This is a genomic window from Methanoregula sp., from assembly GCF_028712425.1.
Lineage (GTDB): Archaea > Halobacteriota > Methanomicrobia > Methanomicrobiales > Methanospirillaceae > Methanoregula.
On record NZ_JAQTQD010000006.1, the window covers coordinates 1 to 55908 of the forward strand.

Annotated in this window: 61 protein-coding genes (1 of these 61 only partly in view); 19 read left to right on the forward strand and 42 right to left on the reverse strand. The window is 56.1% G+C overall.

Annotation, left to right across the window (positions count from 1 at the left end):
- Positions 1-101 precede the first annotated feature (101 nt).
- Entirely contained in the window at positions 102-473 is a 372-nt protein-coding gene (locus PHF39_RS04365; protein WP_300220630.1) for an ArsR family transcriptional regulator, read from the forward strand.
- Positions 474-645: 172 nt separating this feature from the next.
- Here the strand turns inward: PHF39_RS04365 and PHF39_RS04370 are convergent, their stop codons facing one another.
- From PHF39_RS04370 to PHF39_RS04390, 5 genes are all read right to left on the reverse strand, one after another.
- Entirely contained in the window at positions 646-990 is a 345-nt protein-coding gene (locus PHF39_RS04370; RefSeq protein ID WP_300220633.1) for a cupin domain-containing protein, read from the reverse strand.
- Between the two features lies 1 nt (position 991).
- The gene (locus PHF39_RS04375; RefSeq protein ID WP_300220636.1) at positions 992-1678 is read right to left on the reverse strand and encodes an NAD(P)/FAD-dependent oxidoreductase; all 687 of its coding nucleotides are present in this window, start codon (positions 1676-1678) and stop codon (positions 992-994) included.
- A 732-nt stretch (positions 1679-2410) separates the two neighbouring features.
- Positions 2411-2752: a hypothetical protein gene (locus PHF39_RS04380; protein ID WP_300220639.1), complete on the reverse strand. Its 342-nt coding sequence runs from the start codon at positions 2750-2752 to the stop codon at positions 2411-2413.
- Between the two features lie 364 nt (positions 2753-3116).
- Positions 3117-3344 (reverse strand): hypothetical protein, encoded by a 228-nt coding sequence (locus PHF39_RS04385; protein WP_300220642.1) that lies wholly within the window; start codon positions 3342-3344, stop codon positions 3117-3119.
- A gap of 403 nt (positions 3345-3747) precedes the next feature.
- On the reverse strand, positions 3748-4350 hold the full coding sequence (locus tag PHF39_RS04390) for a DUF5698 domain-containing protein (protein ID WP_300220645.1): 603 nt from the start codon (positions 4348-4350) through the stop codon (positions 3748-3750).
- A gap of 186 nt (positions 4351-4536) precedes the next feature.
- Between PHF39_RS04390 and PHF39_RS04395 the strand changes: the two genes are divergently transcribed.
- Positions 4537-4821, forward strand: coding sequence for a hypothetical protein (locus PHF39_RS04395; protein WP_300220648.1), 285 nt, complete (start codon positions 4537-4539; stop codon positions 4819-4821).
- Between the two features lie 116 nt (positions 4822-4937).
- Positions 4938-6458, forward strand: a complete 1521-nt coding sequence (locus PHF39_RS04400; RefSeq protein ID WP_300220651.1) for a response regulator — start codon at positions 4938-4940, stop codon at positions 6456-6458.
- A gap of 82 nt (positions 6459-6540) precedes the next feature.
- On the opposite strand, the gene PHF39_RS04405 is transcribed toward PHF39_RS04400, so the two are convergent.
- The 12 genes from PHF39_RS04405 to thsA all read right to left on the reverse strand — a co-directional run bounded on the left by PHF39_RS04405 (position 6541) and on the right by thsA (position 15428).
- A complete protein-coding gene (locus tag PHF39_RS04405; RefSeq protein WP_300220653.1) occupies positions 6541-7125 on the reverse strand; it encodes a hypothetical protein in 585 nt (194 codons plus the stop codon).
- Between the two features lie 43 nt (positions 7126-7168).
- Complete coding sequence (locus tag PHF39_RS04410; protein WP_300220656.1) at positions 7169-7648, reverse strand: hypothetical protein; 480 nt, start codon at positions 7646-7648, stop codon at positions 7169-7171.
- Entirely contained in the window at positions 7641-7802 is a 162-nt protein-coding gene (locus PHF39_RS04415) for a hypothetical protein (RefSeq protein ID WP_300220659.1), read from the reverse strand. The genes PHF39_RS04410 and PHF39_RS04415 overlap by 8 nt, the downstream gene beginning before the upstream one ends.
- Positions 7803-8149: 347 nt before the next feature.
- A complete protein-coding gene (locus tag PHF39_RS04420) occupies positions 8150-8653 on the reverse strand; it encodes a hypothetical protein (RefSeq protein ID WP_300220662.1) in 504 nt (167 codons plus the stop codon).
- Between the two features lie 429 nt (positions 8654-9082).
- Positions 9083-9409 carry a type II toxin-antitoxin system PemK/MazF family toxin gene (locus tag PHF39_RS04425; protein ID WP_300220665.1) on the reverse strand — a complete coding sequence of 109 codons (327 nt, stop codon included), beginning with the start codon at positions 9407-9409 and terminating at the stop codon, positions 9083-9085.
- Between the two features lie 4 nt (positions 9410-9413).
- Positions 9414-9944: a hypothetical protein gene (locus tag PHF39_RS04430; protein WP_300220668.1), complete on the reverse strand. Its 531-nt coding sequence runs from the start codon at positions 9942-9944 to the stop codon at positions 9414-9416.
- A 2-nt stretch (positions 9945-9946) separates the two neighbouring features.
- Positions 9947-10300: a transcriptional regulator gene (locus tag PHF39_RS04435; protein ID WP_300220671.1), complete on the reverse strand. Its 354-nt coding sequence runs from the start codon at positions 10298-10300 to the stop codon at positions 9947-9949.
- Between the two features lie 529 nt (positions 10301-10829).
- Positions 10830-11015 carry a hypothetical protein gene (locus tag PHF39_RS04440; protein WP_300220674.1) on the reverse strand — a complete coding sequence of 62 codons (186 nt, stop codon included), beginning with the start codon at positions 11013-11015 and terminating at the stop codon, positions 10830-10832.
- A 380-nt stretch (positions 11016-11395) separates the two neighbouring features.
- Entirely contained in the window at positions 11396-11899 is a 504-nt protein-coding gene (locus PHF39_RS04445; RefSeq protein ID WP_300220676.1) for a ribonuclease III domain-containing protein, read from the reverse strand.
- Positions 11900-11908: 9 nt separating this feature from the next.
- Complete coding sequence (locus PHF39_RS04450) at positions 11909-12931, reverse strand: transglutaminase domain-containing protein (protein ID WP_300220679.1); 1023 nt, start codon at positions 12929-12931, stop codon at positions 11909-11911.
- 93 nt (positions 12932-13024) lie between these two features.
- The gene (locus tag PHF39_RS04455; RefSeq protein ID WP_300220681.1) at positions 13025-13330 is read right to left on the reverse strand and encodes a hypothetical protein; all 306 of its coding nucleotides are present in this window, start codon (positions 13328-13330) and stop codon (positions 13025-13027) included.
- 445 nt (positions 13331-13775) lie between these two features.
- The gene (gene thsA / locus PHF39_RS04460) at positions 13776-15428 is read right to left on the reverse strand and encodes a thermosome subunit alpha (protein WP_300220684.1); all 1653 of its coding nucleotides are present in this window, start codon (positions 15426-15428) and stop codon (positions 13776-13778) included.
- A 300-nt stretch (positions 15429-15728) separates the two neighbouring features.
- Here thsA and PHF39_RS04465 point away from each other — a divergent pair, with 300 nt between their 5' ends.
- Positions 15729-15923, forward strand: coding sequence for a hypothetical protein (locus PHF39_RS04465; protein ID WP_300220687.1), 195 nt, complete (start codon positions 15729-15731; stop codon positions 15921-15923).
- Positions 15924-15946: 23 nt separating this feature from the next.
- On the opposite strand, the gene PHF39_RS04470 is transcribed toward PHF39_RS04465, so the two are convergent.
- The 8 genes from PHF39_RS04470 to PHF39_RS04505 all read right to left on the reverse strand — a co-directional run bounded on the left by PHF39_RS04470 (position 15947) and on the right by PHF39_RS04505 (position 24813).
- Complete coding sequence (locus PHF39_RS04470) at positions 15947-16456, reverse strand: DUF6653 family protein (RefSeq protein ID WP_300220690.1); 510 nt, start codon at positions 16454-16456, stop codon at positions 15947-15949.
- Positions 16457-16515: 59 nt separating this feature from the next.
- On the reverse strand, positions 16516-17946 hold the full coding sequence (locus PHF39_RS04475; RefSeq protein ID WP_300220693.1) for a sodium-dependent transporter: 1431 nt from the start codon (positions 17944-17946) through the stop codon (positions 16516-16518).
- Positions 17943-19508, reverse strand: coding sequence for a potassium/proton antiporter (locus PHF39_RS04480; protein WP_300220695.1), 1566 nt, complete (start codon positions 19506-19508; stop codon positions 17943-17945). The genes PHF39_RS04475 and PHF39_RS04480 overlap by 4 nt, the downstream gene beginning before the upstream one ends.
- A 73-nt stretch (positions 19509-19581) precedes the next feature.
- A complete protein-coding gene (locus tag PHF39_RS04485) occupies positions 19582-20640 on the reverse strand; it encodes a mechanosensitive ion channel family protein (RefSeq protein ID WP_300220698.1) in 1059 nt (352 codons plus the stop codon).
- A 215-nt stretch (positions 20641-20855) separates the two neighbouring features.
- Entirely contained in the window at positions 20856-21980 is a 1125-nt protein-coding gene (locus PHF39_RS04490) for a KamA family radical SAM protein (protein ID WP_300220701.1), read from the reverse strand.
- A 215-nt stretch (positions 21981-22195) separates the two neighbouring features.
- A complete protein-coding gene (locus PHF39_RS04495) occupies positions 22196-23029 on the reverse strand; it encodes an NAD(P)H-dependent oxidoreductase (RefSeq protein WP_300220704.1) in 834 nt (277 codons plus the stop codon).
- A 140-nt stretch (positions 23030-23169) separates the two neighbouring features.
- A complete protein-coding gene (locus PHF39_RS04500) occupies positions 23170-24006 on the reverse strand; it encodes a mechanosensitive ion channel family protein (RefSeq protein WP_300220707.1) in 837 nt (278 codons plus the stop codon).
- 6 nt (positions 24007-24012) lie between these two features.
- Positions 24013-24813 (reverse strand): DUF432 domain-containing protein, encoded by an 801-nt coding sequence (locus PHF39_RS04505; protein WP_300220710.1) that lies wholly within the window; start codon positions 24811-24813, stop codon positions 24013-24015.
- A gap of 322 nt (positions 24814-25135) precedes the next feature.
- On the opposite strand from PHF39_RS04505, the gene PHF39_RS04510 reads away from it, so the two are divergent.
- Positions 25136-25438 (forward strand): hypothetical protein, encoded by a 303-nt coding sequence (locus PHF39_RS04510; protein WP_300220713.1) that lies wholly within the window; start codon positions 25136-25138, stop codon positions 25436-25438.
- Positions 25439-25912: 474 nt separating this feature from the next.
- Here the strand turns inward: PHF39_RS04510 and PHF39_RS04515 are convergent, their stop codons facing one another.
- The 4 genes from PHF39_RS04515 to PHF39_RS04530 form a co-directional block, all read right to left on the reverse strand.
- Positions 25913-27508, reverse strand: coding sequence for a Na/Pi cotransporter family protein (locus tag PHF39_RS04515; protein ID WP_300220717.1), 1596 nt, complete (start codon positions 27506-27508; stop codon positions 25913-25915).
- 10 nt (positions 27509-27518) lie between these two features.
- Positions 27519-27653 (reverse strand): hypothetical protein, encoded by a 135-nt coding sequence (locus tag PHF39_RS04520; RefSeq protein ID WP_300220720.1) that lies wholly within the window; start codon positions 27651-27653, stop codon positions 27519-27521.
- Positions 27650-28525, reverse strand: a complete 876-nt coding sequence (locus tag PHF39_RS04525) for a universal stress protein (RefSeq protein WP_300220722.1) — start codon at positions 28523-28525, stop codon at positions 27650-27652. The genes PHF39_RS04520 and PHF39_RS04525 overlap by 4 nt, the downstream gene beginning before the upstream one ends.
- A gap of 509 nt (positions 28526-29034) precedes the next feature.
- Positions 29035-30249, reverse strand: coding sequence for a cation:proton antiporter (locus PHF39_RS04530; protein WP_300220725.1), 1215 nt, complete (start codon positions 30247-30249; stop codon positions 29035-29037).
- 119 nt (positions 30250-30368) lie between these two features.
- Here PHF39_RS04530 and PHF39_RS04535 point away from each other — a divergent pair, with 119 nt between their 5' ends.
- Positions 30369-31790, forward strand: a complete 1422-nt coding sequence (locus PHF39_RS04535; RefSeq protein WP_300220728.1) for a helix-turn-helix domain-containing protein — start codon at positions 30369-30371, stop codon at positions 31788-31790.
- A gap of 374 nt (positions 31791-32164) precedes the next feature.
- Here the strand turns inward: PHF39_RS04535 and PHF39_RS04540 are convergent, their stop codons facing one another.
- Complete coding sequence (locus tag PHF39_RS04540; protein WP_300220731.1) at positions 32165-33058, reverse strand: presenilin family intramembrane aspartyl protease PSH; 894 nt, start codon at positions 33056-33058, stop codon at positions 32165-32167.
- A gap of 71 nt (positions 33059-33129) precedes the next feature.
- Here PHF39_RS04540 and PHF39_RS04545 point away from each other — a divergent pair, with 71 nt between their 5' ends.
- From PHF39_RS04545 to PHF39_RS04560, 4 genes are all read left to right on the forward strand, one after another.
- A complete protein-coding gene (locus tag PHF39_RS04545; RefSeq protein ID WP_300220733.1) occupies positions 33130-33444 on the forward strand; it encodes a hypothetical protein in 315 nt (104 codons plus the stop codon).
- A gap of 24 nt (positions 33445-33468) precedes the next feature.
- Positions 33469-34470 carry a flap endonuclease-1 gene (fen, locus tag PHF39_RS04550; protein ID WP_300220736.1) on the forward strand — a complete coding sequence of 334 codons (1002 nt, stop codon included), beginning with the start codon at positions 33469-33471 and terminating at the stop codon, positions 34468-34470.
- An 88-nt stretch (positions 34471-34558) separates the two neighbouring features.
- Positions 34559-35194: a DUF2284 domain-containing protein gene (locus PHF39_RS04555; protein WP_300220739.1), complete on the forward strand. Its 636-nt coding sequence runs from the start codon at positions 34559-34561 to the stop codon at positions 35192-35194.
- 28 nt (positions 35195-35222) lie between these two features.
- The gene (locus PHF39_RS04560; RefSeq protein WP_300220742.1) at positions 35223-36158 is read left to right on the forward strand and encodes an MBL fold metallo-hydrolase; all 936 of its coding nucleotides are present in this window, start codon (positions 35223-35225) and stop codon (positions 36156-36158) included.
- Positions 36159-36203: 45 nt separating this feature from the next.
- Here the strand turns inward: PHF39_RS04560 and PHF39_RS04565 are convergent, their stop codons facing one another.
- Positions 36204-36596, reverse strand: a complete 393-nt coding sequence (locus tag PHF39_RS04565; protein WP_300220745.1) for a hypothetical protein — start codon at positions 36594-36596, stop codon at positions 36204-36206.
- Between the two features lie 175 nt (positions 36597-36771).
- Between PHF39_RS04565 and PHF39_RS04570 the strand changes: the two genes are divergently transcribed.
- Together PHF39_RS04570 and PHF39_RS04575 are read left to right on the forward strand one after the other, a co-directional pair.
- Positions 36772-37983, forward strand: coding sequence for a YcaO-related McrA-glycine thioamidation protein (locus PHF39_RS04570; protein WP_300220748.1), 1212 nt, complete (start codon positions 36772-36774; stop codon positions 37981-37983).
- Entirely contained in the window at positions 37946-38599 is a 654-nt protein-coding gene (locus tag PHF39_RS04575) for a TfuA-related McrA-glycine thioamidation protein (protein ID WP_300220751.1), read from the forward strand. Before PHF39_RS04570 ends, PHF39_RS04575 begins: the two co-directional genes overlap by 38 nt.
- 271 nt (positions 38600-38870) lie before the next feature.
- Here the strand turns inward: PHF39_RS04575 and PHF39_RS04580 are convergent, their stop codons facing one another.
- From PHF39_RS04580 to PHF39_RS04605, 6 genes are read right to left on the reverse strand one after another with little or no spacing between them, the layout of a single operon-like run.
- Positions 38871-39467, reverse strand: coding sequence for a CDP-alcohol phosphatidyltransferase family protein (locus PHF39_RS04580; RefSeq protein ID WP_300220754.1), 597 nt, complete (start codon positions 39465-39467; stop codon positions 38871-38873).
- Complete coding sequence (locus PHF39_RS04585; protein WP_300220757.1) at positions 39464-39976, reverse strand: adenylate kinase family protein; 513 nt, start codon at positions 39974-39976, stop codon at positions 39464-39466. The genes PHF39_RS04580 and PHF39_RS04585 overlap by 4 nt, the downstream gene beginning before the upstream one ends.
- Entirely contained in the window at positions 39973-41031 is a 1059-nt protein-coding gene (gene hisC, locus PHF39_RS04590; protein ID WP_300220760.1) for a histidinol-phosphate transaminase, read from the reverse strand. The genes PHF39_RS04585 and hisC overlap by 4 nt, the downstream gene beginning before the upstream one ends.
- Positions 41015-42151 carry an acetylornithine/succinylornithine family transaminase gene (locus PHF39_RS04595; protein WP_300220763.1) on the reverse strand — a complete coding sequence of 379 codons (1137 nt, stop codon included), beginning with the start codon at positions 42149-42151 and terminating at the stop codon, positions 41015-41017. Before PHF39_RS04595 ends, hisC begins: the two co-directional genes overlap by 17 nt.
- A 31-nt stretch (positions 42152-42182) precedes the next feature.
- Complete coding sequence (guaA, locus tag PHF39_RS04600; RefSeq protein WP_300220766.1) at positions 42183-43100, reverse strand: glutamine-hydrolyzing GMP synthase; 918 nt, start codon at positions 43098-43100, stop codon at positions 42183-42185.
- Between the two features lie 16 nt (positions 43101-43116).
- Positions 43117-44697 carry a CTP synthase gene (locus PHF39_RS04605; protein ID WP_300220768.1) on the reverse strand — a complete coding sequence of 527 codons (1581 nt, stop codon included), beginning with the start codon at positions 44695-44697 and terminating at the stop codon, positions 43117-43119.
- 143 nt (positions 44698-44840) lie between these two features.
- Between PHF39_RS04605 and PHF39_RS04610 the strand changes: the two genes are divergently transcribed.
- Positions 44841-45536: a tetratricopeptide repeat protein gene (locus PHF39_RS04610; RefSeq protein ID WP_300220770.1), complete on the forward strand. Its 696-nt coding sequence runs from the start codon at positions 44841-44843 to the stop codon at positions 45534-45536.
- 42 nt (positions 45537-45578) lie between these two features.
- Here the strand turns inward: PHF39_RS04610 and PHF39_RS04615 are convergent, their stop codons facing one another.
- Positions 45579-46016 carry a PaaI family thioesterase gene (locus PHF39_RS04615; RefSeq protein WP_300220773.1) on the reverse strand — a complete coding sequence of 146 codons (438 nt, stop codon included), beginning with the start codon at positions 46014-46016 and terminating at the stop codon, positions 45579-45581.
- A gap of 96 nt (positions 46017-46112) precedes the next feature.
- On the opposite strand from PHF39_RS04615, the gene PHF39_RS04620 reads away from it, so the two are divergent.
- The 5 genes from PHF39_RS04620 to PHF39_RS04640 all read left to right on the forward strand — a co-directional run bounded on the left by PHF39_RS04620 (position 46113) and on the right by PHF39_RS04640 (position 50882).
- A complete protein-coding gene (locus PHF39_RS04620; RefSeq protein WP_300220776.1) occupies positions 46113-46343 on the forward strand; it encodes a hypothetical protein in 231 nt (76 codons plus the stop codon).
- 150 nt (positions 46344-46493) lie between these two features.
- Positions 46494-47201, forward strand: coding sequence for a dolichyl-phosphate beta-glucosyltransferase (locus tag PHF39_RS04625; RefSeq protein ID WP_300220779.1), 708 nt, complete (start codon positions 46494-46496; stop codon positions 47199-47201).
- Positions 47198-49015 (forward strand): hypothetical protein, encoded by a 1818-nt coding sequence (locus tag PHF39_RS04630; protein WP_300220782.1) that lies wholly within the window; start codon positions 47198-47200, stop codon positions 49013-49015. Before PHF39_RS04625 ends, PHF39_RS04630 begins: the two co-directional genes overlap by 4 nt.
- Positions 48996-50297, forward strand: coding sequence for a BREX system ATP-binding protein BrxD (brxD, locus tag PHF39_RS04635; RefSeq protein WP_300220785.1), 1302 nt, complete (start codon positions 48996-48998; stop codon positions 50295-50297). Before PHF39_RS04630 ends, brxD begins: the two co-directional genes overlap by 20 nt.
- 54 nt (positions 50298-50351) lie before the next feature.
- Positions 50352-50882 carry a hypothetical protein gene (locus PHF39_RS04640; RefSeq protein ID WP_300220788.1) on the forward strand — a complete coding sequence of 177 codons (531 nt, stop codon included), beginning with the start codon at positions 50352-50354 and terminating at the stop codon, positions 50880-50882.
- A 196-nt stretch (positions 50883-51078) separates the two neighbouring features.
- Here the strand turns inward: PHF39_RS04640 and hisD are convergent, their stop codons facing one another.
- Positions 51079-52323 (reverse strand): histidinol dehydrogenase, encoded by a 1245-nt coding sequence (gene hisD / locus PHF39_RS04645; RefSeq protein WP_300220791.1) that lies wholly within the window; start codon positions 52321-52323, stop codon positions 51079-51081.
- Between the two features lie 405 nt (positions 52324-52728).
- Between hisD and PHF39_RS04650 the strand changes: the two genes are divergently transcribed.
- Positions 52729-53784 carry a hypothetical protein gene (locus PHF39_RS04650; RefSeq protein ID WP_300220794.1) on the forward strand — a complete coding sequence of 352 codons (1056 nt, stop codon included), beginning with the start codon at positions 52729-52731 and terminating at the stop codon, positions 53782-53784.
- Here the strand turns inward: PHF39_RS04650 and PHF39_RS04655 are convergent.
- The 3 genes from PHF39_RS04655 to modA form a co-directional block, all read right to left on the reverse strand.
- Positions 53770-54480, reverse strand: a complete 711-nt coding sequence (locus tag PHF39_RS04655; protein WP_300220797.1) for an ATP-binding cassette domain-containing protein — start codon at positions 54478-54480, stop codon at positions 53770-53772. The genes PHF39_RS04650 and PHF39_RS04655 overlap by 15 nt on opposite strands.
- A complete protein-coding gene (locus tag PHF39_RS04660; RefSeq protein ID WP_300220800.1) occupies positions 54473-55294 on the reverse strand; it encodes an ABC transporter permease in 822 nt (273 codons plus the stop codon). Before PHF39_RS04660 ends, PHF39_RS04655 begins: the two co-directional genes overlap by 8 nt.
- 74 nt (positions 55295-55368) lie before the next feature.
- Positions 55369-55908, reverse strand: partial view of a molybdate ABC transporter substrate-binding protein gene (modA, locus tag PHF39_RS04665; protein WP_300220802.1) — the 3' portion only. The gene runs 417 nt beyond the window's last position; only the last 540 of its 957 coding nucleotides appear in the window; its start codon lies off the right edge, out of view; it ends in the stop codon at positions 55369-55371.

A 55908-nucleotide genomic window follows, 5' to 3' on the forward strand; every position in this document is an offset into this window, starting at 1 on the left:
TACTTCTCCGCCCTGAATCCAGTGCTCGTCCGGCCCCTCAACCAAAATGGTTTTAATGGTATAATAATAACATGATGAATCAATCCAAAAGGAAATGAATCATGATCGAAAAAACAATCCACCTGTTTACGGACAAGGAAGAGGAATTCATCAACCTCCTTGTCAGGATCGGAACAAAGCAGACCATCGCAAAGACGCTCGTGCTTTTTGCAAGACTGAAGAAGGCCACAAGCTATGACATCGAACACGGGGCAGACCTCCGCCAGCCTGAGGTGAGTGTTGCGGTGAAGTACCTTGAAGGGAAAGGATGGATCGAGAACCGGGAATCCGTTACCCCTACTAAGGGGCGCCCGATAAAGATCTGGACCCTGAAGGTTCCGGTAAAGAAGATCCTTGATACCATCAGGATGGAGAAAGAGGACGAGCTGAACTCACGACTGGAGATGATCCGGAAGGTACGGAGTTTTGCGTGAATGGCCGGAATCCCGGCCTGATACCTTTTTTCAACCCGTGGCACTCTCTTTCGCGCAGGTTTACCAACCCGGGCATGGACTGTACACGAGGACCGGCATTTCCTCTCACATTCCGCAAAGAACAACAACACCGTGCAAAGCTCCGCTCTGCGACCGGCTCATTTAAAAAAAGTTACAGGAGTCTGGAGTCTTTTCCTTTTCCCGTGGTAAGCATCTTCACGACCAGAACTCGAAATACTGCTTTGCTCTCGTTCTTCCAGGTGTGAGCAATCATCGCAGGACTCTCCACAACAGAGTCCCTGCCAACGCTCTGCCGCTCCTCACCGATTTCAACAACGCCCGTTCCTTCAAGCACATAGAAGAAGACATCGACCGGTGTGACATGTTTCTTGAGCGATTCCCCGGGCTTCAGCGTGATGACCACTGCTGCAGTATCAGGGGCTTCGAATACTTTCCGTACATCGACATTGTGCGGGTTTTTCACTGATTCCAGTTTTGCTACTTCAGTGATTTTCATCTCATCTCACCTGTTCAACTGGTATATAGGGCAGGAGTGATAAGAGCTCGGATCGGATCGTTTCCATCCCGACACGCTCCATAAACCGGGCGGTCCTCTCGTGCGGTTTCGCCTGGTCGCAGTAATACCCGGCAAGCCTCTCAGCGCAGTCAACCGCATCCGCTGCCGACAGGTTGCGGGCGATGATGTCCGCGAACCTCGGCCGCGTCCCGGCATTGCCCCCGAAGAGGATCGTCCATCCCTTGTTCGTCCCCATGATCCCGATGTCCCGGGTATGGCTCTCGCCGCAACAGCGGGGGCAGCCCGAAATCCCGATCTTGATCTTCGCCGGGAACATCTTGTCCCTGAACCGTTCATCAATCGCCCGGGCCATCGCAATCGCGTCCTGGTTGGCAAATTTGCACATCTCTGTGCCAAGGCATGCCTGCACGAACTTGACGCATGGGGCGGTCTCGGGTTTGGCGAGCGGCCCCAGTTCATCGATCACCTTCTGCACATCGCCCGGCTGGAGGCCCACGAGCGCAATCCGCTGGCCGCTCGTCACCTTCAGCATCGGGACCTTATAAGCCCGGGCGACCTGTGCGACCTTCTCAAGATCTTCCGGCGTCACGAGGCCGGCCGGCATCCATGTCACGACCGCATAAGTCATCCCGTCGCGTTGCCGGATCGCTCCTTTCGGATCTGCCATTTCCCTCTCACCTTCACGATTCCCTTTTTCCGTTTGGGATTATCTTTATTGTGTCCGGGTACGCATGAACGGGTAATACTGAGGGGGTTTTTGAAAAAAATGCCACGGCCAATGGCTGCAGGGGTTTCAGGGAGCCTTCCTGACAATTTCAGGCCGGGCCCGGCCCTTCGACCCCCGGCATTTGTTTTCCTGTGACCAGGAATTCCGGAATGGGAACCGGGGAGGTATTCCGGCACCAGTATCGCAGGTGCCGGCAGACATCATAAATCGTCGTGGAGCAGATCGAATGCCGGTTTGTCGCGGAACAGATACCGATACAGGATCTTCTTTATGGCAAAAAGCCAGTCATTCCACACGCATCCACCACCCGTTGGACAGGTATGTCGCCATCAACACAGACCATTGTTTCTGATGCCTGCCGTAAGCCTCCGTGAAAAACTGGTGGAGAATGCCGGAACGCCGGTTACCGGTTGGAACCGTTTCGCATTCCGGTCATTCCGGCAGTATTCTATGATTTGCTTTCTTTTTCCTTCATCCAGCATTCATAGTGGTACGTTTTATTGTCTGTCCAGACCGTGTCATCGTGAATTTTCAATAACTGCCCGCACCGATGACACACCTTCCGTATCCAGGTTACCGGGGTAATTTCCTTCATCATCATCACCATTTACCTGCTTCGTGGGTACTCTTAACCTTCTTCTCCTCAGGTATTCGCGCCGGTGTTTTCCGGGTTTATTGCGAGAGATACTGTTTTTCCCTTTTTGCGTGTTCATGGATCACGCAGCCCGCCGTAGTACATCTCCAGAGGTTTCTCTCGCCGGACCCTGTCCGGATCAGGATCATCGGCCTGCGACATACGCAGCAGAATACCTTTCTTACGGATTCCTTCACGGTCTTTCCCTCGCGCCGGATTACATCGAAAAGACACGCAATCCCCAGCCGGTCCGGCAGGGCGATGATTGCAGGGCATCCTTTACACTCGCGTGCATCAGCGCACTCCGGCCGGGCCCTGGCCACAAGCGTCCTCATGTCCTGAACTGCAAGGTAGATCTTCTCCATTTTTTTGTCGCTCATAAATATCCTCCACCTGATGAAATTTCAGATACGGTTCCCTATTCCCGTGCTGTCACTGACGGGAATATCCGGACCGTTATGACAATAACCGATGAATACCACCGTTATTGAAACAACAATCTTGTCATCACAGCGATGAGACACCAGATAATCAGGAGAGCCACAAGTCCCCAGAATATCTGCTCCACCGTATAATATTCCAAACCGGTTCACCTGCCGTTTTACCCTGTTTTCCGGTCTCCGATCCGGATTCCATCACATGGTCCGGGAGATACCCGGAACACGCCGCATTGTTCAACCCCGATAAATCCGGAAATTAATCCGACAAGATTTGCCGGCCGGCGATTTTTCCCCTTAACGTTCACTAGTATGTCCGCCGGGATGATCGTGCGTTCCGGTTCTGTAATAACTGCATGAACTGCGGGTTCCGCGGGCATTCGTACGGATTTTTACCCTGCTCCGGGTTCCACTTCCCCTCCATCGGGTTGAACCGTGCCGGGCACGATACCTCTTCAACGAGCGGTGAATGTATTCCCGGCACCATCCGGGTTATGATGTGTTCGCAGTCCCTGCAGAACGAATGAATACTCATGGTACGATTTCCTCTTCTGAATAACCATCAGGGATATCCTGACCTATCGTCCGGGCGATGTTCATTGACTTTTAAATGACGCCCTGTGCAAGCAGAACCGGATGAACAGAAAAGATGAGGAGAGTTATGGTTTTATTGCCGTGGTATAGGGGACTTTACGATGTTGTATGGTGAATTGAAGGAAGTGTTCAATGTGTAATTATCTTTTAAGCACATCCGGTGTGAGTCATTACACAAAGAAATACACAAGCTCATCGCATCACTCCCGTATAGTATTGTGCCGGATGACAATAAGTAGTTTCAGGCTCATGGCTGCGGGAATCCCGGGGGACTCCAGGTCAGGGACGATTACGCCACTCTTTTCGCTCCCGGGGATTTTTTTGATCAGCCTGATATCAGGAGGTTACTTCTTCCTGCCCTGGCCGGCAAGGGTGTGCACCATACCCGTGAAGGACCGGAGTTCCCGCTGTCGGAATACTCCTTCGTTCACGTATCGCACATCCTCGATGGAGAAGAACGCTTTCGGATTGATCCGGTCGATGCGGTCTGTAATATGGGAGATTTCCGACCGGTTGACAAGGGAAAGGATCATCGTCACGGATCCCCGGGAGCCCAGGGCTTCGATGCAGGTCACTCCATGGTTCTCCTCCTTAAGAGAGGATACGATTGCATCGCGGGATTCATCAGCTGTGACAATCCGCAGGATAACCATGCCGAGGGATAACCGTTCTTCGACAACGAGCCCGACGTAGGTCCCCATCGCAAACCCCAGCGCGAACGCGAGAACGTTTGCGATATTGGCAAGGTCGTTCATCACGATCCCGGCCGCGAGCAGCCAGATCACGATCTCGAAGAACGCGATCACTGTGGCAAGGAGACGGATCCCTTTTGAAATGAAAACGATGCGTACCGTCTCCATCGTAACATCACAGACGCGGGCCAGAAAGATCAACAGGGGCAGGATCACCCATGCATACAGTTCGGGGCTGATTATGAAAAGTTCCATTCACTCGCCTAAAGGTGTCATCCATACGAGGACGATAATCAAGGAATATTGCATAAATCTATATCAACATTCTCTGCACGTTGTGATTTACATATATTGATAGACCGTGAACAATTTTCATAAGAGCATCTGCCGGAGGGAGGTCCCGGCAGTTCCGGAATATCATCCCGCGAGTCTGAATGCCGCATGCTGTCGCTCCGCCCGTCCCCCGAGCTTACACCGGACGAGATTGAGCGCGGCTTATCCAATATCATTTTTGATGGACTTACCACACATGCATTCGTTACGCTCACAAGCGGCATCTTCCTCATCGCGTACGGGAAGGACATGCGGAACTTCTCGACGGCGGGGGGTATCCGGGACATCATGCGGTTCCCGGTCAACGGTATGGACATCCAGTCCGACAATTACGCCCTGCGGTGCCGGCCCGATCAGAAATCACAGAAGAACCGCAACGGACCGGTTCCCTGAGGGCAGGATACCAGTGCGAATTCCCGGCAGTGCTGGTATAAATATCTGGAATACAAGAGGATACATCCATGGAACTGATTTCATGACAATCACCCTTCCGGCCATGGTTGCTGAACATGCCTGAAAAGATCGCGATACTATACGTTGATGACGAGCCCGATCTGCTCGTGATTGGCAGGCAGTTCCTCGAAACCCCGGGTGATTTCACAGTAAGTACGGCAGAATCCGTTGCTGATGCCAAGGCTATACTCATTAACAAGCCCTTTGATGCGATTGTCTCAGACTACCAGATGCCGGGAACGAACGGGATCGAATTCCTGAAGTATGTACGGCAACGATATCCGGACACGCCGTTCATTCTCTTTACCGGCCGGGGCCGCGAAGAGGTAGTGATCGAAGCAATCAATAACGGTGCGGAGGCCTATCTCCAGAAAGGCGGGGCTCCTCTCCCGCAGTTCGCGGAACTCGCCCAGAAGATCCGGGTTGCCGTGGACAAGTGCCGCGCCATCAGGGCGCTACAGCGACAGACCGTTGTTCTGGGGGAGCGGGTCAAGGAGCTCGCCTGCCTGTACAAACTGACGGAAATCGTTAATGCACCGGAAATATCCCTTGAGGGGATGCTGAAAGAGACAGTCGATCTTATTCCATCGGGTTACCAGCATCCAAAATTTACACGTGCTCATATCATGTTCAGAGGGGCGGAATTTAGTACGCCGGGATTCCAGCGTTCAATCTGGAACCAGAACTTCCCGCTTTTCGTTGACGGGGAATGGGCCGGATCTGTCGAAGTCTCATATAACGGGGAATGGGCCGACGCAAATAGCGCACCGTTTCTGGCAGAGGAGAGCTCCCTTCTCAGGGGTCTCGTTCGCCTTCTGGAGAATGGTATCGCCCGGAAGATCGCTGATGACCGGCTAAGGGATAACTGCGGAATCAGAGCGCCCGAAACCCTGAATGTTGCCGATCCCGTTCTGAAGGGCGAACGCGATTTGCGCCTTGCGGCCGAAAAGGATCTGAAACGATCGCGGGCACTGCAGGAGCAGCTGCTCCGCGAGGTCCGGCAGAGCGTGAAGAATAACCTGCACACCGTCCACGATCTCCTCGGGCTCCAGTCAAAATATATTCGCGATGACAAGGTCCTCACTGCCCTGCAGGAGAGCCAGAACCGGATAAAAGCGATGGCCCTTGTCCACGAAATAGTATACCAGTCCCCGGAAATCGCCAACATCGACCTCGACCTCTATGTAAAATCCCTCGGGAAAAACCTGTTTGAATTTTACAGCCGGAAAGGAAGGGAGATTATTCTGCGCACCGACATTCCCGGTGTCACTCTCGGCGTGAATACCGCAATTCCTATCGGCCTGATTCTCAATGAGCTGATGTCGAATGCGTTGAAACATGCATTCCCGAACAGGAACACCGGGGAGATCTTCATCAGGGTCCGGAAAAAGGACCGGAACATTTCTATCGGGTTCCGCGATGACGGGGCGGGGATGCCACGTGACCTGAACTGGCGCGACACCAGGTCGCTGGGACTCCGCATGGTCTTCTCAATCGTGGGGCAGATGAAAGGCACGATCGGTCTCGACCGCAGCAGGGGGACGGAATTTTCCATGGTGCTGGAAGAGCGGAAATGAGGGATATTCCTCATTATAAAGATCGTTCGAAATCAACGTTCTGATCCTGACCTGTTTCGTCGTTACGTGAAAACCCGGGATGTCACAGCACGGTTGATGTAATGATCCCAATAATCTGCTGCGCTGTTGCCGGGTCCAGGATCTTCGCAAGCACCAATCCCGCCACTGCCGCGAACACAGCCCAGAACACTTTTTTCACCTGCTCGTTCTTGCCGACGAGGTCGATGACAGAGCCCGTGTCCGCTTTCATCGCATTGCGGACGAACTTTGGCAGGAAGACAAAGAGCGGAAGGAAGAGGATCGCAGCCCCGATGAACGCGAGCGTTATCTCCGTCCGCCCCGCAAGAAACAATCCGGCCGGCACGGCAAAGATCCCTGCCAGGAGCGCTGCGAGGCCGACCTCCCCGAACCAGAAGTAATGCCGCTTCTCTGTATAGTTCACCCGTTCGGCCTCTGTCAGCGCAGCTATGTCGAAAATGCCGATGACAGAAAGCATCCCGTACCAGACCGCGTGCGTCTCCTCCGGGTCAGCGACAATGCCGAGAAAGAGGATGCCAACCGGTATGACCATAAGGATCAGCGGCAGGTGCGCGAGAAGAAAAATGAGGGCGAGCAGGAGCCCGGTACCGCAGATCGCAGCCCGGGTCTGCCATTCTGATTCGAACATCAGCGTCCCTCCGGAACCTAACATTCGTAGATGATCATTGTCCTCACTCCCGGTTTTCACTCGTGTCCGCTGCGATGGCGAACTCGTAGACCGGGCTGATGTACCCGTGGTTTTGTGGGGAAAAGTCCCGCTTCTTCCCGCGCTGGATGATCTTCCGGCGGGCTGTCCTGATCCGTACCGTGTGGATGCCCGGGGCCCGGGGATAGACCCTGCGGCCATCGATATCCGTCATCTTCTGGTACGGCGGGATTTCGAACCAGTCCGGCCAGAAGCGGACACCTTTCGGGATGTCCGATTCCCGGAAGAGATCCTGCAGGCGCATCGGGGACACATTGTCGTAGATGATGTCCACGATCAGGTCCGTGTCCTCTTCGTCCGGGTCCAGTTCGAGCTCATAGAAGATCGGGTTGCGCCGTACTTCATCAAGCGTGAGCGGTGTGTCTTTCGTCAGCGGTTCAAGGCCGGAGAAGGTTCCCCGGTACAGGCCGGTCACGGTCGCGACCGGTTTGTTCTCATTAATCATGATATACCTCCATTATTCGTTCGTGCTCGTCCCTCAGTCGTTTGAACTCCTCCACGATCTCATCGTACCTGCCGATCCGCTGGTGGATCATGAACAGGATGGGATAGAGGGGAAGGACAACGCCGAGGAGGAGCCCGAGGATTTCTGTTTCCATGATGGTGTGGCTCCGTGGAAAAAAACCGGAAGAAGAATTGACACCCCCTTGCGCCTCCGAGTGGTTCTTCAGAACCATGAGGATGAGAAGAACTCAAAAGAGTTCTTCGTAGATCCCAGCCCCCAAGGGGGCGGGGGCGCTGAGGATGTCTCAGCATTACCTGTACGAGAATCATCACTGGTTGGACAGGTAATTCTGGAGTCATCGCTTCGGGGGGGTGCCCACGCGGCGGGGGCTTGTCCGACTGGTTCATCAGAACCAGGAGAATGAGAAGAACGCTTCAGCGTTCTTCGAGCCCCCGAGAGCGTCAAATCTCTTCCTGATTCTTCCTGATTCGGATTATCTCTCTACGCGAGTGCCGCCACCGAGTCCGCCCAGGTCTCGACCCGGGTTCGGATTGCGTCATCCGAGTACGAGGTGATGCTGACCGATTCGCGGGTGAACGTGACCATGTAGATCTCCCCGCCGGCATCGTGGCATTTCAGGGTTGCCGAGTAGGACTCGTGGGAAGTGTCCCGGACCGGTGTGCCCCCGTGGGCGTTGGCAAGGTCCGTGTTCTCCAGGAGCGCGGTTGCGCCGGCATTGAACCCGGCAATTGTGATGAACTTCGCTGAGTCCGTCCCGACAACTTTTGCATCGTTGTCCTGGTACGCGATCTTTGCCACGTAGGATTCCTTAGTCTTCTCGACCGGTGCATGGTTGACACCGGCGCTCTCATAGGCTGTGCAGGCAAACGGGTTGTCGGTAGTGACCGACTGGACGATCGTGTTGAACGCTGCCACATTTTCTATCGGGGCCGCGAGCTTGCGGACCGCCGACTTTACTACGGTTTTCTGTACGAAATCTGCCATTTTTGAATCTCCTGAGGGTCCATCAGAACCCGAAGGAAGAGAAGAATCCGTAAGGATTCTTCGAACTCCCTGGATCCGTTTCGAACTCCTCCATTTGTTCTCATCAGAGAGATTCTCCGAATCCCTCTCGTTTCTGCGTCATCGGGGCCCCTTTGACAGCGAAGAATGCAGGTGCATTCTTCTCGTCCACGGGGTTCTGCAGAACCCATTGGACATACAATAGTAGAACCTGGTAGGCTATCTGTCTGGATGAATAAATTTTGAAAAGCAAAATTAGAGAGAATTGCGGGGGATTCAGGAGAATCGGGGCACAGATATTTGGAATTGGGGTGCGCAAAAATGTTAAATGGATTTGGTTAATGCCGGGAATTCACAGAAGAGGCGGGGTATCCTGTGTCGGGTATCGATCAGGTATAGCAGAGATAATGATTAATCCAGGCCCATCAGGTCCCGGATGAGCGCCGCGATTGCGAGCCGGTGGTCTTCCCCAATCGTTCCGATCCGGTGGTGGAACCGCTCCCGGTCCAGGGAGACCATCTGAAAGACAAGGGCGATGCTCTCAGTGTCGAGACCGTTATGCTCATCGGGGGAGATGGCGTGCGTATGCGAGAGCCGTGCGGTGTTTACGTTGCTTGTCAGTGGGACGACCATGACAATACCGTTGGCGCTTCCGAAAATGATCGCCGACCGTATCCCCCGCTGCTCGTGTCCTTTCCCATCGGTGAGATCAACGAGCCAGATGTCGCCGCTCTTCATCCGGTCAGTGCTCCAGCGATTTGAGTGAGGCTCTCTGCCAGAGCCCCGTCTCCTTTTTCAGTTCTTCGAGATCCTTTGGAGTCGGCGTGTACAGGAACTCCTTTGCTTTTGAAACACCGAGCGCGATCTGCGCCTCGGAATAGAAGGGTTTGAGCTCTTTGACCTGCCTCAGGGCTTCGAGCGGGCTGCTCTGGTACCGGAACGCATAGAACCCGTAGGTGGCTCCCACTTCGAGCGGCACGGGTTTGAGGCCGAAGATCCTGCCGAGATCCGCGGCGATCGCTTTCTCAGCCGCGTTCAGCCGTGTGCCGGTCTCGTGTTTCTCGAATTCGCGGGTATGAGCGAACAAATCTTTCGTCAGGTCCGGCGAGTACGGGCCACGGACGTACAGGCTGCAAGGGTACCCGAGATCGACGCCTTTGAGCTCAAGCAGGCAGACGAGTTTCTGGGCAATGAGCCGGTCATCGAACTCTCCGATATCCGGATTGAAGCCGAGTTCTTTATAGAATGCAATCACTTTTTTCCGTTTTTCCATAATCATACCCCGCAGTGGAGGAACCTGCACAGCCAGGCCCGGATCCTTTCCCATTCGTCCAGTCCCTCGGGCGTGATGGTATAGAGTTCGAGCTCTTTTCCTTCAGATACGATCTTTTCCGACACAAGGTATCCCATCTCTTTTAAGACATTCAGGTTGGCATACAGCACGCCGTCGCTGATGTCGAGCGCCGCCCGGAGTTCGCGATAGGTTGCCCCATCGGGCCCGAGCACCGAGAGGCTCGATAACAGTTTCAGCCGCACGAGCGAGAAGACTTTCGCGTTGAGCCCCCCGGATTCATCCAGGATAGCGAGGATATCGTTTGGCACCAGGTCCCACTCCCGTGTTCTATTCATACTGGCCGGCGGCCCGGGTTATTTACTTTGTTATTTACTTAAAGTTTAAAGTGAAGAAGGGTAGTGGGCACGTGGAGATTAGGAGGGGGGCAAGGCGCGACGGTAAAGAATGAATGTGCGCAAAAATGTTAAATGGATTTGGTTACCTTACATCATTGCAACTGAGTCGCGTGACAAGCCAGGGCGTCTTTGTATTGACAGGCACCGGAAGAAATAATCACCGCAATCTGCCTTTTTTTAGAGATTTTCAATAAGACCTCTGATTACACCACGATATCGTTCTGCATCAATCCCTAAATGACGAGCAGCGTTTTTGGAAACTTCATCCGTGATTGCAGCGAAACCGGCTCTGCATTCCTGCGGATATTGGCTGTGAATCTCGTCCAGGAGTTTCCGATACGGTAGTGACGAATTCCATAGAATCGCATAGATATCACAAGCATCCTTTGTCAGCTTGTCATCCTTCGTTCGGTTCTGGATCGATACGAGTTTCGTCGCAAGCAACATAACTGGAGGCGGTATTAGTAATTCAACTCCATCCAAAGTGACTGCCACACCCGTACTTTCTTTGAATACTCTCCCGGATTACGGGTTCATCCAGGACATTAAAACCAAAGACATCTTTTTGTTTCGGATGGATCGTGTCAACCATCACGTCGATGTATAAATAAAATAGATCGTACATTCCGATTTTTTGTGCAACTTCTTTTGTCACTACTTCCCCGGTATCTTTTTTTATTATCTTGCAATAGCGAAAAGAACCTCCGGGGAATAGCCGATTTTCTGGATTTTAAACCATCTTCCGATAATTCTCAATATATCAAAGGTCTTCGAGATTTATCGAATAACAATACCGTTTTTTGTTTTGTGAAACTTGGATCTTTTGGCAAGGAAGGAATATCCCAAAATGTTGACGAATTCTATTTGCTCCCAATCGTTGATCTTCAAAAAATCATAGAAGAGAAATACTCAGCTTTTCTTGTAAAAGTAAACCATATCCGACCTAAAAACGCAAATTCTCATCACACAAAAATCAAGAAAAACAGTATTACTCAATTCAAAGACAATTGGAATTGTATCGTCCAACGATGAAAATTATTTCAATTTTCTATCCATTGCTTCCAGTTCAGGCTTGAATATTTTTGATATACACTTTTTTACTTCAGACATTGAACTATTGCTGTCTAAGTAAATCGCACCGATGAGCGCCTCTACTGTATCCGAATACAGAGTCCTTGATGCTTCTTCTAGTTTCTCTCCACTTCCGGCTCTGTGCTGGATGAAGTTTTCTTCGAGAAGATGCAGTCGTCTTCCGACTTCCGCAAGCTGCAGATTATTTTCCAAATCAGCTTTTGAAATGGTGATGTCACCTTTGGTCTTCAGCCCTTTATCCATCAAAAGAGAGATGAAACCGGCCTTCAGAACAGCATCGCCAAGTGTTGCGTAAACTGACTGATGTGGGCAGACGTGCGCCCCGACTGGTTTCTCTTTCTGCTCTTTCGAAAATGTCGGGTGCGTTAAGGCTCGAAGTAATTCGTTTTTATCTGTGAAGGTGTATCCTAACTGTTTTTCGATTCCCTGGATCTTAGCCGGATCCATAATCCTCCATCACCCACTCTTATACCAATAACCATTCGGATAATAAATGGTGATTTCACCTGCATCATGGAAGTATTTTCCACCAGGGTATTTTGATTGCCAATCAAGATTCATCCAGTATTGGGTCACTCCGTCTTTAGTCCTCGTATGATATGCAACGCTCTTGGTATTGTATCGTTTAACGATATAGGATGCCACCTTATCCATACAGGCTTTGTTCGAACAAACCATAACTTCAGGATAGGCATGACCCTTGCCGTCTTCGTTATATGCTGTTACAATTCTTGTACTTCCGCCAATTGACTGCACAATAGATCCGACCGTGATCGCGAAGTCATCACAATCCCCTTTCAAACCGAGCTGAATTGTCCGGCTGGCCGGGGAGAAATACTCAGATCCTTTGGGATCATTAACGTAGGTCCATTTTTTGTAAACTGCTTCCCACAAATCGCAGATTTGTGCAATGTTATAATTTCCTTTGTGCGAATTTGGGACGAGCGACACCGCAAAATCCCTTGTTGTCGGATTTGTATAATCCATCGCGTTTTTAATTTTAATTGCAGTTTCACTTTCTTTCGACTGAATCCGAGTTGGTTCCGTTGTTGGAAGATCCTGCCCCCCGGTAGGTGAAATAATATTTTCATTGTCGGAATCGGAAAGACCACTTACAAAACCCATGACCATCGGGCCTGCGATAACAACAGCAATGATACCAACAATCAGGCCAAAAACGATAGTGCTATACGATCCGCTGCTCGATGATGATTCAGCGGGCTGTTCATATTCAGGAATATATGCAGCGTCAATCGCATCCGATTCAATGCCCTCATCAGAGTGATCAACAGGATACAGACGATTATCAATGATTACATACTCTTGTCCATCTTTTACAGCGTGGACCGCATCTTCGACAATCATTTCCTCATCATCGATGTAAAACGTTTCTTGACCTTGGACGATGAAGGTCTCATCAAATTCCTCATCGGCATCGTCTTCGGGTTGATAATTACGTCGTCCTCTTCTTCGTACCATTTAGTTTCTCTTTGTCCCGTTTATTGATTAATTTTTATTTTTATATCGGCAATACCCCGATGAAAAAAAGAGTTATGAATCGGGTTTTTCCGACTACATGTCCATCCCCGTAATTAGTCCGACAATCTGCTGAGTTGTCCCCCGATCCAGCACCTGGGCGAGCACCAGTCCAGCCATCGAGATGAAGAAGATCCAGAAGACTTTCTTTACCTGCTCGTTCTTCCCAAACGTATAGATCGCCGCATCGGTGTCCGCCTTCATCCCGAGCCGGATTATCTTCAGCAGGAAAACAAAGAGCGGCAGGAACAAGACCGCAGCCCCAATGAATACCAGGGAGATCTCGGTCCGATCTGCAAAACCAGATCCCTGATGGGATCGCAATGATCGCAGCCAGATCACCCGATCCAACACCCCTTCCCGATTCCCCCGGCCCCACACTTCCCCAAAACCCTTCCTCCAAATCGATTCAAAAGGCACCAATTAAGCTATTTTTAGAGCCTGAAATGACCCCCATATACAAAAAATAACGCCAATTCACCATCCGTTCCAAAACCGCACCCTGTAATTCGCCAAAAAAAGCGATTCCCCAAAAACCTGACTTTCAAAATGGCCTCCGATCCGAAAAATAAGCCCAAATCAAAGAGATGGTTTTTCCACAAACCTGAACTCGAAGAACGCTGACGCGTTCTTCTCGACCTCCTGGTCTGATGACCAGTCGGTTTTTCAAAATGGGCTCCGATTCGAAAAATACGCCCAAATCAACGAGATAATTTTCAGTGGGAGAGACACTTCGAAGAGGTCTCCATGTAACACCCGATTTCTAAGAAAAAAAAGTTTGGCCGGGTTAATACCCGCCCATACCCGGGGGCATACCGCCCATGCCACCCATGCCGCCGGGAGGCATCCCTCCGGCCGGCCCGGCGGATTTCTGGGCTGCGATGATGTCGTCGATGCGGAGGATCATGACGGCTGCCTCAGTTGCACTGGAGATGGCCTGCGTCTTCACGCGCAGCGGCTCGACAATGCCCGCCTTCAGCATGTCGGCCGGTTTTTTGGTATTCGCATCGAGCCCCACCGTCTTCTTCCCGGCCTGGTGATCCGAGCGGAGCGCGACAAGGATATCGATCGCATCCGCCCCGGAATTCTCGGCAAGGGTCCGCGGGATGATCTCCACCGATGCGGCAAACGCTTCGATGGCGAGCTGGGCCCGGCCACCGACCGTTACTGCATGCTCGCGGAGCCGGAGCGAGAGCTCGACTTCAGGAGCCCCGCCACCGGCAACGACCTTCTTCCCTTCGACAACAACCGAGACAACCATCAGGGCATCGTGGATGGCCCGTTCGAGTTCATCGACAACGTGCACCGTACCGCCCCGGACAACAATCGAGACCGCTTTGGGATTCCTGCACTTCGAGACATAGATCATCTCATCGCCCGAGACCTTTTTCTCCTCCACAAGGCCGGCAGACCCGAGGTCATTCTTGGTGATGGCATCAAGGCTCATCACGATGGTTGCCCCGGTTGCCCGGGCCAGGTTCTCGCTGTCACTCTTCTTGACCCGGCGGACGGCAAAGATGCCGGCCTTTGCCAGGTAGTGCTGGGCAAGATCGTCGATCCCTTTCTGGCAGAAGAGGACATTCGCGCCGCTTTTTACCACCTTGTCCACCATGGCACGCACCATGTGCTCCTCCTCGTCGAGGAACGCTGCGACCTGCCCGGGAGTGGAGATGTTGATCTTCGCGTTCACTTCGGTCTTCTTGAACTCCAGCGCCGTGTTGAGGATCAGGATCTTTGCACTGGTCACGGACTTGGGCATGGCCGGGTGGGTCCGCTCCTTGTCGATGACCATCCCTTCAATGAGGGTTGTGTCGTCAACTGAGCCGCCGACCTTTTTCGTGACATTGATGTGGGCAAGGTCGGCTTTCCCGTCTGGATCCACGACAGAGGAGACCGCTTTCACGATGATATCGCTGAGAAGGTCTTTTCTTACTTCCGCGTTCTTGCCGCTCAGGGCAGTAATGGAGATCATCTTCAGCATGGCGGTGTCGGACGGCTTCACGGAAATGGCAATGCCATCGAGAATCGAAAGCGCCTTCTCGGCAGCCATCTGGTACCCTTCCGCGATCACGGTCGGGTGGACGCCCTGGGCAACCAGCCCTTCGGCGCTTTTTAAGAGTTCGCCGGCAATGACAACCGAGGACGTTGTGCCGTCGCCGACCTCGTCGTCCTGGGTCTTTGCTACTTCCACGATCATCTTTGCTGCCGGGTGTTCGATGTCCATCTCTTTTAAGATCGTCACCCCGTCGTTCGTGATCGTGATGTCCCCGATGCCATCGATGAGCATCTTGTCCATTCCCTTGGGGCCGAGCGTTGAGCGGACTGCCGCTGCAACGGCCTTTGCCGCCGCAAAGTTACTGTTCTGGGCCTCCTCTCCCCGGTTCCGGGTAGTTCCTTCTTTCAGGATAATAATGGGTTGTCCCCCGAGTTGTTGCGACATTGATATACCTCGTTTTTTCCGCTGGTGTTCCGACGGTCTGTTACCACCGCTGTGCGGACATCATCTCCATGAAAATAAAAATTCGTCAGCCCTTATCCGGGCGATTGATGGTTGACCTCATCACCAGATGATAAAAATGATGGGGCGTGCTCGTGTTTATGTGTATCCATTTTTCATGAACGGAAGGTCACATCCTGCAGGTCACACACCCCATGAATGCCCGGTTCTTGCGGCTCCTGTCAGGCATCCTGGTCCGTCCACTAGAGAAAGGAGATAAATGCTTCAATGATATCATCTGTCATGAAAAAGGGCAGAAAGAAAGCCGGGCATGACGACCTCAAAGAGCAGGTTCATGGAGAGCATGGTGCCGGCGGGGAAACCCATGACACTCCCGGGGGGATCGATGCTGTCCGGGCCCTCCAGCTGATCACCATAGCGTTCCTGCTCATCCTCCTGGTCGGGTTCTTCTTCCACACGGTTCTGAAAATGATCTGACCTGGGTTCCGGTAACGCGGGTACTACCGGGTCAGCCAGCTCCTGTACTCCTCAGTGGCGTCTTTCATCTCTTCCCAGAGCCACACCATCCGGTCAAGGAACCAGAGTTTTCCACAATAGACAAGGACAATGCCAAAAAGGATCGGCCACAGGTCGAAAACAAGGAGCCCCCAGAGGACAAAGAGCATCCCAACGCCTGAGATCACGGACAGGATGTTCGGTACCGTGCGGTGGCGGGCCGGCACAGGGACAGCATCGCGGTTCAGCCAGATCCGTTCCCCGAAGACCGCCTTCGATGCCCAGTGGTCGAACGAGGCAGGTTCCCGGAAGATCCGGGGGTTCAGCCAGGTCCAGAGGAGGGCAAGGGCAACCGGCACGACCGCCCACCAGCCGAGCCAGAGCCGGCTGGTGAACGCGAGAACGAGAACGGGGAGGACAGTGTTGCGCAGGGCAACGCTCCACGGATTTGCATGCCGGCGCCATGCTGCATCGTCAAGAGCAAATGCCTTTGCAACAGTTCGTTCGATGGTCATCATTTACCTGGTGCGTGGGAAACCTCATTATCTTCTCTGTCTGATCCGCCTGCCCACGGTCACCTGCGGATCTTGTCGATGATCAGGTAGATGATAAGAATCCCCGCGATGAAGGTGGCGAGCCCTCCCGTCTGGAGCCATGCATTCAGGTAATGGGCCCCGGCAATGTAGGTTGCGTCCGGAAACTCGAATCCTGAAACCAGGTGCACGCCAATGGTGACGAGAAGTGCAGCCGGGATCAGGTACTTGCAGAGCGGGAAGACGACCCGGCTCATCAGGAACGATTGTTTGGTCTCGGACTCAAACACTTCCCGCGGCAAAAACCAGGTGAAGGCTATCGCCATGATGACAGCAGAAAGGAGGAGCCCGATCGTGCCGATTGTCTCGTCCATGAGGTCGAGCACGGGGATGCCGCCAAGAGAGAGCCGTGCTGCGCTGAAACTCAGTGCCGGAATGATGCTCACCACAAGAAGGACACCGGTCAGTACTGCTGTGGTCCTTTTGCGGGTCCATGCGGTTGCTTCCTGTACCGAGCTGACGGAGACCTCCAGCATGGAGATTGCCGAGGTAAATGCGGCAAAGAAGAGCACGACAAAGAAGGCCACGGCAACCACCTGCCCTGCCGGCATCAGGGAGAATGCAAGGGGGAGGGTCGCAAAGGCGAGTTCCGTGCCCGCGGAGGGGGAGAGCCCGAACGAGAAGACGACCGGGAAAATCACCAGTGCCGCAAGGAGCGAGACCGAGACATCAGCACCGGTAATGATGAGGGACGAACGGGGGATATCCTCCTCCTTTGCCAGGTACGCACCATAGGTCAGGAGGATGCCCTCGCCCACCGAGAGGGAGAAGAATGCCTGCCCGAAAGCAGCGACCCAGACATCGGCATGAAGGAGGACGGAGAAGTCCGGGGTGAAGAGGAACCCGATGCCCTTCCCGAACCCGGGGAGCGTGGTGCAGTAGAGGACCATGACTCCAAGGATGATGACAATCAGGGGGACCATGGTCACCGAGACGCGCTCGATCCCATTCTTCACCCCCGCCGCAACCACGAGCCCGGTCAGGAGGACGGCGATGACCGCAAAGATGACGGGCAGGTACGAGCCGGTGAACGTGGCAAACGTCCCAGCACTCCCGGTTGCAAAGAACAGGGTATACGCGATCGTCCAGCCGGTGATGACAAGGTAATAACTCAGGATCAGGAAGATGGTTGCGCAGACGAGCCACCCGATGATGCGGAATCCAGGCCGGACAGCCCTGAACGCACTCACAACCGTTCCCCGGAAATGGCGGCCCATGGTGATCTCGAGGATCATCAGCGGGAGGCCGAAGGCAAAGACTGCGATGAGGTAGGGGACAAGGTAGGCACCCCCTCCGTTCTCACCCAGCATCGCCGGGAACCGCCAGATGTTGCCGATCCCTACGGCGGCGCCGATAGCAGCAAGGATGAAGACCGCGTGCGACGACCAGCGTTCCTTTGTCTCCGCACTCATGATCTCTCCCGGTCTTCCTCCGGGGATTTGGCTGGTCCCCACGTGAAACCGGATCCCCAGGGCCAACCTCCTTCAGGGGGTTCGGGTCCTTCCGGTGGCATCGCCTTCTCGCCCAGGATGATACGACGGACCGTCTGGGCTGAATCCGGCGTCGTGAGGATGAGGAGGGTGTCCCCGTCTTCGAGCACCGTTGCCCCGCGGGGCGAGAACTGCTCGCTGCCCTTGCCGATCAGGATGATCAGCGTTCCGGCCGGCAGGTCGAGGTTCACGATCTGCTTTCCGGCTGCCGGGGAGCCCTGGGGGACAACGAGCTCGAAGAGTTCATTGCGGGAGTCCTGTGGCGAATCCAGTTCCATCCCGAAGCGCGACCTGCCGGGAAGCGGTGCGGCAAGGCCCAGGTGTTTTGCCACGAACGGGATCGAGGTGCCATGAAGCAGGGCGGAGGCGATCACCATGAAGAAGACCAGGTTGAAAAAGACGTTCGCCTCCGGTACACCGGCAATGAGCGGGAACGTGGAGAGCACGATAGGGGCGGCGCCGCGGAGCCCCACCCAGGAGATCATCACTTTCTCGTTCTTCTTCATCTTCCACGGGAGGAGCGAGAGATACACGGCAATCGGGCGGGCAACAAAGATCAGGACAAAGGATATGATGATGCCCGGGACGAGGATGGGCATGAGCTCGGAGGGGAAGACAAAGAGCCCGAGCGCGAGGAAGAGCGTGATCTGCATCAGCCATGCAACCCCCTCGTGGAACCGGACAAGACTCTTCTTGTGGACGATGGCGCTGTTCCCGATGACGAGCCCGGCAATGTAGGCGGCAAGGAACCCATTGCCCCCGACAATCGTGGTCAGGCCATAGATGAGAAGGGCAGACGCCAGGGTCATGACCGCGTACAGGCCTTCGTACTCCAGTTTCACGACATTGATCAGCCAGGCCGCACCCTTCCCCATGCCGTACCCCATAAGGCCCCCGACCGCCATCTGCTGGACAAAGAGCGGGATGAGCGATAAGAACGAGGTGCCGGGCTGCATCAGGAGCGAGATAGCCCCGATGGTGAGGAGGATGGCCATGGGGTCGTTGCTGCCTGATTCGAATTCAAGCAGCGGCCGCAGGTTTCCCTTGAGGCTGGCCCGCCGTGAGCGGAGGATCGAGAAGACCGCAGCAGCATCGGTGGACGAGACGATCGCTCCAAGGAGGAAACCTTCAAGCGGGGAGAACCCGAGCAGGAAGATCGCGGCAGCGCAGACGATCAGGGCCGTGAGGGCAACACCCACCGTCGAGAGCATGAGGCCCTTGTACAGGATCGGCCGTACCTCGATCCACCGCGTGTCCATGCCTCCCGAGAAGAGGATGAGGGCAAGGCCGACAACGCCTATGGTCTGCGCTGCAAGGGGATCGTCGAAGTAGATCCCCCCCGGGCCTTCGGAACCGGCAAACATACCGACAAGGATGAAGATCAACAGCGCGGGGAGGCCCAGCCTGCCCGAGACTTTATTGGCGATGATGCTGAGCAGGATAAGGACTGCTGCACCGGCAAGGAGGTATTCTATCGGTATCATGGTCGTTGTTCACCCTTCCCGGCCGTAGCTGGCAGGGCCTGCTGTTCCATCCCGCTGCGACTGTTTTTTAAAGTCATTTGCGTGGTATCCCCTGTTCTCCTGTTGTCTCCCGCACCCGGATGTCGATCTGCCGGAACGGCATCTCGATGCCTTCTTTCCCGAACCGCCGGAGGATCTCCCGGTTGATCCAGTCTTCGGTCTCCCACTGGAAGCTAAAGTCGTTGATCCATAGAGTAAGCTGTCCGTTGAGTGCGGACTCCCCGAACTCGCGGAGAAAGACCTCGGGAGCCGGCTCGGAAATGACCCACGGGGTCTTCTCCACAGCGTCCCGCGCAATGGAGAGGAGGATCTCCGTGACCCTGTCCATGTCCGTCCCGTAGGCAACGGAGAACGCGATCCGGACTTTGAGGGTGGTGTCGGGCATGGAGTAATTGGTGACAACATTCGAGGTGACCTTGGTGTTGGGGATGGTCACGATCTGGCTGTCCATGGTCCGGATCCGGGTGCTCCGTGCCCCGAGACTGATGACATCGCCAAAGAACGTGTCGATCCGGACCCGGTCGCCCAGGCGGAAGGGCTTGTCGGTGGCAATGACGATGCCGGCGAAGAAATTGCCAATGATGTCCTGTGCGGCAAGGGCAACGGCAATCCCGGCTATCCCGGCGGCTGCGAGGAACGCCGTGATATCGATCTCGAAGATGTGCAAAAGGATGAGGAAGACAACAAACCAGGTGACATATTTTACGATGTGGAGGAGGATCTGGATGATCCGGTCAAGGTCGGCTTCCGTCCGCTCTGCAATGAGGGTGCCGTACGTCCTGATAAGGTTGGTGAGGAAGGCCGAGACCGCCCAGGCTGCAAGGAGGATGAAGACCGCGTTGATGATCTGGCTCGTGCTGTAACTGCCCAGGGTTTCCGGGACAAGGCCGTACTGGGTGAGCGCAATATAGACCGAGAGGAGGACGATCCAGATGAGAAGGGGGGTGCTCACCGCGTTCAGGACGATCTCGTCCAGGTGGGTGGTTGTCTGTTCGGCCTTCTTCTTCAGCCACCAGAGAATGCCGTACGCGATGGCCGCGATGACAAGCCCGATGACAATCGTGATGGAAGCGTAGAGTATGTTCTCGATCATCTCAGGCGGTCCCCGGCGCTGCAAAGACTTCGTTCTTTTTGTTCAAGACTGTTCCCTCGTCACGTTCCGTGCCAGTTGGATCATACTCTCTTTTGTCCGGTTTAAATGCATATTGTCTCCTGCCCGGCCCGTTCGGTCTGCGGGAGGAGAAAACGATAACGGAATAACGGGCCGGGGCCTTTTTTCAAGGCGTTCCGGACGGACCCGTCACCTTGTCAGAAGAGCCACATCTTCCGTGGTGAATAATCGGTCAGTACATGCCGGTAATCGTCAAACCACCGTGCCAGGGGATTTGCCTTGAAGACCATGAATTTCCCGATGTTTGCCGGGTCGGCAGCCTGGTGGTACCGCATGAAGACATGCCCGGCGGTCTTCCCCACAACCTCGATCTTGCCGGTTGCATGCGACATGACAAAACGTGCCCGTTTTGCAAGCCCCGAGCAGGCCTGCCAGGACTTCTGGAGGATCTCGTAGGACTGCTCGACGGGCACCTGGAAGACCTGGTTCCCAAGAGACGGCCGGCACTGGAAGACATAATACGGGGAGATCCCGGCAAACGAGACTTTCCGGAAGAGCGTGGTGAGCGTATCCGGGTCATTATTGATACCGTTTAAAATGGGGGTCTGGTTCACGACTGCCACACCGGCCTTCCGGAGTGCATCGGCAGCCTGCATCGAGACTTCGGTCAGCTCGCGGGGGTGGTTGTAGTGCGCCATCACGTAGATCCGTTTCTCCGGCGTGCTGTAGCGCGAGAGGACTAAAAGGAGTTCCGGGTCATTGAGGATCCGGTACGGGTTGTACGCGAGCAGCTTGCTCCCGATCCGGATGATATTGACGTGAGGGATTTCCCGGAGCTCGCGGAGGACTCCTTCCAGCCTTCGCGTCTCCAGCATGAGGGGGTCGCCCCCGCTCAAAAGGATATTGGTGATCTCCTTGTGCTCGCGGATATAGTCAAGCGAGCCGGAGATGTCCTTTACCGTCTCGCGTTCGCAGGACATAAAGAGGCGTTTCCGGAAACAGAAGCGACAGATGCCGCCACAGACATCGGTGAGGAGAAGAAGGCCGGTCTGGTCATACTTGTGCTGGAGGCCGGGTTTTTTCGTATAGTCCTTCTCGCAGGAGGGATCGCTTGACCCGCAGCCGGCGAGTTCGGACGCATCGGGGATTACGATCCTCCTGAGTGGGTCGTCCCGATCCTTCCAGTCGATTAAGGAGAGGTAGTAATCGTTCGTGCGGAACGGGAACGTGTCCGTCACGCTCTCCATCATCTGCCTCTCCTTTGGGGCAAGCCCGACGTGGTTGTCGAGCTCGGCTACGGTAGTAATGTATCTGGGGTTCACTAGTATCACCTCGTTTCCGGGTATTGTCTCTGTCCGTCAGAGGACAGGGGCGAGCAGTGCAGAAATAATTCGCATCATGAACAGGAATGGAAGAAACCTGGATGCACTACTCAGTGAACGTTTTTTTAGGGGCCTATCCTTTAAACCTTTTTTGTAATTCCCAAAAGGGAGAGGAAAAAGAGAAGCCGGGGGTGTATCCCCGCATGGAAACGGATTCACTCGGTGACCGGAATGAGTTTTCCGCGGAGCTTCTCTTCGATCTTAAGGTGCAGCATCTCGATGACATTGGTCACCACACCCCGTACCTGGTGGACGAGAAACTCGTCGTTCCGGAAGAACTCGTGGTCCGTCTTGCTGTTGAACTCTGCCCCGTGGGTCCGAAAGCCGATCCCAAACGGGGCAAGGATATACCCCAGCTGCTCGAAGTTCAGCCAGATGTCCATTGCCGTCTTGATGGCCCCGTCCTCGTGGCCGTTGACTAGGATCCCGGCGATCTTGCCTTCGGTATGCCCGGGCTTTTTTAAGTGATAGACATTGTTCATGCAGGTTGTCCGGTCCAGGAAGGCTTTCAGCCGGGCCGACATGCCGTTCCAGTTGATGGGGGAGACGACAATGACCGCCTTCGATGCTGCAAGCATCTGGTGGAATGCCGGCATGTCGTCCTTTGCATTCCGGCAGGGGTAGGTGCAGGACCCGGCCCGCACCGCGTAACAGCACCAGCAGTAATCGATATGGTGCTCCGAGAGATTGAACCGGCGAAACGAGATGTTTCGTTCCCGGAGGAATTTCTCGGCAAGGTCTGCCATAAAGCCGGTGTTTCCGGCCCGGTGGGTGCTGCCGTTGATGAGGAGGACATCGAAAGGTTTGCCATCGTACGTGAGCTGCTTCCTTCCGGAATCCTCCATGAATTCCGCGGACGGGCTGTGGCAGGCCGGGCAGCCTTTGGGCGGTTTTTCTCCCTCGAAGACAAAGCCGCAGACAGTACATCTCCACCGGACTGCCGTGCCGGGGACGAGTCTGGAACCGGGTTGTGCTGGTTCGGGATGCATGAGAACAGGACTCCTGAACAGGATGCGCTGACATTAGACTGGGGGCCAAAAAAGAAAAAGGTTGTTCATGCGGCACCCTGCGACGGGGAGAGAACGCGGGGGATCGCCTTGTCCTCCCCGCAGAATCAGCTTTCTTCCCCTTATACTCCCTTCCCGTCTTTTGGCGCCGGCGCTGGTGCGGGCCGGTCCTGGAGCCAGACGGTGCGTTGAGGGAAGGGGACCGTGAACCCTTCCTGTGCGAGCGTATCCTTGATCTTCGAGAGCATCGCGATCCGTACCGACCACCATTCCCGGGACGGTGCCCAGATCCGCACCATAATGTTGACGCCGTTCTCTCCCAGTTCATCCACGAAGACCGAGGGCGGGGGATTGTGCAGCACGAAAGGATGTGCCGCAAGAAGTCCCTCGATGATCCGGATTGCCTTCCGGGCATCATCCGAGTGCCGGATCGTGATCCGGTACTCGAACCTCCGTGCCTGGTTTGCCACGTAATTGGTGATCTCGGAGTTGAAGACCGTCTCGTTCGGGATCCGGATGTATATGCCTTCAAATGTCTTGAGGGTGGTCGAGAGGATCCGGATATCCTCGATAGTCCCGGTCGTGGTGCCGATGCTGACAGTGTCCCCGATCTTCACCGGCCGTTCAAAGAGGAGGAATACACCGGATCCAACATTGGTGACGAGCCGCTGGCTGGCAAACCCGATGATGATACCGGCCGTTCCCCCGATCAGGAGGAGTTCCCCGAAATCCACGTGGAAACTGGGAAGGCTGACAAAGATCCCGGCAAGGATGATGGCTGCCTGCGCAAGCCGGACAATCTTGACCAGCTCGTCGGCCTTTACCTTGTCCGCGAGGCCCTTCTTGATATATACCCCGACAATCCTCGCGATGATAACAGAGACTGCCACGATGATCGAGAAGACCAGCAGGTCAGAGACCGTGACATTCCCGTACACAACGGTGGAGAGCAGTACCATGGTGCCTCACCCCACCCCGTGTTCCATCAGGAAGCTCTTCTTCTCCACGTCCACCATGAGGATCTTCCTGGCCTGGATCACGGGGATTGCCAGGGTCATCCCGTCCCGCAGGGGCTGTTCCTGCAGCCGGGTCTCGGCGATCATTTTCGAGAAGATGGTCATCTCGCCGGTCATGGCAGCGCCGGTGTCAAAGTACAGGGGCATGAAGTAGGAATCAAATACCGCCCGGGACACCTCCACCCAGTTCCGGCCCGTGTTTCTGAGGGTGAGCTGCAGCACCCCTTCGCGGGCAGGATCGATCACCGGTACTGTATCAGAGACGCGGCTTTGGCAAAACCGGGTGATCACGCCATTCTCGGGAGAGCCGTACAGGGAATACTTGGGCTGGCACAGGGAGAATACATCGAGGAGCACATAGTCCCCGTTCTTTTCAATGAAAACACCGATCTCTACGGGGAATACCAGAAAGACGGTCTTCTCCGACTCGGGCGCAATGAATACGGGAGGAAAGACGATCTCAAGAATCCGCGTCACTTCCTTGGGGAGGTTTATGGGCTCGACCGGGTGGATGAAGACCGCGGAGCCTTCCGAGATGAGGGTCTTTTCTACGTGGCTGTCCTGGCAGGTGCGGCGGTAACGGAAGAACCCGCCTTCCCTTTCGATACTGATGCTGAATATGCCATCGGCGTCATGGATACAGGGCCAGGGGAATGAGCCAAACATCATGGTACGATCCTCCGGCAGGAAAACGCCATGCCGGTGTTCCGGGGAAACGGGCCGGACTGCGTGGTGACGGGTATCCTGCACACTACTGGTATGCTGCCGGATCCCATAATCATCCCCCTAAAGAGCGTGACGCGGGGTATTCCAGCATTCCGAGTTGGAGCTACAGATAGCCTTCCGTGTTGAACTGTCCATTCGAATCGTCCGTGATTTGTTGCTGGATTGTAATTTTGGGAACAGTAGTATTAAGATCTGTGTTAGAAAAAGTTCCAGTGGAAATGATTTTCGTTATGGGGTTTTGATCTCATTATGTGCAATATTTTGTAATTATGTGCAAGATTGTAACAATGTATTTAATCTTGTAAGTTCTATTAGATTATGGCAAAGAGTTTTTTTGACTTTGTCCATGGAAAGAGGCAAGAGGGTTGGATCCTCTAGGCAGAGGAGAATGTGCGATATGCTATCGATAAACGCAAACGAGAAACAAAATGCTACCAAGCGGATTCCTGTCACTCCGTCTACCTGGGAACGATTATCGCTATTGAAGCGGCCCGGGGAGTCGTTTGATGACCTGATATTGTATTTAATTGAGTCCGGGCAAAAACAACGTCTTATGGATGATCTTGATGTAGCGGCTGCCGAACCCTCGATACCATGGGCAGAGGCGGTGGATAAGCTCGGCCTGAGAAATGTTATTCATCAAGCCTAACGCGATAAAATTTCTGGATCTGCTCCCTGAGAAGGATAAGCGGATTGTGGGGGATCACATCTCCAGGCTGGATGGGCAGTGGCCTCCGGCTGGTGATCTTGAAAAGTTATATGACTGCCGTTATCGGATGCACATCTCGCGCCGGTACACGGTGTTCATCGAGTATGATGGCAAGGACGTAACAGTCCTGCAGATCATGACGATTGAACAGGCCCATAAGCGATATGGGCACATCTAATCTTTTTTGATTCTTGACATCTCGTTCCTGAGGGCCTCGACTGCCGCTTTCGAGGGTTTGTCAGTTTTGCTATCTTTGCTAGTTTCTTTTTTTGGTAGCGTTGCTTGTCCTTTTTGTTCCTGCATTCCTTGCATCGATGCTCGTAATAGAAACGGCCGTGTTTGATGTTATGAGGGAAGGCGACCAGTGCGGCGAGGGAAACGTATCCCCTTCCTCAACGGGTTTTCCTGCCGCGATCACTCCCGGTCCAGTACCCGGGTGGACTTCCGGATCTCACGGACCGTGCCAGCCATCCCCTCGATCTGGAAGAGGACACGGGAGAACTCGCTTCCCGAAGGCGTCATTCTTGCAGTAAACCGCCTCAGGTACTCGCGGTACTGGGTGGTGATAATGTCCCGCAGCCGGTCGTCCTGCATGCGCATGGACTCGTTGATCTCATCGGTGATTTCAGGGAAGGATTCTCCCAGGGTCCGTAGGTTCATGGTACACGGGATGAGGGTATACTCAAGTGCCTCCCGGGACTCTTCCGCGAGGACGATCCCCCGTTCCTGGATATGGTGGATCATCTCCACGAGTTCCGCGGTCTGGATGGCGAGTACCTGGCCGAGCTTGGAGATGCGGACAAGGCCGGCAATCCGTGCAGCCTCCTGTGGGGAGAGGTCGCGTGCCGAGACCTCGAGCGCAGCGCTGCTGATCTGCAAATCAAGGTAGGTGGCATAATCCTGGAGCTGCAGCACCTGGGGAGAGTACTTCTTCGGGTCGCGGATTATGCCCTCCAGTTCTGCGAGCAGTTTTCCCGGCATGGTCAGGAGGTGGCCTATCTCCTGCTCCACCTGCTTCATGGCCTCATGAGTTGCAGAAGGCAGGGGTGAGGCGATATGCCGGGTAACAAAGACCACGTCGTCCTCCCTGCCCGGGACAAGCCGCACCATGAGCCGTTCAAAGTGCCGGATGAGGATGAGGAAGATGATGCAGCAGATGACATTGAAGATGAGGTGGGCATTTGCCGCCTGCTGGCCGGCATCCCCGCCGAGGGATACGATGAGGTCCGTGAAGGGCCCAAGGAACGGCAGGAAGATCAAAACGCCGATGAAACTGAAGAGGAAATGGGCAACGGCTGCACGCTTTGCGGAGGTGTTCATCCGGGACGCGACAATGAGGGCGGTTGTCGGCGTGCCAAGGTTGGCGCCAAGGATGATCGGGATTGCCGCTTCCGTTGTCAAAAGGCCGCTCTGGGACATGACGACAACAAGCCCCGTGGTAACGGAACTGGACTGGAAGATGTTGGTGATGATGAATCCGAACGCGATCTGCAAAAAGACCGTGTCCATGAGGGCCACGAGCGCGATCAGCTGCGGGTCGGTGCGGTAGGGTACGAGGACCGCCGAGATGAGCGAGAGAGAGAAGAAGACGAGACCGAAGTAGAAGATCGGACGGCCGAAGATCCGGTATTTCCCGGGGATGATGCCCACGACAAAACCGATAAGGATGAAGACCGGGGCAAAGGCGGTCAGGTTCAGGGCAACCAGCTGGGAGGTCAGTGTCGTCCCCACGTTTGCCCCGAAGATGATCCCGAGCGATGCCGTAAAGGAGATGATCCCGGCGTTGACGAGGCCTACCGTGATGACGGTTGTCGCCGTGCTGGACTGGACGAGCGAGGTGACAACGGCACCGGTGATCGTCCCCCGCACCGGCGTTTTCGTGAACCGCTGGATGAGGGAGCGGAACATCTCCCCGCCGGCGACCTGCACCTCGCGGGAGAACTGCTCGATCCCGTACAGGAAGAGGATGATACCCGGGATGATGGCGAAGAGAAGTTCCCAGGACGCCATTGTCTGTTCCTTACGGGTGGGCCTTCACTGCCCGGGCCGTGCTGCGGTGCATCACCGGTTGTCCCGGGTATCGCTCTGCAATCGTGCCAGAAAAAGACCGGTTATCCAACCGCATGGCAGGGGAAAGAATTGCGTGTCGCGTCATGCTCCCCCGTTCCCTGCCGTGATCAGGACCGGCCGGTGCGCCCGCCGCACGACCGCGTTCGTTGTGCTGCCAAGAAAGAGCGACCGGAGTTCCCGCATCCAGCCCTCGCCCTTCGGGCTCATCAGGATGAGCGTTGCAGAAAGCCGGTCGGCGGTTGCCGTGATATCGTCTGGGGGATAGCCGACATGGACCACGGGCTCCACATCGAGTCCCCTGCCCGCAAGCTCCTGTGCAATTCCTGCCAGCTTCTCCTTTGCATCCCCGACAGCTGCCTGGATCTCTTCTTTGGATTCGCCCTTGTCGATTATGTGGAGAAGGGTGACCTTCCCGGGTGCCGGGATCCGGGAAAGGCAGGCGAGCGCGTCGCGTGACGGCTCCGAGAAATCGAGCGGCACGAGGATGCGGGAGAACAGGTTCGGCCGGCCGGCCATGGAACAGGACTCCGGTGGGAAGCGCATGAGGAGGACCGGTGTCTTTGCATGCCGGATAACGTTTGCCGACACGCTGCCAAGGAGGATATTCTCTATCGTGTTTTTGCCGCGGGCACCCATAACGATGAGGTCTGCCTTCTCCCGCTCTGCCTTCTCGAGGATGGTGAGCGGGATATTTCCCTGCATAATCGTGTTCACGAGCGTTTCGATCTCAGTGTCCGCGACGAGCCCGGCCTGTTCCAGCACTCTCTGGTTCTCTTTGATCAGGATCTTCGCATTCTCGATCTTCGGCTCATGCTCCCATCCGCGCAGCGACGCCCGGGTTGCATCGACCACGTGAAGGAGGAAGACCTTTTTTATCCCCGGGATATCCTTTACGTACTCAAGCACCTTCTGCGAGTCCGGGGAGAAATCCGTTGGCAGCAGAACGTTCTCAAACATGTTTCCTGCTCCTGATTGTTAGATGGTTGTCCGGTTATTTAAGGCAATGTCAGATGGCAGGAGGGTAACGTGTCAGAGAATACCTGTCACAGCATAAACAGGTCAGGCAAAAGAGGGGATGATGGTACCTTTATGTTCCCCTGAGAATTTTCAAAAAAAAGTACTCTGGTGAATACCAGTTTCCTATTTCGATCACACCCCCCCTTGCACCAGCCCTGCCTCGAGGGGGCGAGGGCACAGGCGATGCCTCCATATTACCTGAATGGGATACTCCGACGAGGTGTTGCTTTCATAAAAAGGAAATTGATTCCGCCGCGGGGCGCCCTTCGGGAAGGTAATCGTCGCATCAGCGAGGATTACCTGGAGAAGGCATCAGCCTTCGACTTTGGCAGCGGCCGTTCATCACAAGCGGGGGTATGGGGGCATCAGCCCCCATCATTATACCATTCCATTTTATTCAGGGAATACCTGTTTTAGTCATACGATTGTCTCCATTTACACTTGTCCCGTTATCTCCCCTCTGTGATGCATGCGCCCTTGTCATCATACGTGCAATACTCGCCCTTGTAGAACCAGTTCCGGTACACGATGGGCGTGATGATGGTGGTGAGCAGGCTCATCAGCACGAGTGCCACGTACACACCCTGCCCGATGATCCCGGCTTCGAGGCCGATAAGCGCAACAATCATCGCCACCTCCCCGCGGGGAGCCATGCCAAAGCCCACGATGAGCGAGTCCTTGCCACAGAGCCCGCCGAGTTTTGCCGGGATACCGCAGCCGATCACTTTCGTGATGATGGCAACAAGGGTCAGGGCCACGAGGAAGAGGATGATCTCCGGGGTGACCTGGTGGAGGTCGGCGATGATCCCGAGCGAGACAAAGAAGATCGAGGCAAAGATGATCTGGAGGTACTCCGCTCCTTCCTTGAGGCTGTGGCTCTGGTGGAGTTCCACGTCCTTGAACGAGACGCCGGCAATGAACGCCCCCACGATCGCCGAGAGCCCGACCAGTTCGGCAAGCATGGCGTACAGGAACGCGAGCATCATCGCAAAGATGAAGATGAACTCCGGGTATTTCCGGACAAAAGATGTCGCGTCGAGCCGTACGAGGAATTTGCTGACAACGAGCAGGCCGAATGCCGCCGCAATGACAATGAACGCTATTGCCTTGACCGTCACAACAGCGATGCCGAGGTAGGAGAACGATCCTCCCACCACGTCCATACTGATGGCAAGCACGAGCAGCGCAAGGATGTCGTCGATGACCGCGGCCCCGATGATCGCTTTTGCCGCCTCAGTCTGGAGCTTGCCGAGTTCTTTGAGGACATTTGCCGTGATCGCAATGCTCGTTGCTGTGCAGGCTGTCCCGACGAAGATGGCGCTTGCCGAATCGAAACCGAAGAGGACGGCAAGCCACCAGCCGCCAATCCACGGCACGATGACACCGATTGCGGCAATGGCAAAGTTCCGCGGGTGGAGGATATCCTTCATGTTGAACTCGAAGCCGATCACAAAGAGCAGGATTACTGCCCCGAGATGGGCAAGACTTCTGACAAAGTCCGTGTAAGTGATCCACCCAAGAACGCTCGGGCCAACAAGGAGGCCGACCAGGATGAGGCCGATGACGGCCGACTGGTTGATCCGCGATGCGATAAGGTATCCTCCGAGCGCCACGAAGAGGAGCAGGCTCATCTGGAATTCAGGTGAGGTAAAGAGGCTCTCCATTGGATCATACTGGGAAAGAAGAGTAAAAACTCTTTGTGACGGGCGGAGGGGGACTCTTCCTGACTCCGGTTTCTCCAGAGCAACACTATGAAAAGGGAGGAGAAACCAAATTCTGTACAATGCCCGAATCACCGGCACCGGCCCTCCACGAATCCGAAACGGTTGAATTCAAGGAATCCTTCGATCGGGAAGTGGTTGCTTCCGCCGGTGCATTCGCGAATACCCATGGCGGGACAATTTTCATCGGAATAAACGATCGCGGGAATGCTGTCGGGACACTGATTGGTACCGAATCTTTCAAAGATTGGGCTAATACGATTTCACAGAGCACCGAACCCCGCATCATTCCGGAGATTGAAGAAATATCCCGCGAGGGCAGGGCCGTGGCAGCGATCTACATCAGGGAAAACCCGCTCAAACCGGTCTCAGTCCGGGCCAGATGCTACCGGAGAGTGGGCGCCAGCAACCGCGTCATGCAACCCCACGAGATCGCAGAAATGCACCTTCAATCCGTTGGCGGCTGCTGGGACCTGACACCTGCATCGAATACGACATTTGAAGATCTCGATACCGCCAGAATCGCCGATTACATCAGAAAAGCAAATGAGACAGGCAGGCGGAATATCACAGCAGGCGAAGCTCCGCACACGGTACTCCAGAAGATCGGTCTGATCAACGGCACTACTCCGACTTGGGCAGCACTTCTCCTCTTTGGGAAAGATCCACAACGCTTCCTATCGCAGGCAACCATCCACTGCGGTCTCTTTGACACTGATGGGATCAGCGTCCTTGATGATCGCATGGTCCGGGGTACGATCATTGAACAGGTGAACGATGCGATGGAGTTTATCCGGAAGAATATCCGGGTTGCATTCGTGATGACCGGGGAACCTGAACGCAAACAGGTGTGGGATTACCCGGTTGAGGCCCTCCGTGAAGCGGTTATCAACGCAGCCTGTCACCGTGACTATACAATCAGCTCTGCCGGAGAAATCCGGATACTGAACGATTCTCTCAAAATCTGGAGCCCGGGCCGGCTGGCTACCGGCATTACGTTGCCCGAACTTTTCACCCCGCATGCATCGGTCCTCAGGAACAAGGGAATCGCCCAGGTGCTGTATGATATCGGCTTGATCGAACGGTGGGGCGGAGGAATCCAAAAGATACGGAGTGCCAGCGAGGCCGCGGGCATCCCCGAACCGGTCTTCCAGGAAGACCAGGGTTTTTCGGTACTATTCCGGAAAGATCTGTTCAATCCCGATGCTCTGAGCCAGATGGGCTTGAATCGCCGGCAGATCCAAGCTCTCGAATACATTCGGGCGAGAGGGAAGATAACCAATTCAGAATTCCAGACACTGGCTTCGATAAGAAAGCGGCAGGCGAGTGCGGACCTCGCGGATCTCGAACGGCGCGAGATAGTTTCCCGCGTCGGCAGAACTGGCAAAGGTACCCACTACATTCTCAAAGGGGCGCCAAAGGGGCAAAAGGGGCAGAATACGGGCACGTTGGAGGTTCGTTCCGACGTAGTTAAAGGGGCATAGGGATATAATGATGTACTTCCCGCGCATTGTTCGAAAAGCACCTTAAGGTACTCCCTCGGAAAATTTTTTCTCGTGTCTCAAATCTGATGGTTTTTACCATTCTCTGGCTCCAGCGGCCGTTCCTGCAAGAATCGCGTATCCAAAAGGCACCAATTAAGCACTTTTTGGAGGCTGAAATACTACCAAAATGCATAAAATAACGTCAATAGAGCCTCCGTTCCAAAACAACACGATATAATTCACCAAAAAACGCGAGTTCGCAAAAACCCGTTTTTTAATTTGGCCTCCGATCCGAAAAATAAGCCCAAATCAAAGAGATAATGTTATGTCCGGAAGCCTTCGGGAAAGACCCTCTTCACGAGAGAATCCCCCCCTCACACCCACCCGCTTGCCGCCCACCCAATCAAAAACCCAATAATTGTCCCGCCACAAATCGGCGGCAGCCCGGCCTGAGGTTTACCGGACATAACGAAGTACAACAGCACGACAAGCCCGGCAACCGATCCGAGGATCGCCCCGAGCGCCGGGAGATTGATGAGCCCGCCAAGGCGTGAGCCTTTCAGGAAAACATTGGCCGAGACCACGAGGATCGCGGGCATGATCATGTCGCCCATCCCGATGATGAACGCAGCCCGCTCGCCGCCATCGCTGATCTTCCCGACCCCCTCTTTGATGAACGAGTAGTCCTTCCGCTTGGGAATGACAAAGAGGATGGGCGTTTTCTGGTCGATGACGCCCTCCGCCAGCGTGATCATGTGTTTTGTCTTGTATACCGAGATCGCATCGTACGCAGCGAGCAGGACGAGGAGGATGAGCACCGGGAGTACCTCAAGCGATGCGCCGAAGATCGCAGCAACACCGGCCCCGATCAGGATGCCCAGGCCGTCGATAACGTACCATTCCGGATATTTATACAAAAGAACAATGGCAAGGATGGCGAGGATGACCGCGATGACCATCGCCGGGTCGGTCTCTCCCATGGCGGCAAACGTGACAGCCGCAAAGATGTAGCAGAACGTCAGGAAGATGGAGATCCCGATGACCGCCGCGATGACCCGCTTCATATCATACTTGATCAGGAGAAGGAGGAACGCCGTGAATACGAGCAGGATGCCGATGAACCAGACCGGGTTTGCCAGGTCTTCGGGATCCTCGAAGGCCACGATGCCCGAGGCCTGGACGGGGAGCGAGAGGAGGACAGCTCCGATCTCCACGGCAAGGAGGAGGAGCGGCATTGCAATGAGGGGGGCAAGGTTCCTGGTATCCATTCGATATCTCCGGTTGTTGTCACGGCACGATTTTAGTTAGATTAATTAGTGCGCTCTCATTATCTAAAAGCATGGAGATACGCGAGTACTTACCCGATATCCTGCTCACGGTCGTCATGGTCGTATCGACCCTCGTCCTCATTCTCCGGTTCTGGCAGGACCTGATCATCGCGGTTGCGGCAGCCTTAATGATGCTCTCGATCGGGGGGCTCTTCCTCTCGCTCGAAATCAAGATGCGCCGGCTCGAACAGAGCGTGATCACCCGCGAGCGCATGCTCCGGACAAACCTCGAAGAGATCTCCACCCGGATGGTGGAGAAGTACGACATGGCTATCACCCATCTCGACGAACACGTGGCCGAGCTCTCCCGGCGGGCATATCGGTAACCGGACGATCAGGGCTGAAAGAGAATGGGCGTTGCATTACGGGATATCATCGCGGACTACAAGACACCGGTCAGCTGGGAGGCCCTCCCGGGCATAGCGGCAGTGGATGGCAACAACACCCTGTACCAGTTCCTCACTATCATCCGGCAGCCGGATGGCACGCCCCTGATGGACCGGCAGGGGAGGGTCACCTCCCACCTCTCCGGCATCCTCTTCCGGATCTCGAACTTCATGGCAAAGGGGATCAAGCCGGTCTTTGTCTTCGATGGGAAGCCCACGCAGCTGAAACAGGCGACGATCGATGAGCGCCGGAAGCTCCGCGACGCTGCGGGCGAGAAATGGCGGGAAGCGGTTGAACGCGGGGACGAAGCCGAGGCGTACAAGCAGGCCCGGTCATCGACACGGGTCGACGCCACCATCATCGAGACCTCCAAACAGCTGCTGGGCCTGATGGGAATCCCGGTGGTGCAGGCACCGGGCGAAGGCGAGGCGCAGGCAGCGTTCATGGTTGCCCGGGGCGATTGCCGGTATGTTGTTTCTCAGGACTACGATACGCTCCTCTTCGGAGCCCCGACGCTTGTACGCAACCTGACTGTTTCCGGGAAACGGAAGATCCGGGGGAGGCAGATCACGGTGAATCCGGAACGCATCGTGCTCGCGGAGGCACTTGCCGGACTGAAACTGACCCGCGAGCAGCTCATCGAGATCGGCATCCTCGTGGGGACGGACTTTAACCCGGGCGTTGAGGGCGTTGGCGCAAAGACCGGCCTGAAGATCGTGCAGAAGGGGGAATTTGCGGCTAAACTCAAAGAGAAGCAGCCGGACTTCGACCCCGCTCCAGTGATGGAGATGTTCCTCAAACCCCCGGTCACGACCGAGTACTCGGTTGCTGCGGGGCACCCGGATGCTGAGGGGATCAAAAAGATGCTCTGCGATGGCTACGACTTCTCGGAAGAGCGGGTGGACAAGGCGCTCGAAGGGTTCTCGGTCAAGGCCGGGCAGAAGACGCTCGAGAGCTGGTTCTGAACGCATCCACAAGGTTTCTCTTTTCCTGTCGCCTATCTTCATCAGACAGCCAGCCGGCCAGCTCTGAACCGGCGGGCGAGGAATCATCATGAAGAAGGATCTGGTCTCCCCGCAGTACGCATTTCTCGTTGAAAAAGCCAGAGAACTCGGTGCGAAAGATGCTAAAGTGATCCCGGCCGCGGAAATCGTTGTCGAGAACCGCGTCCCGCTCAAATGCCGGGCGGGATGCATCGCGTACGGGAAGAAGCTGACCTGCCCCCCCTATGTCCCGACCCCGGATGAGTTCCGGAAGATCCTTTCCGAGTACCGGTATGCCCTGCTCGCGAAGTACATCTCACCGGCAGAGGCAGACCCGGATGTGATCTGCTCGATCTACAAGTACTGGCTCGACCCGGCTGCGCCTGAAGACAGGAAGGAGCAGGCAACACAGTTCTGGAGAGACCATTTCAACGGCACCGGTGCGTTCGCCCCGATGATGCTCGAACTCGAACGGACGGCATTCAATGCCGGCAACCCCTTCGCGCTCGCGTTCATCAATGGCTCGTGCCGGCTCTGCGAGACCTGCAATGTCAAGGGTGGCGTCTGTATCCACCCCACGCAGGCACGGATCCCCGAGCACGCGGTCGGCGTCAACATGGTGAAGACCGCAGAGAAAGCCGGAATGCCGATCCGGTTCCCGGTACAGGGACACCCGGAACTGATGGCGCTCCTTCTTATAGACTGAGCGCGATGGAACCACTGAGGATGAGATAATGACCGAACGCCAGCTGAAACCGGCCGACCGGGTCGAGATCACGGTCCTTGTGGATAACTACACGGACTCGCTTATCAACACCCCGTCAACACCTGTTGACCGCCGGCTGCCGTACAACCCGGACCGCAGGCTACTGGCCGAGCACGGTCTCTCCTGCCACGTGAAGGTGTTCTCCGGGAATAAGGAGCACGCGATCCTGCTGGATGCCGGGCTCTCCGATACGTGCCTGCCCTGGAATGCCTTCCAGGTGGGGGTCTCCCTTGCCGGGATCGAAGCGGTTGTCTTAAGCCACGGCCACTACGACCATACCGGCGCACTCGAACATGCTGTTGCGGGCGCAGGGCGGCAGGTCCCGCTCATTGCCCACCCGGATGCCTTCCTCCCCCGCAGGCGGAATATTCCCGGAGCGGGCGTCTTCGGCCAGCGATCTCCGGACATTGTGGCACTGAAGAAGGCCGGGGCCGACATCAAAATGCGCAGCAAACCCTCGACCCTTGCCGCCGGCCATATCCTTGTGACGGGTGAAGTGGAGTGGAAGGTCCGGTTCGAGAAGGGTCTGCCCGGGGCAGAGATTGAGCGGGACGGGAAATGGACCCCCGATTCGATCCGTGATGACCAGGCACTCGTGATGAACGTGAAAGAGAAGGGACTTGTCGTGGTAAGCGGGTGTGCCCATGCGGGGATCATCAACACCGTGGAATATGCAAAGAGGATCACCGGAATCGATCGCGTCCACGCGGTCCTCGGGGGATTCCACCTCTCCGGCAAGGCGTACGAGAAGATTGTGCCACCGACCATCGATGCGATGAAGAAGATTAACCCGGATTATATCGTCCCCATGCACTGCACCGGCTGGACCACGATCAACCGGTTCATGGGTGCGATGCCCGAGAAGTGTATCCTGAACACCGTCGGGACAACATACGTGTTCTGATACGCCGGATCTTTTTCAAAATGTATGGAGAGTTACCTCTTCCTCTCAGCACTTCGCTTCGCAGTCAAATGCGGCAGCCGGGTCCTCGGTCTCCCGTGCCGCGCACTGCTCCACGCAGGCCTTGCATGAGGCAAATTTCCGATCAGTCACGAGCGTACAGCTCCCGCCGCTGGAATCGCACCGTGCGTACTGCCGGCACTTATCACCGAGACGGTACTCCATCGTGCAGACTTCCGGTGCATTGGCACCGCAGGCAAGGTCGAGGCCGTGGCAGCTGGTTATGCCACAGGATGACCCGGAGGGAAAGGGTTCGGTTGTTACCGGAGAGACCGGCGGCACGGGTTTTGTGTCCGGCGGTGCAGACATGCAGCCGGCAAACAGCACAACAGCCGTCAGCAGCGTAACGACGACAAGGGTAAAAACTACAGGGTATTTCATGGCAGATCAGTTCTCCGGTTGACTATTCATCCCGGACACTATTTATCGGTTTATTTAGCTGCGAATTCTCTCGCAGTTTTGACTGGTAGTAATCCCGCATGGGCATGTATAAACCCCGGCAGCGAGAAACCTCTCCATACAGAAACTGTCCCGAATACAGCCCGGTGATCCACAGATGCAGATCCGATCGTGCAAAAAAACCTACAACAACGAGACCCAGCGTGCCGTCCCCCTTGATGAAACCCTTGCCCGGATCGAGCCGAAAGTCCCGGCTGCCGGGATCACCCGTGTTGCCGACATCACGAGCCTGGACCGGATCGGGATCCCGGTCTTCTCCTGCATCCGGCCCACCGCGGAATCGGGGGCCATCACCGTGTACAACGGGAAAGGGGCAACAGTCGAGGAATCCAGGATCTCGGCGATCATGGAAGGCATCGAGCGCTACTCGGCCGAGGTGCACGACCGCGAGATCCGGGTCGCACTGCCTGACGAGATGAGGATGGAGGGGCCCGTCCTCGACCCAAACGACCTCATCCTCCCGGAAGGTGCACAGACCGACCGCTTCCTGTCCTGGTGCCGAGGATACGATATCGCACAGGGAGAGGAACTCTGGGTCCCGGCCTTTGCGGTCTTCCACCCGCTCCCCTTCCAGTACCGGGGGCCCATGCGGACCAACACGAACGGGCTCGCGTCCGGTAACACCCGTGAGGAGGCAATCTTCCACGCGCTCTCCGAAGTGGTTGAGCGGGACGCATGGTCGCTCGTGGAGTCTACCCGCGACACCGGCCCGGCAGTCATCGATATCGATGATCCCGCGATCCGCGATATGCAGAAAAAATTCGCCGATGCACAGGTCGACGTGATTGTCCGCGACATCACGAGCGACATCGGCATCCCCACGATGGCGGCGGTTGCCGATGACGTGCTGACAAAAGACCCGATGCTTCTTACCATCGGCATCGGCACGCACACCAGCGCACGGATCGCAGTGATGCGGGCGCTCACCGAGGTTGCCCAGAGCCGGCTCACCCAGATCCACGGGGCACGTGAGGACACGACCCTTGCCGAGATGCGGAAGAGGATGGGCTACGAGCGGGCAAAGCGGATCAACGGGTACTGGTACCGCGACAACGGGACCATCCCCTACAAGGATGTTCCATCCTCCGACAGTGACGATTTCAAGAAAGACATTGAGTTCATTATTGAATCCCTTAAAAAACAGGGTCTTGACCGGGTCATTGTCGTTGACCTGACCCGGGAAGAGATCGGGATACCAGTGGTCCGGGTCATTGTGCCGGGTCTTGAAGTCTTCGCCATGGACCCGGAGCGGAAAGGCGAGCGGGTGAAGAATGCAGCGGATCATCATCTTTCTCGGGCCAAGCCTTGAGCGGGAAGCAGCAGAGGAGATCCTTCCCGCAGAGTATCGGCCGCCGGCAAAACGCGGGGACCTCCTGCGGGCAGCAGAAGATGGTGCTACCATCATCGGGCTGATCGACGGCGTATTCCATCAGGAATCTGCTGTTGCCCACCGCGAGATCCTTGCCGCTGTAAAGAAGGGGGTCCGGGTAGTCGGAGCCTCCAGCATGGGGGCGCTCCGGGCCGCCGAGATGGACACGCTGGGTATGACCGGGATCGGCGAGGTGTACCGGATGTACAAGAGCGGGGAACTGATCTCTGACGATGAAGTGGCGCTTGTCTTCGACCCGGAGACAGGGCTTTCCCTATCAGAACCTTTGGTGAATATCCGGTTCACGCTGAAGGCGGCAGAAACGGAAGGGATCATCAGTGGACAGGATCACGCAGCCCTGCTCGCTGCTGCCAGGTCTGTTTTTTACCCGCAACGCACTTACCCGAAGATCGTCTCAGCGACCGGGGAATCGCTTGCCGGGGAGACACGGGATCGGTTCCTTTCATGGGTGAAGGATCACGCCGTGGACCGGAAGAGGCTGGACGCGATCGAGGCACTAAAGTATATCGATGATCTCGCAGCACAAAAATCCTAATAAAGGAACGTTTTGCTCTTGAAAATTCCTCTTTTTTAGATTGAACTTCCCCCTCTTGCGCCACCAATCCCCCCACAGGGGGGACAGGGCGCATGGCGATGCCTCTGTATTACCTGAAATAGATACCCGACATGGAGTTGTTACTTGTAATAAGAAATTGAAGCCGCCGCGGCGCGCCCTTCGACTTCGGCGGCAAGCATCTTAATGGGAGTATGGGGGCATCAGCCCTATCATAAATTCAAAAATATTCCCCAGAAAAGAAAAAGGTTTTTTACTCCACCTTCGCCCACACATAGGCGAACCGCTGGAGTGCCGTGATGTGACCAAAGAAGCCAAAGAGGACGAGCATCCAGCCAAAGAGGGTGAGCCCGAAGATACTGGCCGGGTACAGGAGGCTCGCGATACCCACGACAAGGATCATGACCAGCCTGTCCGCACGCCCGAGGACACCGCCATAGTACCGCCCGACCCCTACTGCCTGCGCCTGGGTGCCAAGATAGGATGACATCAGGACACCAGTCAGGGCAAAGACACCAATCTGCCACGGAACAAGGCCGCCGGCAAAGATACCGGTGATAATGAAGATGTCTGCATACCGGTCCACGGCATGGTCGAGGAAGTCGCCCCTCTTGCTCTGGGCCTTCATCTCGCGGGCAACGGCTCCGTCCATGGCATCGCAGAATGCATTGAGCGCAACCGCCACAACAGCCCAGAAAACCATGTTGAAGAAGAAGAGGAGCCCTGCCGCCATCGATGCGAGGAGGGCTGCGATTGTGAAGAAGTTCGGGGTGAGCCCGCATCGTATGGCAACGGCGACCAGCGGATCGAAATAGACCTTGACGCTGGAGCGGTACTGGTCAAGGGTCACAGGTGCGCCTCCAAAAAGGACGACCAGTCGATGTGGCCGAAGTCCGCCGGGATCTCCCCGCGGACGAACGCCTCGATCCGGTCTGCGCAGTACGGCGCATGACGGCCGGTGGTATCGAGCTCGAAGATATGAGAGGGGTTGTGCTCCTCCACGGTCTCGATGAGACAGGAGTCAAGGGCTTCCGCCTCGGCATTTTCCCGGATCTTGGCAGCGCGGTACTTGCGCTGCTTCAGGCGAGCCTTAAGCTCGTCGGGCCGGCACCGGAGGACCACTACGCGGTCGCAGGGGAGCAGGTGGGCGAAATGGCCCTCTACAAACCCGTCTACCGGTTTGAACTCAGCGACCCACCGGTCCACATCAACGATCTGGACATCGCGCTTCTCGTCTTCACCGGTAACATACGGCCCGATCGTGTCAGTGATGTGGACAACAGTGTGCCCGCGGCGTGCCAGCTCGTCCGCTATGACCGACTTACCGGTGCCGGGCGTGCCGGTGATGCCGCACATCATAGGCTGTTGATCACCTCAAGGAAAAGTTCATTCTCCCAGTCCGCGCCAATACTGGCACGAATATAGTGGTCTTCAAGACCGGAGAAACTCCGGCAGGAACGAACCACCACACCCTTTCGTGCCAGCTCCTCCACGACCTCGTCGCTCTTGTGGGGTGAGATATCGATCATGACAAAATTTGCATCGGATGGCAGGACGGGGAATTTCACCTCTTCCGTAAATCGCTTGCGCCAGTGCTTCACCTGCGCTATGTAGCGATCCGCACGTTCCCTGTCAGCCAGCGCCGCTGCAGCGGCGGCCATGGAAACAGCATTGACCGCAAACGGGGTCCCGGCCCGGTTATACCACGGCGGGAGCCAGCGGGGCGTGAAGGCATACCCGACCCGGAGCCCGGCAAGGGCGTAGACCTTGGAGAGGGTCCGGCCAAGGACAAGGTTCTCGTGCTTTCTCATCAGCGGGAGGTAATCGATCCCCGAGAACTCCACGTAAGCATTGTCCAGGAAGAGCAGGCCCTCGATCCCTTCGAGGATCTCTTCGATAACCGGAACCGGGGTCGCATTCCCGGTCGGGTTGTTGGGGGAGCAGAGGACCGTGACCTTTGCGTCCTTCGCTTCTTTCAACACCTTCCTGGGATCGACCGAGAAGTCTGCTTCCCGGGGAACCGTTGCTGTCTCTGCACCCTGCCCCATCGCGGCGAGCGCGTAAAAGGAGAAGGTCGGGGTCGAGATCACGACCTTCTCGCCAGGTTCGACCAGCGTGCGGAAGAGGGTCTCGATGACGCCATCCATCCCGACACCGGTAACGAAGTGCTCGTGTGCATAGGTGGCCCGGAGGGCGCTCATGAGGACGCTGACCTTCTCGTCCGGGTAGCGGTTGACTGTTTTTAATGCCTCTTCCGCTGCGGCAAGTGCCGAAGGGGAAAGGGGCTCGGGATTCTCGTTGCTCGCGAGCCGGGCGATGCGGGTCATGCCGTACTCGCGGGCGATATCCTCCGCTTTCTTTGCGAAGACGTAACCGCTTTTCTTCTTGTAGCAGGACCTAACCAAGCGTTCCATTGAGGACCTTCACTACCGTGTCGATCTCGGCATTGCTGATGGTAAGCGGGGGCACGAGACGGAGGTTGCCGTCCGCTGCGCAGTTGACGAGCACGCCCTGCTCCGCACACTTCTTCTGGATCTCGGGACACTTGTCGCCAATGGTAATCCCGATCATGAGCCCCCGGACACGGGGATTGTATTTCGCAAGCCCGTTCCGAAAGCGCTCGCCCTTGACCACCACTTCCGGCAGGATCTTCTCGATCACACCGAGCGTGGCAAGGGAGGCGGCGCAGGCAAGCGGTCCACCGGCAAAGGTGCTCCCGTGCTCGCTTTTCTTAAACTCCAGATCTTCCCGGGCAGCGAGAGCTCCCATGGGGAACCCGCTCGCGATCCCTTTTGCCAGGGTAACGATATCCGGTTTCACCTTCGTGTGCTGAATGCCCAGCCACTTCCCCGTGCGGCCAAGACCGGTCTGTACCTCGTCCACGATCATGAGAGCCCCGCTCTTGTCGCAGACTTCGCGGATTCCCTCAAAGAACGTGTCGGGAGGGATGATGACACCCGCTTCACCCTGGATCGGCTCGACAATGACACCGGCGGTATCGGAATCAACGGCCTTTTTCAGGCCCTCGAGATCGCCATACTCAACGAAGGTCTTCTCCATACCGAGCGGTTCGAAAGGCTCGCGGATCGCGGGCTTGTGGGTGACGGCAAGGGAGCCGATCGTCCGCCCGTGGAACCCGTGGGTAAAGGCAACGAACTTCTTCTTCCCGGTCCTGACGCGGGCGAGTTTCAGGGCACCATCCGTGGCTTCAGCTCCCGAGTTCGAGAAGAATGCCTTGTGCATCCCGGTGATTTCGACAACTTTCTTCGCCACCTCACCCTGGTGCGGGACATAGTAGAGATTAGAGCAGTGGATTAACTGGTGAGCCTGGTCGCAGATCGCCTTTACGACCTCCGGGTGGCAGTGGCCGGTGCTGCAGACCGCAATCCCTGCAACGCAGTCGATATACTCCTTCCCTTCTCCATCCCAGACCTTTGATCCTTCCCCTTTGACAATTGCCATGTCACGGGAGAACGCAGGCATGAAATAGCGCTCGTCAAGCGCTTTCATCTGTTGTGTTGTTTCCATTCCCATCACGTTTTTGTATTTCTCAGATTATCTTTGATTATTCGTATTCGATGGTTGCCGGGGGTTTTGCCGTTACATCGTAGACAACCCGGGCAACACTCGGGATATCGGCAGTGATTCTCGACCCGATCTTCATGAGATGGTCGAACGGGATATTGACCGGTTCAGCGGTCATCGCATCCCGCGAATGGACCGCTCTCACCGCCACGATCCACCCGTGGATCCGGTTGTCGCCCTTGACACCGGTCCCGAGACCGAGCAGGGCTGCAAAGCACTGCCAGGGGCGGTATTTCTCTACCAGTTCGTCCTCGACAATCCAGTTGGCTTCGCGGACAACGGCGATCTTCTCTTTCGTTGCCTCCCCGATCACTCTCACCGAGAGGCCGGGGCCGGGGAAGGGCATCCGGTACTGGATCTCCTTTGGCAGGCCAAGGGCACCGGCAACCTCGCGGACTTCATCCTTGTACAGGTCGCGGATCGGCTCGATCACGTTCGTGAACTCCATCTTTGTCGGCATCCCTCCCACGTTGTGGTGGCTCTTGATCCCGCCCTGGCTCTCGATGATGTCTGGATAAATCGTGCCCTGCAGGAGACATTTTGCCCCATTCTTCTTTGCTTCGCGCTCGAAGACGCGGATGAAGCGTTCGCCAACCGCCTTGCGCTTCGCCTCAGGATCAATGATACCTTTCAGTGCTCCGAGGAACTCGTCCTCTGCCTGGACGACATCGAGAGAGATAGTGCTGAATACCTGCCGGATCCGGTCGGTCTCGCCCTTCCGCATCAGGCCGGTGTCGATATAGATCGGGATGAGGTTATCCCCGATAGCCCGGGCAGCGAGGGCGGCACAGACCGAACTGTCCACCCCACCCGAGAGGGCCATGACGACCTTCTCAGACCCTGCAGATGTTTTGATCTCCTCAATTGCCTTTGCAATGAACTGTTCCGTGTTAACCATAGGTTTAATCGTGCTCCTATTTCGTCCGCTTATTCGCCCTGCATGCCTCGACAAAGCCCAGGTAGGGCGGCGACGGTTTTATCGGCCGCGACTTGAACTCCGGGTGGAACTGGGTGGCAAGGAAGAACGGGTGTTCCGGGAGTTCCAGGCACTCCATCCGGTTCTTGTTTGTTGCCGAGAAGACGAGCCCTGCCTTCTCGAGTGTGAGGATATACTTCGGGTTCACCTCATACCGGTGCCGGTGCCGCTCGACCACCTGCTCTTCTCCGTAGAGTTTCCGCGCCAGGGTGCCATCGCGGATATCGGCCGTGTAGTTGCCAAGGCGCATCGTCCCGCCCAGCTCGTGGAGTCCTTCCTGCTCGGGCAGGAGGGCAATGACATGAGTCCCTTCGCCGAACTCCTCGCTCGTGGCATCGGCAATGCCTGCCTTGTGGCGGGCATATTCAACGGTTGCCAGCTGGAACCCAAGACAGAGCCCGAGGAAGGGCACCTTATTCTCGCGAGCGAACTGGATAGCCTCGATCTTCCCTTCGATCCCGCGTTTGCCAAAGCCGCCCGGGATGAGGATGCCGTCATAGTCTTTTAAGGAGCAGCGCTCGTACCGCTCGGCATCCAGCCACGCAATCTTTACCTCCGTGGAGAGGGCCCGACCGGCATGCTTGAGCGCTTCCTTGATGCTGATGTATACGTCCTCGATGCCATACTTGCTGACGATTGCAACCGTGACCCGGTTCGTGTACTCCTTGTTGACAACCCAGTACCACGAAGTGTCTGCGTCCTTCCGGTCGAGGCCGAGATGGGCGGAGAGGACATCGGCAATGCCCTCCTTCTCCATCTCCATCGGGACCGCATAGGTGTCCGGAGCGGTTGCTGCCGAGATGACCGCGTTCTGGGGGAGATCGCAGAACGCCGAGATCTTGCGCTTGGTGCTGGCGCTCATCGGGTGCTCGCTCCTGCCGACAATGATGTCCGCGTGGAGACCCAGTTCCCGCAGTGCCTTCACCGAGTGCTGCGTGGGCTTGGTCTTCATGTCGCCCATCGTGTCTGCCGGGATCAGGGTCACATGGATCAGGACAGAATCATGCTCGGGGAGCTCTCCCCGCATCTGGCGGATCGCTTCCAGGAAGGGCATGCTCTCGATGTCGCCGACAGTACCGCCTACTTCGACAAGGCAGATCTCCGCTTTTTTCCCGTCCGGGAACTCCTCATCGGCCGCCAGCCGTATACAGGTCTTGATCTGATCGGTGATGTGGGGGATGATCTGGACAGTGTCACCTAAGAAGGCGCCGCGGCGTTCCTTCTCGATCACCGTGCGGTACACCTTACCGGTCGTGATATTGTGGGATGCCGTGAGCTCGATGTCAAGGAAACGCTCGTAATTGCCAAGGTCAAGGTCCACTTCGCTCCCGTCCTTTAAGACAAAGACCTCGCCGTGCTGTACCGGATTCATCGTGCCGGCATCGATATTCAGGTAGGGGTCGATCTTGACCGCGGTGACGCGGTATCCCCGGTTTTTCAGGATACGGCCCACGGATGCCGCCGTGATCCCCTTGCCCAGTCCGCTCATCACACCGCCGGTAACAATAATGTACTTCACGTGATCTCCCCGATTGCTGTATAGGTTGCTCATAATCCGTATTAGTGTTATTGTACTGCGGCGGGGGGAGACCGTTTTTCACACCTCCGGATTTCAATTCCAAGGAAGAAAGTTCATGTAGACACAGATGAAAAATAAGAGGCATGAAATCCAGGTATTTCCTGACCGTTGTTGCTTTGATCCTGGTCGCAGCACTCGCAATCCCCCCGGTTGCCGCTGCCACAGGAGCAGATCCTGCAACAGAATACTTCAATATGGCACAGGTTGCCATCGGCAATGGAGAGTATAGCCGGGCTGTCGAACTCTTTGACAAGGCACTTTCCGAGAACATGACTCTGATCAGCCAGAGCGATACGCTCATGTATCTCTATAAGGACAAGGCCGCCGCGCTTGCTGACATGGGAAAATATGACGATGCCCTTACGACCGTAAATGCGGGACTCGTGCAGTTCAAGAACAGTACCGGGATGTGGAACAATAAGGGATACATCCTGTTCAGGATGGGCCGCTACAACGAGGCCGTTGATGCCTATAGCCAGGCCGTGACCATTGACCCGGCATACGAAAAGGGCTGGATCAACAAGGGCGACGCCCTGGTAAAGGCCGGAAGGGCCGGCGAGGCAATTGAAGCCTACAACAAGGCCCTCAGCCTGGACCCGGAGAGCAGCTCGGCAAAGGAAGGACTTGCAACAGCCCAGAAAGAGGCCGGACCCGGTTCAATGCTCATCATCCTTGTCGTCATTGTCATCGTCGCTGCGGGAGCAGCCGTGTGGTATGTCAAGTTCCGCAACGCAGACGCCAGGGATACAGGTTCCAAAAAGAGCGGAAAGAAAGAATAATTTTTCCTGATACATCCATTATCCTTTTTTTGAGGATTCTGTTTATTTCGTTTCTTTGGTTACTGTGAATGCAGCAGAAGTCCGTGAGAGCAGGAATCTCTCCCCACCGTTGTCTGCCCAGACCTCGGCCTCGCAGAATGCTACCCGGCGTCCTTTCCTTATGACCCGGCCTTCGGCCGTGATCGATCCTTTGCGGATGCCCCGGAGGAAACTGGTAGATTCCGAGATGGTTGCAATCCCCTCGCCATCAGACAGTTGAGTGTAGATGGCAAGCGCCATCGCTTCATCAGCAAGGGCAACAAGCATCCCGCCCTGGAGCCAGCCCACACCGTTGTGCATGTCCGGCCGTACCTGCATCGCCAGCTCGGCCTCCCCGTTACCGGCACTCACGACATCAATGTCCATCAGACAGAAGAAGGGGTTTGCTGCCCGGCCGTTTTGCTGTATCCGTTCGCGATAGTTCATAGTCTTCTTATGCATCTTTTGCCGGGCGGGGATTAAGATTCCCTTTTTTCGTGCAGGTTCACCCTGCGCAGGGTGCCGGGTTAATAAGCCACAACGATCGACCTCTCCTCTATGCAGGACACAGAAACCAAAGAGATGCTTGCAGACCTCATCTGGCTGAACGCGGTCATTGCAACGGAACTAATCCAGATCACGGAAAATACATCGGCAATCCTCCGGAAATCAGCTCCCCCGGCAAGCTGCCTGACCGAACATCATGCACTGCGAGAAACTGCACTTGCCATGGCAGAGAAGTACCGGCCCGGCACAATGCTCTCCCAGCACCTCATGAAGCACCAGTAGAGTCGTGATCATGGCAGGATTACCACTAATGTTATTGGGAATCTTTCCCAACCATTATGCAGGTTATCCTGCCACGATCCTTTCCGTGAACACTGTATTAGTTGCAGAGGACGCAGCAGGGTACGGATCCCGGCCTGACGCATTAAAACCATGATTCCCGAACCAGCACCCTACCATAGTCTCGTCATCCCCGCCTATAACGAAGAGGCCCGGATCATCCCGCTTCTTGAAAGCATTGCGGAGTTTGACGGAGAACTCATCATTGTCTGCGATGGAACAGACCGGACCGCAGAGATTGTGAAAACAATCTCTGCCCGCCGCACAGACCTTATCATCCGGTGCCTTGAATTTGATCACCGGCTGGGAAAAGGCGGGGGCGTCCGGGCCGGTCTTGCTGCGGCACGGGCACCGCTGGTTGGGTATTTCGATGCGGACGGTTCGACCAGCCCTGGCGAGATGCTCCGCCTCTTCTCGGCGCTGGATTCCGCGGACGGCGCAATCGGTTCCCGGTGGGTACCCGGATCCAACCTTACGGTCCGGCAGGGATGGATGCGGAGGATGGAGAGCCGGGGGTTCAACCTGATCATGAGGATCCTGTACGGGCTCCCGTATCACGACACTCAGTGTGGTGCCAAGGTCTTCAGGAAAGCCGCGGTGGATGCCGTCCTGTCATCGATGCTCTCCAACGGGTTCGAGTTCGATGTCGAACTTCTCTGGCGGCTTCGTTCTGCAGGATACACAATCGTCGAAGTCCCCATAGAATGGCGGAACAAGGGTGACTCGCGGGTGAAGAAGCGGGACATGATCGGGATGCTTGCCGGCCTCATCCGTGTCCGCCTGCACCGGGGCGGGGCATGACAATGCCGGGACATGAGGTGACGACACGGGAGGCGTTCCGGCTCTTCGAAGACGGCAGGTACCAGGAGTCACTCGCTGTCTGCAACCGGTTGCTGGAGGCGGAAAAGGACCCGGCTCTCGAAGTCCTTGCGGCAACAAACCTTTACCATACCGGCCGGTTCGAGGATGCCGAGGTATTCTTCCGCGACCTGGCCGTGAGGATGCCGGACTCATCGTATGTCCACAGTTATCTGGGAAAAGTACTGGAGGCAAGGGGCGATGATGAGGCGACATCCGAATATGCCGCGGCAGTGCGGCTGGACCCTGCCAACCAGGATGCCCTGAGGAGTTATGCCGGGTACCTCCTCTCCCGCAACGACTTCCGGGGAGCTCTGCCATTGTTGTTCCATCTCACGAAACTGGCTGGAACAGAGAAGGATACCGGTAACCTGGTGCGGGCACTTATTGGCTGTGGAAGGGGGGATGAAGCGCTTGCGATCCTCAAGGCGCAGGGAGGGATACAGGCGTTCGTATCGGAATACATCGAAGCGCTCCTCCAGGTACAGGACTTCCGGGCCGCATCAGAGCACGCGCATTCTGTATGGCAGTCAACACACGACCCTGCCATGCTCCGGATCTCTCTTGATGCATGTGCCCGGTATGATACCGCCACGGCGCTCGAAACCTATGCTTCTGTCCTGCAGGAGCAGCCGGACGGACCGCTGTTCTTCGACTATGTCCATGCCCTCCATTCCGCGGGAAGGCCCCGTGATGCACTGAAGGCTGTGTTCGACCTCCTCACTCTCTTCCCGGACGAGCCGGAGTACCGCCTTGCCGAGTGCGACCTGCTTGGTGCTACCGGAGATACGGCACGGGCACTGGAACGGTACGGGCACCTTGTGCAGGATGAGCTGGCTGCCAAAACCGACATGGTCATCCTCGGGCGAATCATTGGCGGGTACCGGAGGTTCCTGACCCGGACCCTGCCCGCAGATGAAGCGGAGCGCCATCTCCTCAAGACCGTATCGCGTGACCTGAACGTGGTGAGCCTGCTTGAGACCGCCCGGTTCTACGAGGAGACCGGAAATCCTGCCATGGCCCGATCCTGGTATTACCGGGCATACCGGGCGGACTTCCTTGCCGGGGGGCCGGACTATGCGCTATTCCTTGCAGCAAACGGGGAGGAGCGCGAGTGCGAGAAGGTGATGATCTATATCCTGTCCAATGTCCGGAAAGGGTCCGATCTTGTACGGGTGGCTGCCCTCATTGTTGAGGGGACCGGCAGGATGCACACCATGAAGCGCCTTATGGAATTGTTGATCCGGAAACTGGAGGACCAGGCAGAATCACTCACCACAGATGGCAGGGAACTCCTTGCCAATGCGTTCTTCCATTCAGCGACAAATGCACTGGAGGCTGCTGATTACCCGGCCTGCAAGTTTCTCTGCCTCCGGGGCATCGATGCCCTGCCGGCCCACCCGAAGACATTACCGATGGAAGACTATCTTGCCCTTCTTGTGCGCTGCAAGGAGCAGGCTCTTGCGGACAGTCCCGTCCTGCCGGCACACCAGCCAGTGGAGGATCCGGGCACCGCGCCTGCCGGGAGCATCCTCACGGAACAACTCGGCCTTTCAGAGCAGGAGCAGAAGATCGTTTCGTTCCTCCGCCTCCACCGGAAGACAAGCGAGATGGAACTCCGCACCCTCCTTGGGACGCGGAGGATTGCCGGGGTGGTGAACCGGCTGGTACAGAAAGCTGCATCTCGGGGGATCAGCCTGATTGCGAAGAAAGGGATGGGAGAAGACGGGGAGATCTATGAGTATATCGGATCCTGAACGGATGGAGAAGAACCGGCTCGAGAGTATCAACATCATCAATGCGCTCCGGCGGGGAACTGTTCCTGCGGGAGGGCTGGAGCGGATCGCTGTCGGCCTGGAAGTGGAAGAGGGGGTTATCGGAAAACAGCTGGACTATGTGGCCGGAGGCGGCGGAGACCTCAAGTTCATCCGTGGCGAGTACGGGAGCGGCAAGACGTTTCTGGTCGCACGATCCCTTGAGATTGCCCGGTCCAAGGGATTCGTCACCTCCCACATCGTGATCTCCCCCGGAACCCCCCTGCACAAGCTCCGGGGAGTGTACCAGCAGGTGTGTGCCAACCTCCGGACTACAGGCGAAGAACATGCCCTGAAGGCGATTATCGATACATGGCTCTTCAACATCGAGGAGCGGATCCTCTCTGTCAGCGGGGAGGCCGAAAACGATGCAGCACTCGAAACTGCAACGGAACGGGAGATCGAGACCTCCCTTGCAGGGATCTCCTCGCTGAACTCTGCACTTGCCGCCACCCTGCGGACCTATTACCGGGCAAGTAATGCCGGCGACTTCGCGCTTGCCCAGGCAGCACTCGGGTGGATTGCCGCAGAGCCGAACATTGGCCGGGAACTGAAGGCTAAGGCCGGAATAAAGGGCGACATCGATGATTCGGTTGCCTTCATCTTCCTCCAGGGGCTCGTTTCGATCATCCATGGTGCCGGGTACAGCGGCCTTGCGATCGCTGTCGACGAACTGGAGACGACCCAGGCGCTCCAGCGCAACCAGCGCGAGAAGGCGTACCAGGTGCTTGTCCGGCTCATCGATGCGATTGACAAGGGGGAGATGCCCCGCTGTTTCTTCCTCTTCACCGGAACACCGGCATTGTTCGACGGTTCACGCGGGATCCGGTCCCTTCCCCCGCTCTACGACCGGATCAGCGTGGCTCAGACCGACGGCTTCACAAATCCCCGGCAGCCGCAGATCCCTCTTTCGAAGTTTGACACGGCAAAGCTCGAGCTCGTGGCACTCAGGGTCGTGGATGTCTATGCACAGGCCTATTCCGAACCCGACCGGGAACGCATATCCCACCGGTTCATCCGGGCGATGATCCGGAAGATTACTACCCGGTTCGGGGGGCGGGTCGACATCATCCCGCGAATATTCTTAAAAGAGTTTGTCGATATCCTCGACAAGTGTGAGCTGTACGAGGACTATAATCCCCATGATGCCTATGATTTCGATGCCGGCCACCTCAGGGGCGAACTGAAAAAAGAGGAAGAAGCCGTCATGGTTGTCACGTTCTGACCGTCACAGGCAGGATCACCTTTATTTTAAGCCACGACATCACATGCTCTTTCCATGAACGGGATGCGCCTCCTGCTGGTCATTGCTGCCCTTTTGTTCATCGCGTTACCGGTATCAGCGGAGGTCACCCTCACGATCAATGCTACCCCCGCGTCAGCCCGCATCGGTGATACGATCATCCTGAACGGGACGGTCAGCGGGACCACCACCATCGCGGTGTTTCTTTTCCTTACCGGTGATGGTCTTGACACGCGGGGCGTTGCACTCGATAACCTCAACATCCCTGCCGGAAGGGGGATGTTCACGACAGCCCCGGTCCAGCTCACGGATGGAACATGGACTTATACCTGGGATACATCCGTGATCCTTGGCACACTAAAATCCGGGATGTACACGGTGTATGTCGTGGACAGTCCGGTCGACCGTCTCCGCCCGGTGATGCCCCATTACGCAACCGCTGATATTGAATTCCATCCTGCCGCTCATCCCCCGGAGGAGACACCGCTCCACCCCCTGCTTCCCCTGTGCGCTGTTGTGCTGGCCATGGGCCTGGTCCTGTGGCTGCGTAAAAACCAGGCGTTGTGAGGCTATTCCGGGGATCAGTACTTTTCTGATTCTTCCCCCCTGGACTCTGGATTGTCAGGAGCCCTGGAGCTGCCCACAACTGGGGAGACCACTCCCCTGCTAGAAGTGCAGTCCTGAATGGAGAATGATCCTCACCGGTGTCCCGCCACCTGCAGAAAGACCGGAAGAAACAAAATGGAAAAAGAGGTATTACAGATCAAAGGGCGCGCCGGACCTTTACGGACTGGGAGTGGGCATGGAGACCTTCCGCTTCCGCAATCGTCTCCACGATATCGCCGATTGCCTCAAGCCCGTCCCGGTCGATGATCTCAACCGATGCCGTCTTGCAGAAGTGCGCAACATCCAGCCCCGAGTACATCTTCGAGTACCCTGCCGTGGGAAGACAATGGTTGGTGCCGACTGCATAATCGCCACAGGCAACCGCCGAGTACCGGCCTACGAAGATGGCACCGGCATTCTGCACTTTGGTCACTACCGAGAGGGGATCGGCCACCTGGATTGAGAGGTGCTCGGGTGCGACAACATCGGATGCCGCGATAGCTTCGTTAATGTCCTTCACCACCGTATAGCCGGAGTTTTTCAGCGCCTCGACGATGATCTCCTTCCGGGGAGCCTCTGCTACCATCTTCTCGATCTCTTTTCCCACTTTTACCGGGAGGGCGGGATCGGTCGTGATCAGGATACAGGCAGCATTCGGGTCGTGCTCGGCTTGTGCGAGAACGTCGGCAGCAACGACCTTCGGGTGGGCCGTACTGTCCGCGATGATCCCAATCTCGCTCGGGCCTGCCGGGAAATCGATCTCCGCGTGCTCGCGGAGCATTATCTTTGCGAGGGTAACATAGACATTGCCGGGGCCAACAATTTTCTGGACCGACCGTATGGATTCCGTGCCAAGCGCCATGGCAGCAACTGCCTGTGCGCCGCCTGCCTGGTAGATCTCGGTGACACCTGCGATGTCAAGCGCAACAAGGGTCAGGGGCTTGATGGGCGGGGGGGAGCAGGCGCAGATCTCCTTTACCCCGGCAACCTTTGCGGGAACGGCACACATCAGTGCAGATGACGGGTAGGCCGCCCTGCCACCCGGAACGTAAAGGCCAACCCGGTTCAGGGCTGTGGTCTTCATCCCGAGGACAACGCCGGGCTCCATCTCCTCGAACCAGAGATCGCGGGGCCGCTGGCGTTCGTGGAAGCGTTCAATCCGGGCATGCGCTTCGATCAGGGCTTCGACAACCTGCGCATCGACTTCATCGTACGCAGATTCACGTTCCTCATCGGTAACCGCAACATGCTCCAGCGTGCAGTATTTTTTTGCCAGATCGATGAGTGCGGCATCCCCTTCGTTTTTCACGCGCCCGATGATCCCGGTAACGGTTTCACGTGCATCCTCAAGGCTCGTTTTGCGTGCAGCGAGCCATGCATCGATCCCGACTGCCTTCCACATAGTGCCAATATTTTCTACTGGAAAGGTTGTTAAGGTTTGTGCATTCGAAGAAGTCCATCAGGACTTCGAGAAAGAGAAGAACGCATCAGCGTTCTTCGAAGAATCCTAACGGATTCTTCTCATTTCTCGGGTTTGATAACCCTCCAAATTTTGAAGTCCGACAGGCAAGAAGGCCTGGAGGAGGAGAAGAACGCGGAAGCGTTTTTTAAAAGGTTTGGACGGCCCCGTCAGAATCAGGGAGAATCTGGTTTGGAGATTCCAGGATTGTGCAACGGGCTGGAGCAGGAAGCGCCCATTACATTCATCCTGCTGACGGGGCACCCTGATAATCGTTACCTCCGGCACAAGGGAACAACAAGGGCTATTGCCCTTCAGAACGCACATGAATGACAGGAACGTGGGATCATGGGAAGCCCTTACCTGAACGGCAATGAAGCAATCATCCTGTCAACGCATAACGTGGTTATCAACACGACACCGGCAGAAGCGATCCTGACCAGCCAGCGCCTTATCCTTGTTGACGCCCGCAACTCGCGGCTGCGGCCGCAGGACATCCCCTTTGCATCAGTAGAGACAGTCACTATTGGAGAGAATACCGAGATGGACCCGGTCCTCTCCCTTTCCATTGTGCTTCCGGATGAGACACGCCACACCCTCGGTATCGTCTTCCCGCAGGCTCCCCGGCAGAAACGGACCAGTGAACGGGATGAATGGGCTGCAAAGATCCGGGAGATGAGCCTTGGTGAACAGAAGGAGGGCGGGGTGAAACCCGCTGAACTCCTGCCTCCGTGGGTAGCCGGTGAACTCCCCGAAGAGGAGGGCGGTGCCGGTACGGGAGCCTTACCGGGAGCGGAAGGGCATGTCAATCCCCCTCTTGTACCACGGAAGCCCCGCGCAAAAGCTTCCTCCGGTAACCGCCGCGTCTTCCTCGCAGCCGGAATCGCGCTGATCCTGGTGATTGCCTGCATTGCAGCGGTCATTTTCCTGGGACCCGCCTTTACCGGCAGTCCTGCGAAAACACCCGTAACAGCCGTTCCCACGGATACTGTGCCGCCAGCCACACCATCACCCGTTGTCACGGAGCAGCCGACGGCTGTCGCAACACCGGAGCCCATGGAGACACCGGAAACCACACCCGTTGTGACGGCAACTACGATTCCTGAAGCAACGCAGGCCCCGGCTCCCCAGCTCTCGGGGGTCTGGGTCAGGATCCAGTACGATGGACAGTACTCGGCATCGTATGGGACCTCAGGACGCATCAGGGAAGTTACCACAAGCGGGGAACAGTACTACCAGATCCCGGCTAAAGACCAGATTGTCGATGCTACAGTCCAGAAACTGGATGCATCAGGGGACCTTCTCACAGTGTCCATCTACTATAATGGTGCCCGGTTCGCGAGCAGTTCCTCCACCAAACCTTACGGGACTGCCGAGATCCATGCGGACTTACGGGCTGCCTGACGGGCAGTGGCATACGGAACAGGTATCCGGAATGAATCCGGAATCGCCTTCCCACTCCTTTTTTCCGGAACAAAGCACGATAGCATTGTTCCCGATTTCCCTGCTGTCGGCCACCCGGTGAGTGACAAGAATACAGGGGATATCCATCATGGTCACAACTTCCCTTATCAGTTCCTTTACCGCTGCCGTGCTTTCAATATCCAGCGAGGAGAAGGGTTCGTCCATCATCAGGAGGGATGGTTGTATGGCAATAGCCCTTCCGAGAGCCACACGCTGTTTCTGACCTCCTGAAAGGTTGGATGCCCTGACACCGGCCAGTTCGTCGAGGTGCATCAATCCCACCATCTGTGAGACCCGTTCGGCTATCTCCTGACGCGGGAGCCCCTGTGCCCGGAGACCGTAAGCGATGTTTTCGTGAACGGTAAGGTGGGGGAATACCGCTGCATTCTGGAAGACGTACCCAATCCTCCGCCGCTCAATGGGTATACAGATCTCCTTTGCAGGTTCGCAGAGAGTGGACCCGGAAAGCCTGACATATCCGGTATCTGGATCGAGGAGCCCGGCTATGATGTTCAGGGTTGTCGATTTCCCCGACCCGTTACCCCCCATGAGAACGAGGATTTTCCCCGGTTCGACGGAAAGAGTGAGATCGAGCGTGAAGTCCCGCAGCTTTTTAGAGATCACTGCTTCAAGCATGGGGCATCCCTCTCCGGGTAATGAGCCGTACCGAGATCATGATGATGAAGGAGATGATGACTAACAGAATGGAAATGGTCAGCCCCATGTCGAAATTGCTCTCCATCCCCACGTACACGGCAAGGGGCATGGTCTGGGTGACTCCGGGAAGGTTGCCGGCAAACATGATGGTGGCTCCGAATTCACCGAGTGCCCGCCCGAATGTCATGACTGCCCCGGAGAGCAACCCGCCTGCCGTGAGCGGGAGCGTAATGGTCAGGAATGTCCTGACTGGAGAAGCACCAAGAGTCCGCGCAGTGTACTCATAATTCTGGTCAAACTGCTCGAACAGGGATTTTGCCTGCCGGATATAGAAGGGGGACGCGACAAAGATCTGCGCTATAATAACAGCGAGCGTTGTAAAAGCAATCGAGATCCCCATCATGTGGAAGTACTTCCCGAGAAGTCCCATCCTGCCATAGAGGACGAGCAGGGCAAAACCGGCAACAGCCGGCGGCAGGACAAGCGGGAGATCGATGAGGGTGTCCACGATCACTTTGCCCGGATAATTGGAGCGACTGTGTACGAACGCAAACGGGGTGCCGACAAGGATGACGACAGTAAGCGAAATGACCGATGTAGTCAGGCTCAGCCATAAAGCACTGATGACCTGGGGATTCGACAGGGAGGCGAGGAAGAGCTCCGGGGTTGTCCGGAAGAAGAGAGCAGCAACCGGCAGCGCCAGATAGAGTGTAACAGAGAGTATCAGGATCGCTGCACCGAGGTAAGCAAGGAGGCGCCGATGTTTTTCCGACAGACTGCCAGGGGTTTTCATAACAACTGGCGCCCGAACCGGGCGGGGCATTCAATGATACGAGAAGGATTTGCAGGTATAAAAAACAAAAAGGATTAGGGGGACCTGAACCCGTAGTCCGCGAGGTCCTGCTGGCCAATGGAAGAGAGCATGAATGTCTCGAAATTCGCTGCTGCACTCTTGCTCGTGGAATCCTTCATGACAGCGATCTGGTAGGTCTGGAGATAGTTCATAGACTTGGGAATGGAGATGGCCTGGTATTTGCTGGTGCCGGCTTTGTAGGTGGACTCGTACACGAACCCTGCGTCAACTTCACCGAGCGCAACCTTGCTGGCAACGGCCGGTTCCGAGGTCTCGTAGGTCACGACATTGTTGTACACGGAGGTGTTCCAGGCCGTGCCGTATTCATTGCTCTTTGCAAGGTTCTTCATGACTCCTGCGGTCGCGGTGCCTACCGGGACACTGCTGTCTGCCATTGCGATCTTCACGTTGGGTTTTGCAAGATCGGAGAGTGAGGTGATGCCTGCTGGATTATCCTTGGGCAGGATGACAATGACATAGTTTGTCGTGAGCTGCTTGACCGTGCCGGGCTCGAAGTACCCGCCAGTGCTGAGTTCGGTCGTGTATTTCTGGCT

Excerpts from the sequence above, each read along its gene's own strand:
- PHF39_RS04365 (WP_300220630.1), top strand. The coding sequence starts at position 102 with ATGATCGAAAAAACAATCCACCTGTTTACGGACAAGGAAGAGGAATTC.
- PHF39_RS04370 (WP_300220633.1), bottom strand. The coding sequence starts at position 990 with ATGAAAATCACTGAAGTAGCAAAACTGGAATCAGTGAAAAACCCGCAC.
- PHF39_RS04375 (WP_300220636.1), bottom strand. The coding sequence starts at position 1,678 with ATGGCAGATCCGAAAGGAGCGATCCGGCAACGCGACGGGATGACTTAT.
- PHF39_RS04380 (WP_300220639.1), bottom strand. The coding sequence starts at position 2,752 with ATGAGCGACAAAAAAATGGAGAAGATCTACCTTGCAGTTCAGGACATG.
- PHF39_RS04385 (WP_300220642.1), bottom strand. The coding sequence starts at position 3,344 with ATGAGTATTCATTCGTTCTGCAGGGACTGCGAACACATCATAACCCGG.
- PHF39_RS04390 (WP_300220645.1), bottom strand. The coding sequence starts at position 4,350 with ATGGAACTTTTCATAATCAGCCCCGAACTGTATGCATGGGTGATCCTG.
- PHF39_RS04395 (WP_300220648.1), top strand. The coding sequence starts at position 4,537 with ATGCTGTCGCTCCGCCCGTCCCCCGAGCTTACACCGGACGAGATTGAG.
- PHF39_RS04400 (WP_300220651.1), top strand. The coding sequence starts at position 4,938 with ATGCCTGAAAAGATCGCGATACTATACGTTGATGACGAGCCCGATCTG.
- PHF39_RS04405 (WP_300220653.1), bottom strand. The coding sequence starts at position 7,125 with ATGTTCGAATCAGAATGGCAGACCCGGGCTGCGATCTGCGGTACCGGG.
- PHF39_RS04410 (WP_300220656.1), bottom strand. The coding sequence starts at position 7,648 with ATGATTAATGAGAACAAACCGGTCGCGACCGTGACCGGCCTGTACCGG.
- PHF39_RS04415 (WP_300220659.1), bottom strand. The coding sequence starts at position 7,802 with ATGGAAACAGAAATCCTCGGGCTCCTCCTCGGCGTTGTCCTTCCCCTC.
- PHF39_RS04420 (WP_300220662.1), bottom strand. The coding sequence starts at position 8,653 with ATGGCAGATTTCGTACAGAAAACCGTAGTAAAGTCGGCGGTCCGCAAG.
- PHF39_RS04425 (WP_300220665.1), bottom strand. The coding sequence starts at position 9,409 with ATGAAGAGCGGCGACATCTGGCTCGTTGATCTCACCGATGGGAAAGGA.
- PHF39_RS04430 (WP_300220668.1), bottom strand. The coding sequence starts at position 9,944 with ATGGAAAAACGGAAAAAAGTGATTGCATTCTATAAAGAACTCGGCTTC.
- PHF39_RS04435 (WP_300220671.1), bottom strand. The coding sequence starts at position 10,300 with ATGAATAGAACACGGGAGTGGGACCTGGTGCCAAACGATATCCTCGCT.
- PHF39_RS04445 (WP_300220676.1), bottom strand. The coding sequence starts at position 11,899 with ATGGATCCGGCTAAGATCCAGGGAATCGAAAAACAGTTAGGATACACC.
- PHF39_RS04450 (WP_300220679.1), bottom strand. The coding sequence starts at position 12,931 with ATGGTACGAAGAAGAGGACGACGTAATTATCAACCCGAAGACGATGCC.
- thsA (WP_300220684.1), bottom strand. The coding sequence starts at position 15,428 with ATGTCGCAACAACTCGGGGGACAACCCATTATTATCCTGAAAGAAGGA.
- PHF39_RS04465 (WP_300220687.1), top strand. The coding sequence starts at position 15,729 with ATGAAAAAGGGCAGAAAGAAAGCCGGGCATGACGACCTCAAAGAGCAG.
- PHF39_RS04470 (WP_300220690.1), bottom strand. The coding sequence starts at position 16,456 with ATGACCATCGAACGAACTGTTGCAAAGGCATTTGCTCTTGACGATGCA.
- PHF39_RS04475 (WP_300220693.1), bottom strand. The coding sequence starts at position 17,946 with ATGAGTGCGGAGACAAAGGAACGCTGGTCGTCGCACGCGGTCTTCATC.
- PHF39_RS04480 (WP_300220695.1), bottom strand. The coding sequence starts at position 19,508 with ATGATACCGATAGAATACCTCCTTGCCGGTGCAGCAGTCCTTATCCTG.
- PHF39_RS04485 (WP_300220698.1), bottom strand. The coding sequence starts at position 20,640 with ATGATCGAGAACATACTCTACGCTTCCATCACGATTGTCATCGGGCTT.
- PHF39_RS04495 (WP_300220704.1), bottom strand. The coding sequence starts at position 23,029 with ATGCATCCCGAACCAGCACAACCCGGTTCCAGACTCGTCCCCGGCACG.
- PHF39_RS04500 (WP_300220707.1), bottom strand. The coding sequence starts at position 24,006 with ATGGTACTGCTCTCCACCGTTGTGTACGGGAATGTCACGGTCTCTGAC.
- PHF39_RS04510 (WP_300220713.1), top strand. The coding sequence starts at position 25,136 with ATGGAAAGAGGCAAGAGGGTTGGATCCTCTAGGCAGAGGAGAATGTGC.
- PHF39_RS04515 (WP_300220717.1), bottom strand. The coding sequence starts at position 27,508 with ATGGCGTCCTGGGAACTTCTCTTCGCCATCATCCCGGGTATCATCCTC.
- PHF39_RS04520 (WP_300220720.1), bottom strand. The coding sequence starts at position 27,653 with ATGACGCGACACGCAATTCTTTCCCCTGCCATGCGGTTGGATAACCGG.
- PHF39_RS04525 (WP_300220722.1), bottom strand. The coding sequence starts at position 28,525 with ATGTTTGAGAACGTTCTGCTGCCAACGGATTTCTCCCCGGACTCGCAG.
- PHF39_RS04530 (WP_300220725.1), bottom strand. The coding sequence starts at position 30,249 with ATGGAGAGCCTCTTTACCTCACCTGAATTCCAGATGAGCCTGCTCCTC.
- PHF39_RS04535 (WP_300220728.1), top strand. The coding sequence starts at position 30,369 with ATGCCCGAATCACCGGCACCGGCCCTCCACGAATCCGAAACGGTTGAA.
- PHF39_RS04540 (WP_300220731.1), bottom strand. The coding sequence starts at position 33,058 with ATGGATACCAGGAACCTTGCCCCCCTCATTGCAATGCCGCTCCTCCTC.
- PHF39_RS04545 (WP_300220733.1), top strand. The coding sequence starts at position 33,130 with ATGGAGATACGCGAGTACTTACCCGATATCCTGCTCACGGTCGTCATG.
- fen (WP_300220736.1), top strand. The coding sequence starts at position 33,469 with ATGGGCGTTGCATTACGGGATATCATCGCGGACTACAAGACACCGGTC.
- PHF39_RS04555 (WP_300220739.1), top strand. The coding sequence starts at position 34,559 with ATGAAGAAGGATCTGGTCTCCCCGCAGTACGCATTTCTCGTTGAAAAA.
- PHF39_RS04560 (WP_300220742.1), top strand. The coding sequence starts at position 35,223 with ATGACCGAACGCCAGCTGAAACCGGCCGACCGGGTCGAGATCACGGTC.
- PHF39_RS04565 (WP_300220745.1), bottom strand. The coding sequence starts at position 36,596 with ATGAAATACCCTGTAGTTTTTACCCTTGTCGTCGTTACGCTGCTGACG.
- PHF39_RS04570 (WP_300220748.1), top strand. The coding sequence starts at position 36,772 with ATGCAGATCCGATCGTGCAAAAAAACCTACAACAACGAGACCCAGCGT.
- PHF39_RS04575 (WP_300220751.1), top strand. The coding sequence starts at position 37,946 with ATGCAGCGGATCATCATCTTTCTCGGGCCAAGCCTTGAGCGGGAAGCA.
- PHF39_RS04585 (WP_300220757.1), bottom strand. The coding sequence starts at position 39,976 with ATGATGTGCGGCATCACCGGCACGCCCGGCACCGGTAAGTCGGTCATA.
- hisC (WP_300220760.1), bottom strand. The coding sequence starts at position 41,031 with ATGGAACGCTTGGTTAGGTCCTGCTACAAGAAGAAAAGCGGTTACGTC.
- PHF39_RS04595 (WP_300220763.1), bottom strand. The coding sequence starts at position 42,151 with ATGGGAATGGAAACAACACAACAGATGAAAGCGCTTGACGAGCGCTAT.
- guaA (WP_300220766.1), bottom strand. The coding sequence starts at position 43,100 with ATGGTTAACACGGAACAGTTCATTGCAAAGGCAATTGAGGAGATCAAA.
- PHF39_RS04610 (WP_300220770.1), top strand. The coding sequence starts at position 44,841 with ATGAAATCCAGGTATTTCCTGACCGTTGTTGCTTTGATCCTGGTCGCA.
- PHF39_RS04615 (WP_300220773.1), bottom strand. The coding sequence starts at position 46,016 with ATGCATAAGAAGACTATGAACTATCGCGAACGGATACAGCAAAACGGC.
- PHF39_RS04620 (WP_300220776.1), top strand. The coding sequence starts at position 46,113 with ATGCAGGACACAGAAACCAAAGAGATGCTTGCAGACCTCATCTGGCTG.
- PHF39_RS04625 (WP_300220779.1), top strand. The coding sequence starts at position 46,494 with ATGATTCCCGAACCAGCACCCTACCATAGTCTCGTCATCCCCGCCTAT.
- PHF39_RS04630 (WP_300220782.1), top strand. The coding sequence starts at position 47,198 with ATGACAATGCCGGGACATGAGGTGACGACACGGGAGGCGTTCCGGCTC.
- brxD (WP_300220785.1), top strand. The coding sequence starts at position 48,996 with ATGAGTATATCGGATCCTGAACGGATGGAGAAGAACCGGCTCGAGAGT.
- PHF39_RS04640 (WP_300220788.1), top strand. The coding sequence starts at position 50,352 with ATGAACGGGATGCGCCTCCTGCTGGTCATTGCTGCCCTTTTGTTCATC.
- hisD (WP_300220791.1), bottom strand. The coding sequence starts at position 52,323 with ATGTGGAAGGCAGTCGGGATCGATGCATGGCTCGCTGCACGCAAAACG.
- PHF39_RS04650 (WP_300220794.1), top strand. The coding sequence starts at position 52,729 with ATGGGAAGCCCTTACCTGAACGGCAATGAAGCAATCATCCTGTCAACG.
- PHF39_RS04655 (WP_300220797.1), bottom strand. The coding sequence starts at position 54,480 with ATGCTTGAAGCAGTGATCTCTAAAAAGCTGCGGGACTTCACGCTCGAT.
- PHF39_RS04660 (WP_300220800.1), bottom strand. The coding sequence starts at position 55,294 with ATGAAAACCCCTGGCAGTCTGTCGGAAAAACATCGGCGCCTCCTTGCT.